Genomic DNA, 57,671 nt, shown 5'->3' on the forward strand with positions numbered 1-57,671 from the left:
AAAACCCCTGGAATACTATAAAGAAAAATATGGTACTGCCTTTTACGGGATCAACAAAATGTATTTAATGATGGAAAAACAGCATAACCGCGGCCAGGATGGTGCCGGTTTTGCTAACATCAAATTAAATACTGCGCCTGGAGATCGTTATATAAGCCGAATTAGATCTAATGCGGCCCAACCAATTCAGGATATTTTTGAACAGATCAATGGGAGAATTAACGACGAAATTAAAGCCAACCCTGAGTATGCTGATAATGTTGATCTGCAAAAAAAGAACCTTCCCTATGTAGGTGAAGTGTATCTTGGGCACGTTCGCTACGGGACTTTTGGTAAGAATAGTATAGAAAGTGTACACCCGTTTCTTAGACAGAATAACTGGATGCACCGTAACCTGATTGTTGCGGGAAATTTTAATATGACCAATGTAAACCAGCTTTTTAATAACCTGGTAGAACTTGGGCAGCATCCAAAAGAAAAGGCCGATACCGTTACGGTAATGGAAAAAATTGGCCATTTCCTGGATTCTGAAGTAGAAAAACTCTACAAAAAATTAAAGAAGCAGGGTTTCTCTAAAGTTACCGCCTCTCCTTTAATTGCTGAAAAATTAAACGTGGCAAAAATTCTTAGAAAATCTTCTAAGAACTGGGATGGCGGCTATGCTATGGCAGGTTTATTAGGTCACGGAGATTCATTTGTTTTACGTGATCCCGCAGGAATTCGACCCGCATATTATTACAAAGACGATGAAGTGGTTGTAGTGGCATCAGAAAGACCCGTAATTCAAACTGCTTTTAATGTAGATTTTAATGATGTTCACGAATTGCCGCCGGGACACGCTATTATAACTAAAAAAAGCGGAGAAGTAAATATTAAAGAAATCCTTGAGCCTTTAGAACGCAAAGCCTGTTCTTTTGAACGTATTTATTTTTCCCGCGGAAGCGATGCCGAGATCTATAAAGAACGTAAAATGCTTGGGCGTTTATTAATGCCAGAAGTACTAAAATCTATAAACCACGACACGATTAATACGGTCTTTTCTTTTATCCCAAATACTGCGGAAACAAGTTTCTACGGAATGGTAGAAGCCGCACAGGATGAGCTAAACAAACAAAAGAATGATGCAATTTTAGCTGAAAAAGATACTTTAACCGATGCCCGACTTCAGGAAATACTTGCTCACAGGTTACGCACCGAAAAAATTGCGATCAAAGACGTTAAACTTAGAACATTTATTACTGAAGATAGCAGCCGGGACGATCTCGTTGCCCACGTTTATGATGTAACCTACGGGGTGGTTAAACCAGAAGACAGCCTGGTAATTATAGATGATAGTATTGTTAGGGGAACTACTTTAAAGAAAAGCATCATAAAAATGCTGGACAGGTTAAACCCAAAACAAATTGTAGTGGTTTCTTCGGCACCACAAATTCGTTATCCGGATTGTTATGGTATAGACATGGCTCGCCTGGAAGGTCTTGTTGCTTTTAGGGCAGCCCTGGAGCTTTTAAAAGATAATAACCAATACGATATTGTGGAGGAGGTTTACGAGAAGTGTAAACTGCAAGTAGATCTTGCCGATGAGGAAGTAAAGAATTTCGTTAAGGAAATCTACGAACCTTTTACCGATGAGCAGATCTCAGATAAAATTTCAGAATTACTTTGTGATACCGATGTAAAGGCAGATGTAAAAGTGATATACCAAACGGTAGATAATTTGCATAAAGCCTGCCCTAAAAACCTGGGTGACTGGTATTTTACAGGTAACTATCCAACCAATGGAGGTAATCGCGTGGTGAACAGAGCTTTTATAAATTTTTATGAAGGAAACGAAGGAAGAGCCTATTAAGTGCACTTAAACAAATTTTTCTGCCTTTCGTCTAAAATGATTTTTAGCAGGAAGAAGTTTATATACTTTAGCAGAACCATAAACATAAGTAGGTTAAGTTCATGGTAGATTTGGGGCAAAAAAAGGTGGATCTTAAAATCCGCCTTTTTTTATTTTCACCTGATTTTAAAATCTTCATAATTTCCCCAATAACTCACATCTAAATCAAATTTTCTTACATTAGTTTATGATTACCAATACTTTAACAAGTAAATATGCCGTTGGTCTAAAAAAGTTGTAAACCGGTTTTATTCAGTATACTTTAGAATCACCATAACATAAGTAGGTTAAGTTCATGGTAGATTTGGGGCAAAGAAAGGTGGATCTAACGATCCGCCTTTTTTTATGAATTTAATGGAATGTGCTTCTAAGGATCTAATTCAACTAAAACTAAATAACTGACATTAAAAAAACCTCTTTTTCTTACATTAATTTCTAACTACCAATGCTTTAACAAATAATTATGCCGTTGGTCTAAAAAAGTTGTAAACCGGTTTTATTCATTATACTTTAGAGTCACCATAACATAAGTAGGTTAAGTTCATGGTAGATTTGGGGCAAAGAAAGGTAGATCTTACGATCTGCCTTTTTTTATTCAATAAACATTCTGGCAAAAAAAAGACCGCCTGAAAGACGGTCTTTTTAATATATAGATATAACTAGATATTATTTCTGCTTCGCATATCTGCTTCCAACTTCTTTCCAGTCAATTACATTAAAGAAAGCTTCAATATAATCTGGACGACGGTTTTGGTAATTTAGATAATATGCGTGTTCCCACACGTCCAATCCTAAAATTGGATTTCCACTGCAGCCAATTCCTGGCATTAATGGATTATCCTGATTTGCAGTAGAGCAAATTTCTACTTTTCCGCCTTCATGAACACAAAGCCAGGCCCAACCAGAACCAAACTGTCCTGCAGCAGCTTTAGAAAATTCATCTTTAAAAGCTTCAAAAGAACCAAAAGCAGTATCAATTGCTTTTGCTAAGTCCCCTTCTGGTTTTCCTCCCCCATCTGGAGACATTACTTCCCAAAATAACCTGTGATTGTAAAATCCGCCACCGTTATTTCTAACTGCTGTATTAGATTTATCAAGATTTTCAAGAATATTCTCAATGGTTTTCCCATCAAGATCGGTTCCTTCAATTGCAGCGTTTAATTTCTTAGTATAACCTGCGTGATGTTTTCCATGGTGAATTTCCATGGTTTTAGCGTCTATATGTGGTTCTAATGCATCAAATGCATATTTTAACTTTGGTAACTCAAAAGCCATTTTTATATATTTTTAGTGATTAGTAATAAATTCACTCAAATTTAGGTATTAAGGCATTTAATAAAAATAATTTAGTGTTATAAAATACTTAAAAGCCGGCATAGAATACAAAACATTTTTATTTTACCTTTAAAAATCACAATCTTCATAAAACTTCAGCCTCTTTGACTAATAATTTTACTATTTATAACGCTTCTGCGGGTTCGGGTAAAACATTTACCCTCGTTAAAGAATATTTATTGCTATTATTTAAAAGCAAAAAGCACGATGCTTATAAGAACATTCTAGCCATGACATTTACCAATAAAGCGGTAGATGAAATGAAATCCAGAATTATAAGCAGTCTTAGAGATTTTACTGCTGAAGAAACCTCAGCAGTTACTAACACTCTTTTTAAAATTATTGCTGAAGAAACTAACCTGCCGGAGGCCGAACTCAAAACAAAGTCAGCCAAAATCTTAAAAAGTATTATTCACAACTATGCTGCTTTTGAAGTTTCTACCATAGACGGCTTTACCCATAGAGTTTTAAGGACTTTTGCTAAAGATCTCGGGCTTCCGGTTAATTTTGAGATCGCTTTAAACACCAGGCAAATCTTACAAGAAGCTGTTGACCGCCTCGTTAGTAAAGCCGGAACCGATAAAGAACTTACAAAGGTACTTATAGCTTTTGCGTTAAGTAAAACCGATGATGATAAAAGCTGGGATATAGCGAAAGATCTTTTTGAAATTTCAGAATTACTTGTTGGAGAAAACCACCAGGCAGCGCTAAAAAAACTGAAAGGAAAAACCACAGAAGATTTTAGGAAATTTGATAAAAGAATAAGCTTAGAAATAAAAAACAACGAAGCATTAATTGCCGAAACCAGTACTGAATTTTTCGATCTTTTAATTAATCATAATATCGAGGAGAAAGATTTTAGCGGCGGTTATGTTTACAAACATTTTGTAAAGTTAAAAGATCAAAAACCTATTGATGGTTTTGAAAAATCCTGGATGGAAAAGCTTGAAAGCGCTCCGCTTTATACAAAATCGAACAAGAATCAAGCGGTAAAAGATACTTTAGATAGCATTCAATCAATAATACTTAGCCTTTTTGAAATTTCTAAAAGAGCTTATGTAAATCTTGATTTTTTAAGAGCGATTCAAAAAAACCTAACCAGACTTTCCCTGCTAAATGCGATAAATCAGGAAGTGGAAGAAATAAAGAAAGAACGGAATCTTATTCTTATTTCAGAATTTAATCCAAAAATTAGCGAACAGGTTAAAAACCAGCCTGCACCCTTTATCTACGAAAGGCTTGGCGAACGTTATCAAAATTATTTTATAGACGAATTTCAGGATACATCGCAAATGCAGTGGGAAAACTTAATTCCCCTTATAGACAATAAGCTTTCTTCTGAAGATCTTCAAGATCCCGCCAGCGCTATGTTGGTTGGAGACGCCAAGCAGTCTATATATCGTTGGAGAGGTGGTAAAGCGGAGCAGTTTATAGATTTATGTATAGATCACAATCCTTTTAGTATTGATAAAAAAGTAGAAAACCTACCCGATAATTACCGAAGCGGAAGCCAGATTGTAAACTTTAATAATAGTCTCTTTAATTATGCTGCTGGTAATTTGCAAAATTCGGCTTATTCAAATTTATTTAAAGAAAGCTCACAAAATCCCAGAAAAGGAGATTTTGGTTATGTTAATATAGATTTTATAGAGGCCGAAAATGCTGCTGAAGAGCACGAAATCTATCCGGAAAAGATCCTGGAAATCATTAAAAATCTAGAGCAAAAAAACTTTAAAAAAGGAGATATCTGCATTTTAACCCGCAAGAAAAAAGAAGGCATTACCATTGCCAGTTATTTAAGCGAAAATGGGATCCCGGTAGTTTCTTCGGAAACCCTATTGGTGGCCAATTCTCCAGAAGTGAATTTTATAGCCCATTTGCTAGAATTTTCCTTAAACCCCACAGATAACAACTTAAAACTGGAACTTTTTGATTTCCTGGCCGATTTTCTGAAAATCGAAAACCGCTACCTTATTATTTCTGAGAATTTGGTCAAAGATGGCAGCGTATTTTTTAACTGGTTAAAGAGTTATAATATCAATTTTGAACTTGATTTCATCAGGCAACTTTCAGTTTATGAAGCAGCAGAATACATTATCAGAAGTTTTTCCCTGGTAGAAACTTCTAATGCTTATGTTCAGTTTTTTCTAGATTTTATCTTTGAAAGTACGCAAAAAGCAACCGCAGGCATAGCCGATTTTATCGATTTATGGATACAGGAAAAGGAAACCTTAAGCATCGTGGTTCCTAAAGCTGAAGATGCTGTACAAATAATGACCATTCACAAATCTAAAGGATTAGAATTTCCAGTGGTCATCTATCCTTATGCGAATTCTGATTCCAAAAATACGCGTATGGATTCCCTATGGTTACCTATGGAGGCGCCTTTAAATGAAATTCCTATGAATTATTTGAGCGCTTCAGACAAAATGCTGAATTGGGGAGCTAAGACTTCAGAAATCTATACTGAATTAATTCATCAAAAAGAGCTGGATACCTTAAATGTACTTTACGTAGCCTGTACTCGCGCTTCGCAACAACTGTATTTGCTTAGTAAAAAGGAAATTGATACAAAAGGGAATGAAAAAGCTCATAAAACTTCCGGTTTGTTAATCGGTTTTTTGAGGCACATAGAAAAATGGGAACCAAATCAAACTACTTATGAATTTGGAGAAATTGGAGTTCCGAAATCTTCGGCTGAAAAAAATTTAGAAAATATTACTTCCGAAAAGTTTTATTCTTCAGCAACACAAAATAAAGCGGTGAATATCGTAACCAAATCTGGAATGTTGTGGGATAGCAAACAGGAAGAAGCGATTGAAAAAGGAGAGATTTTGCACGAACTTTTAGCGCAAATAGATCATAAAAACCAGGTGAAACCCGTGATTAGCCAGGCCGTAAACGATGGTATAATCACAAAAGATTCCGCAGAAAAAATAGAAAAATTACTTGTTGAAATCACCAATCACCCGCAGCTTTCGGCATTTTTTACTGAAGATGGAAAAAACTTTAACGAGCGCGATATCTTATCTCCTGAAGGAAAAAGATTAAGACCCGACAGGATTAATTTTTCTGGAAATACAGTAAATATTATAGATTATAAAACCGGCAAGTTTAATGATTCCCACGAACTACAAATTAACAACTATGCCGGGGTGTTACAGGATATGGGTTACAGTATTGGCAGCAAAAACCTTGTTTATACAAATAAGGCGCTTAAAGTGCGCCTTGTGTAAAAGAAATGTAAGTTTGTAAAAAATAGAATTATGTACGGATCAATAAAAGAACATTTAGAAAAAGAGCTCGAACAAATTAAGGAAGACGGGCTTTTTAAGAAAGAAAGAATTATAACCGGTCCTCAGGATGCGGCAATCAAGATTTCTACAGGACAGGAAGTAATTAACTTTTGCGCTAATAACTATTTGGGGTTATCATCTCATCCAGAGGTTATACAAGCGGCAAAAGACACTATGGATACCCACGGTTTTGGAATGTCTAGTGTAAGATTTATTTGCGGTACCCAGAATATTCATAAAGAACTTGAGCAAAAAATAGCTAATTTCTACGGAACCGAAGATACTATTCTATACGCTGCGTGTTTTGACGCAAATGGTGGTATTTTTGAACCACTTTTCACCAAAGAAGATGCAATAATTTCAGATTCATTGAACCATGCTTCTATTATAGATGGAGTGCGTTTATGTAAAGCCGCCAGGTATCGTTACCAAAATGGCGATATGGCCGATTTGGAAAAACAACTTAAAGACGCCAACGAAAAAGGAGCAAGATTCAAACTTATTGTTACAGATGGTGTTTTCTCCATGGACGGTCTTGTAGCACCATTAGATAAAATTTGCGATTTAGCAGACAAATATGATGCACTGGTAATGATAGACGAATGTCACGCTACCGGGTTTATTGGTGAAAAAGGAATTGGCACCCTGGAAGAAAAAGGAGTGATGGATAGAGTAGATATTATCACGGGAACTTTAGGGAAAGCCCTTGGTGGAGCAATGGGTGGATATACTACTGCCAAAAAAGAAATTATTGAATTACTAAGACAACGCTCAAGACCTTATTTATTTTCAAACTCACTTGCCCCCTCGATAGTTGGCGCTTCAATTAAGGTTTTTGAAATGTTGGAAAAGGACAATAGCCTTAGAGATAAATTAAAAAGTAATACCGAGTATTTCAAACAGGGAATTAAAGATGCTGGATTTGATATTATTGATGGAGAATCTGCCATTGTACCGGTAATGTTGTATGATGCTAAACTATCCCAAAAAATGGCCGATAGGTTATTAGAGGAAGGCATTTATGTAATTGGATTTTTCTATCCCGTAGTGCCCAAAGAGAAAGCAAGAATAAGAGTACAACTCTCTGCAGCTCACGAGCGCGAACATTTAGATAAAGCAATTGCTGCATTTAGAAAAGTTGGAAAAGAATTAGAGGTAATTTAAAAGCGCTATTGTTAAAAAGTAGAAACGTAATACTGAAAATTTAGCAAAAATAAAGGTTCTCAATTCTTAAAAAGCTCTCAAAAACTGCATTATTCAAGGGTTTATTAAGAAAACTTTATTATTTTATGCTTTGCCGATAAGCTTTAACACTCTACTTTTGTTAACAATTAACACTTAAAACTAAACTATTGAATATGAAACATCTTAGCAAAATTTTATTCGCTACAATGTTGGTTCTGGGCATTACTTCGGTATCTGCACAGGATGCTAACAATCCCTGGGCTTTAGGGATCCAAACCAATGCGGTAGATTTTCACCCTACTACAGATGTAGGTGGAACATTTGACGATTACTTCAACGTAGGAGATCACTGGAATATCCTGCCATCTATGTCAAGACTAACCGTGGGACGCTATATTGGTGGTGGTGTAGTATTTGAACTTGCGGGTTCTGTAAACCAAATCGAACAATATGGCGAAATGGCCGTTCCACAAATGGCATATTATGCTGTAGACGGATCTTTTAATTATAGCCTTAGAGCGCTATTAAATGATGGCTGGTTAGATCCTTTTGTTGGTGTTGGTGGTGGTTACACCAGTATTGCCGATAATGGTGATTTTCCAATTTCTGATCTTAGTGCAGCAACACTTAATGGTAAATTCGGATTAAATTTTTGGTTTACAGATAATGTTGCTTTAACTCTTGAATCAAACTACAAGCACGTATTTGACGTTGATGGTGCAACTCACTTTCAACACGCAGGTGGTGTGAAATTTATGTTTGGTGGAACCGATTCTGATGGTGATGGTATCTACGATAAAGATGATGAGTGTCCTGAAATTCCTGGTTTACCAGAATTTAACGGATGTCCAGATTCTGACGGTGATGGCATCGAAGATCGTATGGACGCCTGTCCTGATGTTGCTGGATTAGCTGAATTTGACGGATGTCCTGATACCGATGGTGATGGGATTCCAGATCCAGAAGATGATTGTCCTGAAGTAGCTGGATTAGCTGAACTTAATGGATGTCCTGATGCTGATGGCGACGGAGTTGCAGATAACGAAGACGACTGTCCTAACGAAGCAGGTCCTGCTGAAAACAATGGTTGTCCTTACGAAGACCGTGATGGTGATGGTGTATTAGATAAAGATGATGAGTGTCCAGATGTTGCAGGAACTGCAGCTAACAATGGATGTCCAGAACCAGACGTGGAAGTTATTCAGGAATTAAATGAATATTCTAAAACTGTATTGTTCGATCTTAATAAATCTACTATCAGATCAGGATCTGAAGAAGCTTTAATGGCTATTGAACAAATTATGGAAGAATATCCAAATACTATTTTCCACATCGAAGGTCATACAGATAGTACAGGTAGTGCAGAATACAATGAGAAACTTTCTCGTGAGCGTGCTGCTGCTGTAAAAACTTTCCTTCAGGAAAATGGAATTCCTGCTGCAAGATTAACCTCTGAAGGTTATGGTGAAGAAAGACCAATTGCAACAAACAACACCGCAGCTGGAAGACAGGAAAACAGAAGAGTTGAAATTTCTTTAGATAAAAATAAAGAGATGAAAGATTCTGATTCTTCTATGGAATAAGAAATCTGGTAATTAGTTAGATAATTATTATAGAAAAACGCTCCGGTTCCCGGGGCGTTTTTTATTTTTAGGCTATGGTATCTTTTATTTCAGGAGTTCTAAGGGAACTCATTTCTTCAGAAGAAAATATTTCAGAAATTATCTTTATTCTTCCCAGCAAACGCGCGGGAAGTTTTCTACTCAAAGAGCTTTCGGCATTAAGCAATAATCATATTTTCGCTCCTAAAGTCTTTAGTATCGAAGAGTTTACCGAAGTAATTGCTGAAACCAAAACTATAGACAACACGATTAGCCTTTTTGAATTCTACAATGTTTACAAAAAAATTACGCCTCTAAAAGAACAGGAAGATTTTGAAACATTTACTGCCTGGGCACAAAGCCTTATTCACGACTTTAATGAAATAGATCGCTACTTAATCGATTATAAAAGTTTCTTTAACTATCTCGCAGACATTCAGGATTTGAAACATTGGTCTATCCAGGAGCCCAAAACCGAACTAATAAATAATTATTTATCCTTCTGGAACAGCCTTCCAGCCTTTTACGAAGCCCTAAAAGATGAATTGCTCTCAAAAAATATTGGCTATCAGGGATTGATTTATAGAAAGGCTTCAGAAAATATTGAACAATACTACCAAAAGCATCCCGGCAAATACATTTTTATAGGTTTTAACGCATTAAATAACGCCGAGCAACAAATCCTTCAGTACCTTCTAAAAAATGAGCTTGCAGAGGTTTATTGGGATCTCGATGAGGTTTTTATAAAAGACCGCCAACACGACGCTTCTCTTTTTATAAACCAGTATTTAAAAGACTGGCCTGTATACCGTGAAAAACTGCCCAAATTAAATGTAAACGAGTATAGTAATCCAAAAGAAATTAAAATTACCGGGATTCCTAAAAATGTAGGACAGGCAAAATATTTGGGAGAGCTATTAGCCAATTTAGATGAAGAAACACTTCAGGAGACCGCAGTAATTTTGGGGGAAGAAGACCTCTTATTACCCGTTTTAAACAGCCTGCCTCCCAAAGTGAAAGATTTAAATATAACGATGGGCTTTCCGCTAAAAAACGCACCAATCGCTTCACTTTTTGACAGGTTGTTCCAAATTCATCAAAACACTGCAGCGACCTATTATTATAAGGATGTTATTTCGGTAATAAATCATCCGGCTCTAAACGAAATTTTAAAGTCTGAAACCGAAATTTTTGTAGAGAAAATTCAAAAAGAGAACAGGGTCAATCTTTCTGAAAAAGAAATTATAGATTCTTTTTCTTCAGAAACAAGAATTTTAATAGAAGCCTGTTTTAAAGGCTGGGATAATTCCCCGGTAAAATCTCTGGAAGCTTTTCAACGAATAATTAATGAAATAAAATTTCATTTTAAGAATAGCGAAAATAAGCTTGGGCTGGAATTTTTATATCAATTTCACGTGCTTTTTAATAAACTGGAAAATTTAAACGAAACCTATCCGCATTTAAAAACGGTTAAATCGCTTTACCAGTTTTATAAAGAAATTATGAGCACCCAAAGCCTGGATTTTCAGGGAAGACCATTTAAAGGTTTACAGTTAATGGGAATGCTGGAATCTCGTGCAATGGACTTTAAAAATGTGATAATTTGCTCTGTAAATGAAGGTGTTTTGCCATCAGGAAAATCGGGAAGTTCTTTTATTCCTTTTGATCTCAAGCAAACCTATAAACTACCAACTTACAAAGAAAAAGATGCGGTTTATACCTATCACTTTTATCGTCTACTACAACGCGCTGTAAATATTCACTTACTATACAACACGGAAACCGACGGATTAAATTCCGGAGAAAAAAGCAGGTTTCTTACACAATTGGAAATTGAAAAACAAGCAGCGCATCAATTGCATCACGCTATGGTAAGCCCCAGGGTTCCAGCTATCAAAAATGAACTTCGCGTTGTGCAAAAAACTCCAGAAATTATGGAGAAAATAAAGTCACTTGCAGAATATGGCTTCTCCCCTTCAGCCCTTACTTCTTATATTAGAAATCCTTTAGATTTTTATCGCCAGTACATTCTAGGCGTTCGGGACCGGGAAGAAGTTGAAGAGACCGTAGCTTATAACACGCTAGGAACAGTGGTTCACGATAGTCTGGAGAATTTTTATACTCCGCTAGAAAACCAGATACTTACAGCAGAACATTTAAAAGATTTTAAAAAGAAGATTGATAATGAAGTGAAACTTCAGTTTGAAAAATCTTATGCTCAGGGCCCGGTTAATAAAGGTAAAAACCTCTTAATTTTTGAAGTAGCTAAACGCTATCTTCATAATTTTCTAAACCTGGAATTAGAGCGAATTAAATCAGAAGAAATTAAAATTCTAAAAATTGAGAAAACTTTAAAAGCTAAAATTGAGATAGAAAATATTGGTTTTCCGATATTTATGCGCGGAAAAGTTGATCGTGTAGAAAATACTAACGGTATTACCAGAATTATTGACTATAAAACTGGGAAAGTTACCCAGGACAAAGTTGAAATTGTAGATTGGGAAAATTTGGCTTCAGATTACGATAAATACAGTAAAAGTTTTCAGGTTTTAGCTTATACTAATTTGCTATACTTAGAAAAACAACTGGAACTTCCTGTTGAAGCCGGGATAATTTCGTTTAAAAACTTAAAAGGTGGATTTCTAAAATTCACCAAAAAAGATAAGCCACGAGCAAAAATAAAAGAAAGCGCTATAAATGGGGAAATCATGGAGTCATTTCAAATAGAATTAAAGAAATTAATTACCGAAATTTGTGATCCTACAATTCCTTTTACAGAAAAAGAAATATAAAAATCTATGGAAATTACTAAAAGAACAAACCTTGAAATAGAAGGAAAACACAACAAACCAATCCTGGCCGATCTTATTTTTAAAGACGATAAAAAACCCAAGCCTGTTGTTATTTTTTGTCATGGCTATAAAGGTTTTAAAGACTGGGGTGCCTGGGATAAAATGGGTGAATTTTATGCTGAAAAAGGCTATTTTTTCGTAAAATTTAATTTTTCTCATAACGGCACATCTCCTGAGAATCCAACCGAATTCCTGAATATTGAAGCTTTTGGTGACAATAACTACATCAAAGAATTAGACGATTTGCAATCGGTGTTAGATTGGATACTAACTCCAGATTTTGATCAGGCAGTACAAATAGACACAAAAAGCATCAACTTAATTGGTCATTCGCGTGGCGGTGGTATTGCAATTATTAAAGCTGCTGAAGAAGAAAGAGTTGATAAATTAATAACCCTGGCAGCGGTAAGTGATTTTGCCTCACGTTTTCCAAAAGAAAAAGAACTGGAAGCCTGGGAGAAAAAAGGCGTACAATACATAAAAAACACCCGTACCGGGCAGCAGTTACCGCATCATTACCAATTCTACAAGAACTTTAAAGAGAATAGAGAGCGCTTAAATATTCAAAAATCTACCAAGAAACTGGATATTCCTCATTTTATAGCCCATGGAAGCAATGACACCACGGTTTCTATTGCCGATGCCGGGAATTTATTTGAATGGAGCCCAATTTCAAAATTGCTTTTAGTTGAAAATGCAGACCACGTTTTTGGTATTTCGCACCCGTGGAATAAAGATGAATTAACTAAAGAATTTCAACACGTGTTGAATAGAACCTCAGAGTTTCTTGCAGCCAGCGTGCAGGATCTAAAAGACGAATACATAGATAACGACGAAGCTGATTCTTAAGTTTTTTAAAGGAATATTTTCACTAAAAACGGTCTTGAATTAATTTTTAAGATCGTTTTTTATTTTAAATAAATCGTCATTCTGAATTTAGTTCAGAATCTAATATTTTAATTGTCTAAACATTTTAGAATCCCGAAGCAAATTCGGGATAAAGTCTGAAACAAGTTCAGCTTTATGAAAACCTTTTTTAGACAGCGTGGTTATTTTTTCAAAATTATAATTTCGGAAATAAAAAACCACCGCGAAAAACGGTGGTTTTGTGGAGAATATCGGAGTCGAACCGATGACCTTTTGGCTGCCAGCCAAACGCTCTAGCCAGCTGAGCTAATCCCCCAATTGGAAGGCAAATGTAATAATTTTCTGTAAATTCCAACAAAGAACTTTTATTTATTATTGCTGATTAAAAAATGATTAGAAAAGCTAACCAAAACGATCTCAGGGAGATCAAGAAACTAACCGAAGCCTGTGCTAAATCGCTTCAGCAGCAAAATATCTTTCAATGGAATGAAAATTATCCTTCCCTGGAAAAACTTCAAAACGACATACAGAAGCAAGAATTATATGTTTTTGAAGAAGAAAATATGATTATTTCCATTATCGTACTCACTTCAAAAATGGATGAAGTTTATCGAACTATAAACTGGCTCGGCAAAACCGACAATAATCTTTATGTTCACAGGCTCGCTACGCACCCAGAATTTTGGGGCAAGGGATACGCCAGAAAAATGATGGATTATGCTGAAGAATTTGCTATAAAACAAAATTTCAACTCTATTCGCTTAGATACGTTTAGCCAAAATAAACGCAATCAAAAATTTTACGAAGCCCGCGAATATACAAAATTAGGCGATGTTTATTTTCCCCATAAAAATGATCAGCCTTTTCATTGCTACGAAAAACTTTTAGCAACTGCTAAAACGAAAAATTAAGAAAAACCCTTAAGAAATTAGTCTTGCGATGAGGCTTTAAAATAAAGCATTCTATATTTGCTGCTGAAAATAATAGCTGTTGGAATCTTCTGTTAGTTTTAAAAATATAAACCGAATTGCCATTCCCGCAATTATCGCAGGGGTTGCCGAACCGCTTATCTCGCTTACCGATATTGCGGTAATTGGGAATGTAGAAAAAAACTCGGTTGAAGCACTGGCTGCAGCAGGAATTGTAGGTTCATTTCTTTCAGCAATTATTTGGATTGTAGCTCAAACCAAAACCGCAATTTCAGCTATCGTTTCGCAACACCTGGGAGCTAACCGACTTCACGCGGTAAAAACGCTTATTCCGCAGGCGATTTATTTCAATTTTGCTTTTAGCCTGGTGATCTATGCTACTACCGCTTTTTTCGCAGAAGCAATCTTTAGCGCCTACAATGCCGAAGGTTTAATTCTACAATATTCTGAAGAATATTATCAAATTCGCGCTTTGGGCTATCCGTTAACTTTAGTGACTTTTGCTATTTTCGGAGTATTTCGCGGACTTCAGAACACACTTTGGGCAATGAAATGTAGTCTTGCCGGTGCAGCGGTGAATGTAGGATTGGATTTTCTGCTGGTTTATGGAATCGACGGACTGATTCCTGCAATGCATCTTAAAGGCGCCGCTTATGCCAGTCTTGCTGCACAAGGGACAATGCTGGTGATGGCACTATGGTTTTTCTTTAAAAAAACGCCTTTTCACTTAAAACTGAGCTTCAATATAAATCCGCGTTTAAAAGGGCTTTTACTTATGGCCGCCAACCTTTTTGTTAGAACGGCAGCCTTAAATTTCGCCATTTACCTGGCCAATGCCTACGCCACCGATTACGGGAAAAACTATATCGCTGCTCAAAGTATTTTGATGAACATCTGGCTTTTCTTTAGCTTTTTTATAGATGGTTATGCCAATGCCGGAAACGCGATTGGCGGAAAATTACTCGGCGCAAGGGATTACAGAAATTTATGGGAACTCAGTAAGAAAATAAGCAAATATGCGGTTTTGATCGCTTTTATGTTAATGGCCATCTGCGGACTATTCTACAATCAAATTGGATTAGTTTTTAATAAGGATGTAGCTGTCCTGGCCATATTCTCATCGGTTTTTTGGATCGTACTATTAATGCAACCGGTAAATGCCATCGCTTTTATGTTCGACGGAATCTTTAAAGGTTTGGGCGAGGCAAAGTATCTGCGTAATTTATTGCTGGTAGCCACGTTTCTGGGCTTCACTCCTGCCCTTTTAATTTCAGATTATTACGGCTTAAAACTCTACGGTATCTGGATCGCCTTTTTTGTCTGGATGCTTATTCGCAGTGCCGGTTTGGTCATTAAATTCAGAAGAAAATATTTACAGAAAGAAGTCTAAGTTTTCAGTTGGCAGTCTCAGTAGGCAGTATACAGTCTAAAATATTCCCTGTTTACCTCACTGCTCACTTTTCACTATATAAAATGCAAACTCTAAATTTTAATCCAAAACTGGCAAAATCAGGCTTAATCTTTCTAAATTTGGATATTCAGCTAACTGAAAAACCAAATTTATGTCTACCACACGTGAAAACGGAAGTTTATATACCAATATTGAAAACGGAATCGCCCACTTAGAATTTGGCCATCCTGCCAGTAATTCTTTCCCTTCAGAGTTATTAGACCGACTTGAGAAAGAGTTTCAGAAATTGTCTGAAGACGATAGTGTAAAAGTGATTTTATTAAAATCTGAAGGAGAAAAGGCCTTTTGTGCCGGTGCTTCTTTTGACGAGCTGGTAGCGATAGAAACTATGCAAGCGGGGAAATTATTCTTTTCGGGTTTTGCCAAAGTTTTAAACGCGATGCGAAAATGTAAAAAACTCGTTGTAGGCCGCATCCAGGGGAAAACCGTTGGCGGCGGAGTGGGATTAATAGCCGCTTGCGATTATGCTATGGCCACTGATGCTGCTGCAATAAAACTTTCAGAAATTAGTATAGGTATTGGTCCGTTTGTGATTGCTCCGGCCGTAGAACGCAAAATTGGTGTGGGCGCACTTGGGGAATTGAGCCTTGCCGCCCACGAATGGAAAAACGCTTATTGGGCGAAGGATAAAGGATTATATGCCCGTGTGTTTGAAAGTTTAAAAGAACTTGATAAGGAGGTAATGATTTTTACCGAAAAACTGGCTTCTTATAACCCGGAAGCACTCTTCGAAATGAAACAAATGCTTTGGAAAAATACTTCCCATTGGGACGAATTATTGGCCGAAAGAGCAGCAATTTCAGGAGAATTGGTGCTTTCAGACTTTACTAAAAACGCTTTAGCTAAATATAAAAAATAATATGCTTTTATTCTATTCTGCCAATAGTAGTGGCAAGGTTCAGGAATTGGGAATTTCCTTCGGTTCTTTCATTGCCGATAATTTTCTTTTAATAATCTTAGCCTTTCTTCTAATTATGGTTCCTTTCGTATTTCTTCATCGCATAAGAATTAAAAAGCTTCCGAATAAAAATTCCGGTTCGTAAACCACTTCGGAGCAAGCTCACGAAGCATTATAATTGGAAAATATAATTCCATTTCGAGGCAAACCTCGGAGCATTTAATCTCGATTATCGAGTAAAATTAGCATCGTTATAACATATTTCTTAGGCAGAAAAGCTTATTTTCATTACTTAGAAACACCTTTATGGGCTTACCACAGGAACATTTACCAAAAGATCGAGACGCAACAAGTGAAGAAGAATGGGGTTTTACCATCTGGGAATTTATCGCCGACAATTGGCTTTACCTGATGGGTATTTTACTCATTCTTGCTATTTTTCTTTATGCTCGCTATAGCTGGAGAAGAAGGCAGCAAAAAAGCCGCATGAATTAATGGGAGAAGATACCTGGGAATTTCTAAGTTTTTTAAGCGGAATGGGATTCTGGCTAATATTAGCGCTGGTTTTAATTGTTGTGGTACTTTATAAAAAGTTCAAAAAATAATTACTTCGGGAGAAATCCACGATATATAGAAAACAATTCTTGATTTCGAGGCAGTAAATCTTGATTCTCCAGTGATTATCTTGTTTTTAACCAGCCCGTAATACTTAGTCTTGCAGTTTTCACCGGCTTTACTTCGTGTTCCAATACCTGACTTTCAAAAATTACAACACGCCCCGGCATTGGATAAATGGATTTCGAAACCTCAACTCCATTTTCTTCGGAATAAATAACCAATTCTCCTCCATTTTCTGGCTTCCAGTCTTCTTCATTTAAATAACAAACCATAGAAAGTTTTCTTCTCCCATCATTCTGAAAAGTGTCCAGATGTCGCTGATAAAAAGTACCTTCAGGATACAGCGCGTAATGAAATTCTTTAGTTAAAATTCCGAGGAAACAGGTTTTATTCAAATAAGCTACCAACGAATTGATTTTGTTGAAAAACAGGTTTTCAGCCTTTCCTGCTTCAGCTTCGTTAAGCCATAAAATAAAGTCTCCACGAATAGATTTAGCAACAATTTCATTAGTTTTATTGCCAATCGCCGCCTTTTTGAATTGCGCTTCTTCAAATTTCGATTTTAAAGAATTTCGAAGCATAGCCACTTCTTCAGCATTAAAAAAATCGTCTACAATACAGTATTGATTTTCAACTAAATCGGTAATAATATTTTCGTAAAAAGGATTTTCTATAAAATCCAGTTGTTCAAAAAGTTCGGGAGCAGTTTCTGTTATCATTTTTCATTAAAAAAACGGGTAAATATACAACAGAAACATAATTGCAAAGCCAAAAAAATATAACGCTAAAAAACCCTTAACTTTGCCAAAAATAACGCGAGATGAGCAAGATTAGAATTACCAAACAGTTCTCTTTTGAAACCGGCCACGCCCTTTATGGCTACGATGGCAAATGCCGAAACGTTCACGGCCACAGCTATAAACTTAGTGTTTGTGTGATTGGGGAACCTATTACTGATAGCGATAATGTGAAATTTGGGATGGTAATAGATTTTGGGGATTTAAAAAAGATCGTGAAAGCTGAAATTGTAGATAAGTTTGACCACGCCACGGTTTTTAATAAAAACACGCCTCACGTAGAGCTTGCTGAAGAATTAAAAAATCGAGGACATCACGTTATCCTGGTAGAATACCAACCCACCAGCGAAAATATGGTGGTAGATTTTGCTGAAAAGATTCAAAAACATTTACCCGAACATATAAAACTTCACTCGCTTAAACTCCAGGAAACCGAATCCAGTTTTGCTGAATGGTTTGCAAGCGATCAATAAGCCCCCCGAGTAACCAAAGAAACTCCTTCCCTTTTTGAGGGAAGGTGGATTAATCTTCGAGAGAAGATTAAGACGGAAGGGTTAAAACACGTAGACCTCACAGGTTGAGGTCTAAATATCAAAATATTTATATTTACAGCTTAGAATTATCATAAATGACTATTCCCGAAGGCAAAAAAGTTTATTTCTCCAGCGATAATCACCTTGGTGCACCTACTCAAGAAGAAAGCAGGCCAAGGGAATTGAGGTTTGTAAAATGGCTGGATGAAATTAAAGAGGACGCTGCCGCTATTTTTCTTCTCGGTGATCTTTTTGACTTTTGGTTTGAGTATAAACACGCCGTCCCTAAAGGTTTTGTAAGGGTTTTAGGGAAACTTGCAGAAATTAAAGATAGCGGCATCCCGATTTATTTTTTTGTAGGGAATCACGATTTGTGGATGGAAAGTTATTTTGAAGACGAACTTAATATCCCGGTATTTCGTAAGCCTAAAGAATTTGAATTCAATAATAAAACCTTCCTTATTGCCCATGGGGACGGACTTGGCCCTGGAGACCATGGTTATAAACGAATGAAAAAGGTATTTACAAATCCGTTTTCAAAATGGCTTTATCGCTGGTTGCATCCAGATTTAGGTATTCCGCTAGCGCAGTATTTTTCGGTAAAAAACAAGGCGATCTCGGGAGACCAGGAGCAAAAATTTTTAGGAGAAGAAAAGGAATGGCTTATTCAATATTGCAGGCGAAAATTAGAAGAAAAGCATTACGATTATTTTCTTTTTGGCCACCGACATTTACCCCTGGAAATTGACCTAAACGGTAAATCGACCTATATCAATACCGGCGACTGGATAGATTTTTACACCTATGCGGTTTTTGATGGCGAGAAGACGGTTTTAAGGAAATTAAAATTATAAGTTATTGTAACTATTTCTTACACCCTGTTTCAAGTTCATCGATTGATTTTAATAAAACCTCCCTGTTTTTGCCGCTGAGTAAATAAATTGTTTCTTTCAGAGAATTATATTCTTCGAGTGGAAGCAAAACTAAATCCCTCCCCTCTTTCATGCTAATAGTTACTTTAATATTATCATTCTGAACCTTATTCATCCAGAATTTTAGATTTGAGTATTTGACCCTTTTCATCTCGCAAGACTGTTTAATTCCTCCCACAGCCATTCAGATAATCTTCTAGGTTTAATTTAAATAAAGTTCCCTCTATTAAATCTGAAATTTGCTCAAGTTCTATGGCACTTACCGCAAAATCCATTTTTTCAAGTGGAGATCTTAATAGAATATTTCTACAGGATTTTTCACTGCCACAATTACCGCAATTATAATATTTAGCAGCCTGTATATTATTTGAAAAATGCTGAATTTCTTCAGGTAACAAATAGAAGCCCATATCCTTAAAAACCATTTGTACTCTTTCAGGATCGGCATTTGGTAAATTATTTTTCCATCGAAAAGAAATTCCCAATTTGTTGTGATAAATTACAGCTACATCATCCATTTTAAAATAATTTACTCGATAATCGAAATTTAAAAACTCCGAAGCTTGCCTTGAAATTTCAACATCATTTTATAACTCGTGTCCTTGCTACGAGATAGATTACCCAAATATAAAATTATTATTTAAAATGAATCTAAATAGAAGAGATTTATTCGCTGATATCTTTTAGTTTTAACTGAATAGAAACATTCCCGTTCCACTCATTTTCGTCTAGAGAATAAACCGCTTTAAAAGTTTTCTTTTCTGAAATTGTTTCGAATTTCTCTCCCAGTCCAAAGCCGATCATATCAAAGACTGCGGACTTTCCTTTCTGTTTTACCTGGCATTTTAGATGTGCTTCATCTGCACCCACACATTTCCCATAACCTGTATCAGTAAGATTTTGGGTCATAAAAACCGGACTCATATTCCCCGGCCCAAAAGGAGCAAATTGCTTTAGAATTCTAAAAAATTTCGGAGTAATTTCATCTAGATCAATTTCGGCATCTACAGCAATTTCCGGAGTTAGCAGGCGTCTATCAATAGTTTCAGAAACCACCGACTCGAACTTCGCTTTAAAGTTTTCATATTCTGAAGCTTCCAAAGTCAATCCTGCCGCATATTTATGTCCGCCAAACTGCTCGATATGTTCTTTACAGGCTTCTAAAGCATTATACACATCAAAACCCTTCACCGAGCGAGCTGAAGCCGCCAGTTTCTCACCGCTTTTTGTAAAAACAAGTGTTGGGCGGTAATAGGTTTCGGTTAAACGGGAAGCCACGATCCCTATCACACCCTTATGCCAACCTTCGTGATAAACCACGGTACTATAGCGTTCCTGCTCCTTCAATTCCTCAATTTGATCTAATGCTTCAACCGTTATCGCTTTATCGGTAGTTTTTCTTTCGGCGTTAAAATTCTCAATTTCACCAGCGAATTCCATAGCGGTCGCTTCGTCTTCTTCGGTAAGCAAATTCACCGCGTGCAAGCCGTGCTTCATTCTTCCGGCTGCATTTATACGCGGTGCAATAATAAAAACTACATCAGTTATTATAAGTTTATCCTTTTTAACCTGTGCCAGAATTGCCTTGAATCCCATTCGGGGTGCAACGTTAATAACATTCAAACCGTGATAGGCCAGAATTCGGTTCTCACCGGTAATAGGCACTATATCGGCGCCAATGGCAGTAGCAACTAGATCGAGGTAAGGCAGTAAAACTTCTGGCGTTCCTCCTCTTTTAGTGTTTATAGCCTGGATTAATTTGAAACCAACCCCGCAACCACAAAGTTCTTTATATGGATATTCACAATCTTCTCGCTTGGGATCCAGAACTGCAACGGCTTCAGGAATAGTTTCTCCCGGCCGGTGGTGATCACAGATAATAAAATCAATTCCCTTTTCAGCAGCATAAGCTACTTTATCAATGGCTTTTATTCCACAATCCAGGGCAATAATCAATGAAATATCGTTATCTGCCGCAAAATCAATTCCCTGGTAAGAAATGCCGTAACCTTCAGTATACCTATCGGGAATGTAGGTCGCAATATTTGGGGTAAGGGTTTTTAAGTAAGAAGACATCAAAGCCACACTGGTGGTCCCATCTACATCATAATCGCCATAAACCATAATATTTTCTTCGGAAGCAATTGCCTGCTGAATTCGGTTTACAGCCACATCCATATCTTTCATCAGGTAAGGATCGTGCAGCTCTTCCAGACTTGGCCTGAAAAACTTTTTTGCAGCTTCAAAAGTCATTATTCCGCGCTGCGCCAAAAGTGTTGCCACAGGTGTTTCTACCCCTAATTCTTCGGCAAGTTTATCAACAACTAAAGAATCGGGTTTAGGTTTTAAAGTCCAGCGCATCGTAAGTTTTTTTCAAAAATACGTATTGTATTTCAATACCAATAAGGGGGAATTCACTAAAACAGATTCATAGAAATTTTTCAGCAATTAATAATAATCCCTAATTTCACGCCTTAGGATTTATAGATAAAATATGACCAAAATTATACAGGGCCAGCTCGTAGATATTAAAAACAGGGAGATTTTTCCTGCGGAAATCAGCATCGAGAACGGGAAAATCGCAAAGATTGAAGAAAAACAGCACGGGGTAAAACGCTTTTTACTTCCCGGGTTTATAGATGCGCATATTCACATAGAAAGTTCTATGTTGGTTCCAACAGAATTTGCAAGACTGGCGGCAATTCACGGTACGGTAGCCACGGTTTCAGATCCTCACGAGATCGCGAATGTTTTAGGAAAGGAAGGCGTTAAGTTTATGATTGAAAACGGACAGAAAAGTCCGTTGAAATTTAATTTTGGTGCGCCATCCTGTGTGCCGGCTACCAATTTTGAAACTTCGGGAGCGGTTATTAATGCTGAAGATATTAAAGACCTATTAGCACTTCCCGAAATAAAATATCTCGCAGAAATGATGAATTATCCCGGCGTGATCTTCGAAGATGAAGAAGTGATGAAGAAAATTGCCTGGGCTAAACATTTTAACAAACCTACCGATGGCCATGCACCCGGCTTACGAGGGGAAAATGCTAAAAAATATGCTGCAGCCGGTATTTCTACAGACCACGAATGTTATACCGCTGAAGAAGCCGAAGAAAAGCTTGGCCTGGGTATGAAAATACTTATTCGCGAAGGTAGCGCCGCCAAGAATTTTGAAACGCTCATAGATCTGCTGCCTGAACATTATAAAAATATGATGTTTTGCTCAGACGATAAACATCCAGACGACCTGGTTTTAGGACATATTAACCAGCTTTGTGCAAGGGCGGTGGCTAAAGGTATAGATGTGTTTAAGGTACTGGAAGTCGCTTGTATTACTCCAATAAATCATTATAATTTAGAAGTCGGACAATTAAAAGTAGGTGATCCAGCCGATTTTATTTCGGTAAAAGACCTGACTAACTTTGAAGTTTTACAAACTTATATCGATGGTGAGTTAGTTGCTGAAAATGGTAAATCTTACATCAAATCTTCACCATTCGAAAAGCCCAATAATTTTCATACTTCATCAAAAGAACCGGAAGATTTTAAAATAAAAGCAGCCGGTAATACTATTAAAGTTATTGAAGCGCTGGATGGTGAACTTATTACTAATGAACTTCAGCAAAAAGCTTTAGAAAAGAACGGGGAACTAATTTCAGATATTGAAAATGATATTTTAAAAATTACGGTGGTTAATCGCTATGAGAACAAAGCTCCTGCAGTAGCATTTATAAAGAATTTCGGCTTGAAAAAAGGAGCGATTGCCAGCTCGGTAGCGCACGATTCACATAATATTATCGCTGTTGGAACATCAGACGAAGAGATTTGTAACGCGGTAAACCTCATCATTAAACATAAAGGAGGAATTTGTAGCGTAAACGAGAATGATCAAAAAGTGCTACCACTGCCAATTGCGGGAATTATTAGCGATAAAGATGGTTGGGAAACCGGTAGATTATACGAAGAAATAGATAAAATGGCCAAAGATTTAGGCAGCAGCTTAAAAGCTCCTTTTATGACGCTTTCTTTTATGGCGCTCTTAGTGATTCCCGATCTAAAACTTTCAGATAAAGGTTTATTCAGCGGAAAAAAGTTTGATTTTGTGGAGTTGGCAGAGTAATTAACACCGTTAGCCAATCAATCTATAATTTTATGAATCCTGGTTTGTAATTTGGGTACCACCTCTTGCTCAAACCAGGGATTTTTACTTCTCCAAAAACGGTTCACCGGCGAGGGATGTGGTAAACACCAATAATCAGGTAGAAAATCCTGGTATGCACTTACTTTTTCGGTAAGATTTAATTTGCCGGGCAGGTAATAATTTGCTGCGTAGGCTCCAATTAGAATTTTAAGCTGAACATTCTTTAATTCCGAAAGAATAGTATCGTGCCACATTGGTGCACATTCTTTGCGGGGTGGCGCATCGCCGGTTTTAGTTTTCCCCGGATAGCAAAATCCCATAGGAAGAATCGCAAAATTATTATTATCGTAAAAAGTTGTTTCGTTTACCCCAAGCCATTCCCTGAGCTTTTTCCCGCTTTGATCATTCCAGGCAATGCCAGATTCGTGGACTATTCTTCCCGGCGCCTGACTTATTAAAACAATTTTAGAGTTTTTAGTGGCTTCTACAATAGGTCTTGCTCCAAGCGGCAGATGCTTTTCGCAAAATTTACAGGCCCTGGCTTCTTTTAGCAATTCCTGCATTAAGATTTTCCTTTTACCACAATTACAATTTCCCCTTTAGGCGGCTTTTTTGTGTAATGTTGAAGAACCTCAGCTGCCGTTCCGCGAATTGTTTCTTCATGTAGTTTAGTAATTTCGCGAGAAACCGAAACCGGCCTGTCTTCGCCAAAATATTCTGAAAAATGTTTTAGTGTTTTTAGCAATTTATGAGGCGATTCGTAAAAAATCATAGTTCGGGTTTCTTCGGTAAGTAAATTCAAGCGGGTTTGTCGGCCTTTTTTTACCGGTAAAAAACCTTCAAAAATAAATTTATCGTTTGGGAAACCACTATTTACCAGCGCCGGAACAAAAGCTGTAGCGCCCGGCAAACAATCTACTTCTATGCCTGCTTCAACACAAGCGCGTGTCAATAAAAACCCGGGATCTGAAATTGCGGGAGTTCCGGCATCACTTATCAGCGCTATATTTTCGCCACTTTTAATCCGCTCAACTATGTGATCTACCGTTTTATGCTCGTTGTGCATATGGTGACTTTGCATATGCGTACCAATGTCAAAATGCTTTAAAAGTTTCCCGCTATTCCGGGTATCTTCGGCAAGAATTGTATCTACTTCTTTTAGCACTTTTACCGCCCTAAAAGTCATATCGTCCAAATTTCCTATTGGCGTTGGAACCAGGAATAATTTTCCCATTAAAGCGAATTTAATTACTGAATTTGTTCTCTATTTTGGCCATAAATCGCTCTTCGTAATCCTCTTTTCCTTCCCAGTGGTTATAATCTGGCTTCACCACCAACTGAATGAATTTTTGAGCTTCATCTAAAGAGCTAAAAGTATTTAATTGGGAAAGTACCCGGTTATAGTCTGAAGAATTTCCGTCGAAAAGATTTTTTATGAATGAAAGTCGTTCGTTAAGCCCAATATTTATTCCTTTTTTCAACCTGTCGTTTACAGACTTTGGTCTTTGGTCTCTTTGGCGATTATTTAAAGGTTCGAAATCGGGAAGATTATCATAATCTACCCCAATATTTCTAAAATCGTTTTTAGACGCTTCGGTTTTTGGCTTTGGTGGCTCTTCTTCCATTTGAAGAGATTGCTGTTGTGCCGGCGGTGCCTGTGGTTTAGGATTTGCCTGTTCTATAAGCTCATCTACACGCTCAGCTTCCGCAGGCATTTGCGCTACAATATCTTTTATTTTTTCGGTATTGGGTTCGGTAATTGCATCGGCATCTTCGCGGTATTCAGTTCCATCTGGAGCATAATCGTCACGTTCGTGCTGTACCGGTGCTTTAGCCTGAACTTTCTTTTCAATCTTAGGCGTTGGTGTAGCTTCAGGAGCCTCAAATGCCTCAAGATTTTTTTCAGTGAAATTCAATATAGAAAGTTGCTCATATAAGGTTGCCGCTTTTAATTTAAGCGCTTTGGTATCCAGGTTTTCCTTTTCAGAAATTATTTCTTCGGCAAGTTTTACTAACTCTTTTTTAAGTCTGTTTTTCATTTTTCAGCAATATTTATGAACCCACTTTTTATTTAAAGTCTCTCTCAAGTTTCAATATAACACTTACAAAAAAAGTGCCTTAATATGGTTTAATAACTTTAGTAGTTACCAACCGCTAATGGCTTGTATTTTTAATAAATTTGTTCCACCTTTATCAAAAAGGGCAAGTTCCCATTTCGATTTGAAAATTACAAAATGTTTCTCGAAAATACAGTAAATCACGAAGAGCAATTTGGCTGGATTGAAGTTATTTGCGGCAGTATGTTCTCTGGCAAGACCGAAGAACTAATTCGCCGTTTAAAAAGAGCCCAGTTCGCCAAACAAACCGTAGAAATCTTTAAACCCGCCATAGACACGCGTTATGATGAGGAAATGGTGGTTTCTCATGATTCCAATGAAATTAGGTCTACTCCAGTACCGTCGGCGTCCAACATCAGGATTCTTGCCGATGGTTGTGATGTGGTAGGAATAGACGAAGCCCAGTTTTTTGATGATGAAATTGTAACGGTTTGTAATGATCTTGCCAATCGTGGGGTAAGAGTGATTGTGGCTGGTCTTGATATGGATTTTAAAGGAAATCCTTTTGGCCCTATGCCCTATCTTATGGCTACTGCAGAGTATGTGACCAAAGTTCACGCAGTTTGCACCCGTACCGGAAACCTGGCACAATTTAGCTATAGAAAAGCGATTAATGACGACCTGGTTTTTCTAGGGGAAAACGAAGAATACGAACCTTTAAGCCGTGGCGCATATTACAAAGCTATGCTTAGGGAAAGGGTTAAGAAATTAGATGTGAAAGATGCCGAAGAATTGCAACCTAACCTAAATAAAAAGAATGCCTAAAGCCGAAGAAACCGTTCTGGAAATAGACCTTAACGCCTTAGCTCATAATTTTAAAACCATAAAATCGCAGTTAAAACCCGGCGTTAAATTTATGTCGGTTATTAAAGCTTATGCCTACGGAAATGATTCTGTAGCAATGGCTCATAAATTAGAAGAACTGGGCACCGATTATTTTGCGGTTGCTTATACCGAAGAAGGCATTAGGCTGCGGGAAGCGGGAATTAGTAAACCTATTTTGATTCTGCACCCACAACCCGTAAATTATCCCGAAATAATTGAACATTGCCTGGAGCCTAACTTATACAGTGCAAGAACGCTTCAGCTTTTTATAGAGTCCGCTGAAAAGCAAAATCAGAAAGATTATCCGGTGCATTTAAAATTCAATACGGGAATGAACCGGCTTGGCTTTACTGAAGCTAACTATCATCATATTCCGGAGAAATTAAAGAATACGAAATCGGTAAAAATAGCTTCTGCCTTTTCCCATTTAGCAGCCAGCGAAGATTGGAAAGAACGGGAATTTACCCTTTCACAAATCTATAAATTCAAAGACCTGGCGGGTACACTTTTGGATGATATTGGTTACGAACCGCTTTTGCATCTTTGTAATACCTCAGCGATATTTAATTACCCTTCTGCCACTTTTTCTATGGTAAGAAGCGGCCTGGGACTTTACGGTTTCGCCAATGACGATAACCTCAACAAAAAACTTAAACCTGTTGGTACTTTTAAATCGGTTATATCTCAAATTCAAAATTTAGAAGAAGGAGATACGGTAGGTTATGGCCGTGCTTTTAAAGCCGAAAAAACTACAAGAATAGCTACGCTTCCTGTTGGCCATGCCGATGGTATAAAACGTATATACGGCCACGGAAAAGCCGGCGTTTTTATTAATGGTGAATACGCTCCTATTGTAGGTAATGTTTGTATGGATATTATTATGATAAACGTTACCAACATTGACTGTAAGGAAGGTGATGAAGTAATAATCTTTGGCGGACCCCAAAATGTACCCGAATTTTCAGCCAAAGGAGGAACCGTTTCTTACGAGCTTATTACCGGAATTTCCCAAAGAGTAAAACGGATAATTATTCAATAATTAAATGAATTTTTCTAGCGAATTATTGTGTAAATTGGTTAGTTACTAATCCAATCAGAATTTATCATGAGTTTTATCCAAGATTTTAAAAAGTTTATGCTCAAGGGTGATATTATAGCCCTTGCTACTGCGGTGGTGATAGGTGCCGCTTTTAACAAAATCATCGCTTCTGTAGTGGCCGATGTGATTATGCCTATTATTGGTTTAATAACGGGAGGAACAGATTTTTCGCAGAAATTTATCTCGTTAGATGGCGTTTCCTACGAAACATTAGAAGCTGCAAAAGAAGCTGAAGCCGCTGTAATTACTTATGGTAATTTAATAGATACCATTATTCATTTTATAATCGTAGCATTTTTTATATTTTTGGTATTACGGGCTTACGAAAAGACCAAAAAGGAAAAAGAAGCCCCAAAATTGGTGGAGCCAAAAGGTCCAACCCAGGAAGATTTGCTTACCCAAATTAGGGATGAGCTAAAAAAACAGAATAAAACGACTTAAAATTCTTAAAGATACGAGCACCGCTATACTGCTCATTTTAAATAAATCGTAATTTAATTAAACCCCACAGGAAACTGTGGGGTCTTTTTTTAACGAAAAACACGAATTAGTTTAAAAACAATAATTCTTTTCAATTTTAAGGGCTGAGACTATGTAAGTTAAGTTGGGGATAATAAATTTGCGGCTTGTTTTAAGAAGATTTAAAAGTTTCCCGTCTTCACGGGAAAGACAAAAGTTTAAAATTATGAGAATAGCAGTAGTAGGCGCTACCGGGATGGTAGGCGAGATCATGTTAAAAGTTTTAGCCGAAAGAAATTTTCCGATTACGGAATTATACCTTGTTGCTTCAGAAAGGTCAGTTGGGAAAAAGATCAATTTTAAAGGAAAAGACTATGAAGTAATTGGCTTGCAAACGGCAGTAGATCTTAAACCGGATATTGCGCTATTTTCTGCCGGCGGAGAAACTTCTTTAGAATGGGCTCCAAAATTTGCCGAAAATGGAACAACCGTGGTAGATAATTCTTCGGCCTGGAGAATGGATGAAACTAAAAAATTGGTGATTCCGGAAATTAATGCTTCAGAATTAACTAAAGAAGACAAAATTATTGCAAATCCTAACTGTTCTACCATCCAGTTGTTGATGGCTTTAAAACCACTACACGATAAATATAAAATTAAGCGTGTTGTCGTTTCTACTTACCAGTCTATTACCGGTACCGGCGTAAAAGCGGTAGAGCAACTGGAAAATGAATACAAAGGTGAAAAAGGCGAAATGGCTTATCCTTATCCTATTCATAAGAATGCACTTCCGCATTGCGATGTGTTTCAGGAAAACGGGTACACCAAAGAAGAGATGAAATTGACCAAAGAAACCAAAAAGATATTAGGAGATGAGTCGGTATTGGTGAGTGCTACCGCGATTAGAATCCCCGTGGTTGGCGGGCATTCGGAAGCTGTAAACGTAGAGTTTGAAAATGATTTCGAGGAAGGTGACGTTAGAAAATTACTCAGCGAATTTCCAGGTGTTACCGTGCAGGACAATCCTGATACCAACACTTACCCTATGCCTATTTATGCTGAAGGAAAAGACGATGTTTTTGTAGGAAGAATCCGCAGAGATTATTCGCAACCTAAAAGTTTAAATATGTGGGTAGTAGCCGATAATCTTAGAAAAGGCGCAGCGACAAATACCGTTCAAATTGCTGAATATTTATTGGCTAATAAATTGGTATAGGCTAATTCAAACATTGTTAAAAGAAAGAAACCGGCTTGTTATTATAGGCCGGTTTCCTACTTTTGCAAACCATGAAACAAATTAGCGCACATATTAGCACTATCTTAAGTATAGTGATATTGGCAGCAAGCCTCCTTCCGGCTTTGCACGCGTTTGATCATGATATAATTTCTGAAAGCGATTCATCAGTAATTAATATTACAAAAACCTCTATAGATTGCGATTTATGTGATTTTCAGGTTGCAAATTCTGATGCACCTTCAATAGTTACTTACGAGATTTATACCCCTCAAAAAGAAACGGTTTATGCTATTTCTTTGGCAGAAACTGTAAATCTTTTTCCTAATCGGTTATTTTCCCTTAGGGCACCTCCAGCTGTGATTAGCTAAATGAATTTTATTCAGAAAATTAAACTTTCTAAAAGTTAATTTTACTGAACTCCCTCTTTTTCAATTAATCACAGTATTTTCTCTATGAAACAATTCCTATTTGTTTTATTACTTTTTATAATTTTCCCAATAACTATATTCTCCCAGCAATTAAGCCTGGAGGGAAAGGTTGTAGATGAACAAGAGGTAGCTCTTGAGGGAGCACATGTTCATATAAACAACAGGTTTGTCTTAGCCGGGGAAAATGGCACTTATCACATTGCTAATTTAAAGGAAGGTGAGCATCGCATCAATGTTTCCTATATTGGTTTTAAAACACTGGATACGCTAGTCTCGCTAGATAAAGATGCTGTGGTTAATTTTAAATTAAAAGAAGATGCGGCGGCTTTAGAAGCAATTTTGCTTAATGGTAATGCGCGTAGAAGATCTTCAGAAAATATAGAAAAAGTTAACAAGGAATACCTTCAGGAACAATTTTCAGGCTCGCTGGCCACCACCCTGGAGCGCTTACCTGGTGTTAATGCTACTGAAATTGGTGCCGGCGCATCAAAACCTATAATTCGCGGACTTGGTTTTAATCGTGTTGCCGTTACCGAAAACGGAATTAAACAGGAAGGCCAGCAATGGGGAGCAGATCACGGCCTGGAAATTGACGCTTTTTCTGTAGAAGATATAGAAATTATTAAAGGGGTTGGCGCTATAGAACACGGTAGCGATGCTATTGGTGGAGTAATTAAAATTATTAATGATAGAGTGCCCGAAGAGGGCTTTACCGGAGAGGTAATTGGGCTTACTAAAAGTGTGAATAATACCCTGGCGGCTTCTACCAATCTTTCGCTAAAAACCGATCGGTTTTTTTATAAAATAAAGGCTACAGGAAGTGAATTTGGCGATTATGCTGTCCCAACAGATAATATTGTTTACTTAAACCGAAATGTTCCCATCTTTAATGAGAGACTTAAAAATACAGCAGGAAAAGAGGTTGACCTATATGGCCAGGTAGGCTATTTGGGAGAGCATTACAAAGGAACCCTTAGCATAAGCAATGTTTATTTTAAATCTGGATTTTTCCCCGGTGCTCACGGTATTCCTTCTACCAGCAGGGTACAGGATGATGGTGATAAGAGAAATATAGATTATCCGTTTCAGCGGGTGAATCACCTAAAATTTATCAATAAAAATGAATGGTTTTTTCACGATTCCAGCCTGGAAGTTATTTTAGGTTTTCAGAATAATCATCGCCAGGAATGGAGCCGTTTTCACACCCACTATACCGGCCAGGTTGCTCCAGAAGTGAATCCAGATCTCGAGCTAAATTTTGATCTGAACACCTACGATGCACAGGCAAAATTCAGCAAAGATTTTAACGATAATCATACCACGGCAATAGGTGCACAAACTCAAATTCAGGAGAATACTATTAGTGGTTTCAATTTTTTGCTACCGGAATATTCCAGGATCAACCAGGGAATTTATGCTACGCATGATTACCAGGTTACAGATAAATTCAATGTAAACCTTGGCGCAAGGCTGGATTTCAGTAAGATTGAAATTGAAGGTTTTTATGATGATAATCTTTACAGCCATTTAATAAGAAATGGAACATCTGAAGCCTTAGCAAACGATTATGCGACTCGAAGTGCAGAAACCAATAGAGACTTTGCGAATTTCAACATTATGGCCGGCGCGCTTTATAATTTTTATAAAAACTGGGATTTTTCTGTAAATACCGGCACAAGTTTTAGGTTGCCCACCGCTATAGAATTGGGCGCCAATGGTATTCATCACGGTTCTTTTAGGCACGAGCGTGGTGATCCAAATTTAGATGCTGAAAAAGGTTATGTTTTAGACACTAAATTAAATTACCGCAAAAATTCCTTTAGGGCTTCCGTGAGTCCATATTTATACTATTTTGAAAATTATATTTTCCTGAACCCGAGTGGTCAATTTTCAATTTTGCCACACGCCGGGCAGATTTATCAGTTCACTCAAAGTGAAGCCTTATTAACAGGAATAGAATTCGATTTTAATACCGTTTTTGCTGAAAAATGGCATACGCAATTCACTTTTGAATATTTATACAATAGGCAGGTTACCAGCGACAGTTCCCGCAACTTCCCCTTGCCTTTTACCCCACCAATAAACGGATTTTTTGAAGTAGGCTATGAGTTTTTACAAAAATCAAACGCGTTTAATGACACCGAAATTTTTGCCAATAGTGCTTTTGCTTTCGAGCAGGATAGGATCGCGCAAAACGAGGAAATAACCCCCGGTTACCAAATTTTTGGCGGCGGACTAAGAACAAACCTGCAAATAGGAGATTTTAGAGCTACCGTAAACCTACAAGCCACGAACATTTTTAATACTAAATATTTTAATCATACCAATTTTTATCGCGCACTGGAAATTCCCGAAATGGGAAGAAATCTACAGTTAATGGTGAAAATTCCGCTTAACTAATGCAGCGATTTAAAGTACATATCGCCATTTTTCTACTTGCAGGATTTTTATTCCCGCAGGGAGCAAGTGGTATGCATTATTTTTTAGTAGAACATTTTCCTTCAAATAGTAATGATTTTTCATACAATAAATCAACTAATTACGATTATCATTCCTGTACCTATCATCTAAACGGGTTTTCCCCATTACTATTAAAGCGTAACAATTTTAAGCAACTTCCGCAGCAAATTGAGCCAACTGAAAAGCTTAAATTTTGCTGCCTGGGACATTATGTACATCAACCCGATTTTAATTTTCAGCTTAGAGGACCGCCCGCTACATTGAGTTTTAAGTATTAGAATTTAAAAGACAAAAAAATAAATCTCGATTATCGAGTAAATCACAAAAACAACAAAAATGAAAACCAGATTAGTTTATTTATTCAGTATTACAGCCACTTTATTATTTGCATCATGTAGTGATGACGATAATAATATGTTAGACACAGAGGCTCCAGAAATTAGTATTATGGAACCTCACGACGAGGAAGAAGTTGCACCTGGTGGAGAAATCCATTTTGATGCAATTTTTACAGACAATGTTGAGCTTGCCTCTTATAAAATTGAAGTCCATAATGATTTTGACGGGCATACCCACGCTTCTAGCAAACAAGCCGAAAGCGAAAATAATCCCTGGAGTTATGATGAGGTTTTCGAAATTGAACCAGGAAACACCAGTTTTGAAGCACACCATCATATTCCAGTTCCTGCTGAAATTAACGGAGCAGCAATTAGTGAAGGGCATTACCACTTTGGTGTGTTCGTAACCGATGCCGCCGGAAATGAATCTCAGGCTTTTCTTGAATTGCATATTGAAGGAGATCACGACGATCATGACCATGACCACGATCACGATGATGATGATCATGACCATTAAGATTTTAATTGCTTAACAATTTTTAAATAAAGGCTGCATTTTACAACAATGCAGCCTTTATTAATTTTAAAACTATTGGCATATACATTTGAAAATTAATTACATTTGGCATCATCCTCATTAATAGTAAACTATGAAAAAAGCTTTACCAGGAATTTTTGCACTCGCCATTTTGGCCTCCTGCAACGATTCAAAAACAGAAAAAGAAATCAGTTTGAATTATCCTGAAACCAAAAAAGTAGACACGGTTACCAATTACTTTGGCACCGAAGTTAAAGATCCTTACCGATGGCTGGAAGACGATCGCAGCGAAGAAACCGAAGATTGGGTAAAATCCCAAAACGAGGTTACTTTCGATTATTTAAACAGTATTCCCTATAAAAAAGAGCTTGAAGAAAGACTTTCTGAAATATGGAATTATGAAAAAATAGGATCTCCATTTGTTGAAGGCGATTACACTTATTTCTATAAAAACGATGGACTTCAAAACCAATACGTAGTCTATAGAAAAAAAGGAGAAGATGGCGAAACAGAAGTTTTTCTTGATCCTAATAAATTTAGCGAAGATGGTACTACATCTCTCGCCGGACTAAGTTTTTCTAAAGATGGTAGTAAAGCCGCTTATGCTATTTCTGAAGGCGGGAGCGACTGGAGAAAAATTATCATTATTGATACTGAAAATAAAGAACGGGCAGAAGACACGCTTCAAAATGTAAAATTCAGCGGAATTTCCTGGAAAGCTAACGATGGTTTTTACTATTCCAGCTACGAAAAACCTGAAGGAAGCGAGCTTTCCGCAAAAACAGACCAGCATAGGTTATTTTACCACAAACTGGGAACTTCACAAAGCGAAGACAAAGTAATTTTTGGCGATTCAGCAGATCAAAAACATCGGTATGTAGGTGGTGGCGTTTCAGCAGATGACCGATTTTTATTTATTTCCGCCAGGAATTCCACGTCTGGAGGAAAACTGTTTATGATGGATCTTTCTAAAGATGAGCCTAAACTGGTTACTGTTTTAGACCACGAAGACACCGATACTTACGTAATTACCAACGAAGGCAGCAAATTGTTCATCGTTACCAATATGGACGCTCCAAATCGTAAAGTTGTAACGGTAGATGCTGCAAATCCTTCTCCTGAAAACTGGAAAGATTTTATTCCTGAAACCGAAAATGTATTAAGCCCTTCTACCGGTGGCGGCTATTTTTTTGCTGAATATATGGTAGACGCTGTTTCTGAAGTAAAACAATATGATTATGAGGGAGAATTAGTTCGTGAAGTTGAACTTCCCGGAATTGGTTCTGCGGGAGGATTTGGAACTAAAAAGGAAAATGATGAATTGTACTATTCTTTCACCAATTATGTAACTCCGGGAACGATCTACAAATACAATATTGAAGAAGGAACTTCTGAGGTGTATAATAAACCAAACATAAAATTCAATCCAGAAGATTACGAAAGCAAGCAGGTTTTTTATACCTCAAAAGACGGTACAGAAATCCCAATGATCATTACCCACAAAAAAGGGCTTGAGCTTAACGGTAAGAACCCAACGATGCTTTATGGCTACGGAGGCTTCAACATTAGTTTAACTCCTTCTTTTAGCACTGCAAATGCGATTTGGATGGAACAAGGCGGTGTATACGCAGTTCCAAACCTACGTGGAGGTGGTGAATACGGAAAAGAGTGGCATGATGCAGGCATAAAACTCAAGAAACAAAACGTTTTTGATGATTTTATCGCTGCCGCGGAATACTTAATCGAAGAGAATTATACCTCCAGTGATTACCTTGCTATTCGTGGTGGTTCTAACGGCGGACTTTTAGTTGGAGCTACAATGACCCAGCGTCCAGATCTTATGAAAGTGGCTTTACCCGCTGTAGGCGTAATGGATATGCTTCGTTATCATACTTTCACCGCAGGTGCAGGTTGGGCTTACGATTATGGAACAGCAGAGGATAGTGAAGAAATGTTTAACTATCTCCTTGAATATTCCCCGGTTCATAACCTGGAAGAAGGAACCGAATATCCTGCTACTTTAGTAACTACAGGAGATCACGACGATCGTGTAGTGCCTGCGCATTCTTTTAAATTTGCAGCAGAGTTACAGGATAAACAAGCCGGAGATAATCCTGCTTTAATAAGAATTGAAACCAAAGCCGGTCACGGTGCAGGAAAACCCACCAAAATGATTATTGAAGAATATGCCGATATTTTTGGCTTTACACTTTACAATATGGGCTTTGATGTTTTACCAAATAAAACAGAAGAAGAAGTAAAAGGATAAATTATTTTTATCTTCTTTAAAAGTTCAAACCTCACAGGTTTCGAAATCCTGTGAGGTTTTTTATTTGAAAATTCCAATTATTTGAGGAAGTCTTGAAATGATAATATCCTCAACTGAAGGTATTAAAAAGTTCTGGAAAACCATATTAAGGTCACGCTGAACTTGTTTCAGCGTCTAATATGTTTTTAATTGCAACATCTATTATCTCCGAATAAATTTTCAAACCTTTTTAGGTTCTAAAACAAAACTTCTTCAATCTTCTTTAAAACACTTTCCGGGAGAATACTCCCAATAGCATTTTTATAACCTTCAGGATATTTATTCCCATAAACAGAAGTTGGTATTTTTGGGTACTTATTTAGATCGGGAATTAAACTATTTTCTTCAGGTTGATTAAAAGGTGCAAAACCCGCATAAGGATGAGTAACCCCCCAAATAGTAATTACAGGAATTCCATACATTGCTGCCATATGCCCATTGCCACTGTCCATTGAAAGCATTGCATCAAGGTTTGATATTAAGGAGAGTTCTTCAGCCAAAGTCAATTTCCCGGCGATACTAATCGTATTTGAATATTTAGCCGCCCAAATTTCCATTTGTTGTTCCTCCTTATTTCCGCCGCCAAATAACAAAATCTTTATTTTTGGGTTATCGCTTAACTTCCGTAAAACCTCTTCCATAAGATCTTTAGGGTAGGCTTTGGAATCGTGCTGAGCAAAAGGCGCAATTCCCAGCCATTTTTTAGGCTCAGTACCTACAAGATCTCTTATTTTTTCTGAAATTTTTTCTTTTAATGGAAATTGGTGCTTACTAAGGTCTATAATATATCCCAAAGCTTCAAAAACATCGGCATAACGCCTAATCGTAGATTTTAATGGTTTAAAAACTTTATTATCATCCCGCGTTAAAGCTTTCTTTTCAGCTCTTCCTTTATCAATTTGTTTTACCGGAATTCCAAACATATAAAAAACCGATTTCAAGACGTTACTTCGTAAAACATTGTGAAGGTCAGCTACTTTATCAATGCCAGTATCACGTAAATCTCTGGCGAGCCGGCCCAGGCCAATTACGCCACTATGCACCCCATTTACATCGGCTTCATAAATCGCAACTCCGGGAATTCCTTTAAACATGGGTGCAAAAAAACCACGGGTTAAAACGGTGATCTTTAAATTGGGGTAAGTTGCGGTTAAAACCCTAATAACAGGTACCATCATCGCAACATCGCCCATTGCTGACAAGCGAATCACTAAAATATGAGAAGCTCCATCTACCTGCGCCATCTCCCCCGTGGAGGAAGAAGTCTTTTTCATAACAGGAGATTGCTTCTGCATTTTAAAAATTTTAATCGTTACTTTTTTCGTAAAACTGGGTTCAACTCATCATCATTGTACATCTTCATTTGCCGGTAAACTTTCATATACTTGTTGCCAGCCGCAATATCTTCCAGTAACTGATTTATCGCTGTAGAGAGATCTACCCGCTGCTCCAATAATACATCAAGCTTTGCCTTACATTTCATCTGGTGTTCCTGCGATGCATCTTCCCTATTAGCCTCCTCGTGCATGTGGTAAATCTTTAAAGCCAAAATTGAAAGCCGATCTATGGCCCAGGCGGGACTTTCAGAATTTATTGTTGCATTATCCTTAGGCTTTACCTCTTTAAACTTCTCCAAAAAGTAGCTATCAATATATTCCACGGTATCGGTACGATCCTGGTTTGAGGCATCTATCTGGCGTTTTAACGACAACGCATCTACCGGGTCTATATGTTTATCTCTAATGATATCTTCATAATGCCATTGCACAGTATCTATCCAACATTTTCTGTAAAACAAATGTTCTATTAGTTCATTTTCGCTATCATAAGGATTGGAAAAAGGCTGTTCTACCGAATCTTTTTCGTGATATTTTTCTATTACTTCCTGAAAGATCTTGTTTGCTTTATCTGAAAACATAAACTATTTTTTTTCTAAAATGTGTAGGTATTCTTTGGTTTTATTGGCCGTATGCATTCGGTTTTCGGTACTATCTGCTTTAAAACGCTTATAATTCCGGGTCACCAAATCGTAATTTCCAAAACGGCTCATTATTTTTTTTATTTCTTCTGAAGGCATTAAACCCTCATTATTATAACTGAAAAATATGTACCTGAAATTTGCATTTTTCAGTAAATCCTGAAACGAATTTTTAACCTCCCCACGCCTGCAATAATTAGAACGATAATAATCGCGTAGGCCTGTTTTTCCTCTTGGCACAAAGGTATCATATTTTGCAATGGTATTTAAAATATGATAATTTGCGCCGTATTGACGCGCGTTATACGGCGGATCTAAATATAAAATATCGCCTTCAATTGTTTTAATTAATTGATTCGCATCCTGGTGAAAAACCTGGTGCGAATTATTTGTAAACTCAAAGTTTGCCGGTATTAACTTAAATTCCTTATGAGCTGTAGCTTTTACTTTCTTTAAAAACGCGCCGTAAACCGAAGCGGTATTTGCGACTTTATCGGCGCTTTCTAACAAAGAAGCTAAAAGAAAAAAATATTGGTTTTCCCCAATTTCTTTAAACAATTTCCATTTCTCGATCTTTTGCCGAATAGCATCGATTTTCTTACCATTTGTTTCAGAAAAATAAAGCCGGTTCCCCCTCCCATTTTCGCTATATTCCTCGAAAATAAAACCCGGTTTTCCCTTAAGATTATTTAATTCGGTAAGGAGATCTTCAGTATTTATTTTTTGATGATTTTCAATGTAATTTTTAAGTAAAATATAGCTGTAAAACTCTACATCGTTGGAAATAATAGATTTCACCGAAGTTTTAAAATTCCTGCCAACACTGCCCGTTCCCGCAAAGAGGTCACAAAAAACCATCTGGGAAAGATCTTCTGAAACCACCTCTTTTACGGTAGATTTTATAAAATCGCCAAGCTTATGTTTGGAACCTATATAATTCATCTAAAAAATTAATGGAATGCATATTGGCATTAAGATAAGTAAGATCAATAATACCTCCCGAAAGATCCTATCGCTTCTTTGGTCAAAATAAATAGAGGTAATAATACTTAATGGAACAAAGAAGAAAATAAGTTCACTCCCATCTTTGGTAGGTGCAAAAATCGCGACGGCAACTGCGGTAAGCAAGCTAAGTAAAACCAGGTTTAACGAGGGTTTCATAGAAACGCTTGCTTTACCTACCACGGCAAAAAATTGAGTAAGTGTCCAAAGTGTAAGCGCTAAAATAACACTTACAGGAATCAGGATATTAAGCTCCTGGTAATTGGAATAATCAAAATTACTCCATTGAAACCACTGGGTAAAAGTATAAAATTGATCGTAAGCGATAATATGAAAACTAAGCGTTAAAACAGTTACCGCTAATGCAGCTATCGGCGGAATGAGCCAATTTTTAGGTTTAGGCAAATAATACAAAATACCTACATAAACCACCACAAGGAATAAAATAGACCAGAAATAAAATAGCGATGCAATACAAATCCAAAAAGTAGCATCAAAAACTTTCTTCTGCATCACTTTTTTAGATTTTAAACTAATTATTCTACGAAATGCTAAAAGCACCAACAAATTCGCGAAAATCACCTGGTGATTTCTTAGCAGTGTGAAAAATGATGCTGAAAAAATTACAAAAAATAGAATTTTATAGGCACTTCGCCGGGTAAGTTCGTTTTTCTTGGCAATAAAATTAAGGGTAAAAACACTCACTACCAGGCTTAGTAAAACGGCCAGTTTTTCCAAGAAAAGCAACAGATTAAAATCGACAAACCATTCCCTAAAATTAGCGATAACAAAAAAGAGAATGAGAAAAGCAGTGATCGCAACACCATTTACCGGTTTTGATTTGCCAAAAAAGCTTGTTAGCATTGTGGTTTTTTATATTTTTGTAATCTTAAAAATAACAAAGTTAGTTATTGAAGGCCAACAAAGGTATTTTAATATGGCTTTGAATATTATTAGAATTTAAAACTCATTACGATGAAAGAGATTTTTGAAGGTATCGCCTATTTATTCGAAGAGATATTATTTTACCCATTCGATTTATTAAGAGATTTGGAGTTAGACTCCTGGTGGGCCGCGAATGCATTAAACTTTATATTTATTCTAGTTGGATTTGCTGCATTCGGTTTTTGGATGAAACAGCTTAAACACTATAACGATATTAATGATGATGATCGCGATCCTTCTGCTCACTCCTTTTTAGGATAAGTCGAAACCAAGATCTTTTCTAAAGTACATCTTATCGAAATGTAGTTTCTCTGCATTTTGATAAGATTTTTTTAGTGCCTCTTTGTAATCTTTCCCAAAAGAAGTTATCGCTATTACTCTGCCTCCACTGGTCACTATTTTTTCATTCTCCATCTTGGTCCCGGCATGAAATACTATAGAATCTTCAACCTTATCAAATCCCGTAATTTCTTTAGATTTTTCATAAGCTTCCGGGTAGCCTCCAGAAACCAGCATTAAGGTTGCAGCAGTTCTTTCGTCCAGTTCCAGGCTGGCTTCGTTTAATTTTCCTTCAGAAACTTTAACTAATAGTTCTACAAGATCTGTTTTTATTCTTGGGAGCACCACCTCTGTTTCAGGATCACCCATTCGTACATTATATTCTATCACATAAGGTTCGTTTTTCACCATAATAAGCCCGATAAAAATAAAACCCTTGTAACCTATATTTTCTTCCTGTAAACCATTTACTGTTGGTTTTACGATACGTTCTTCAATTTTCTGCATCAATTCATCATTGGCAAAAGGAACGGGGGAAATTGCACCCATTCCGCCGGTGTTTAATCCGGTATCACCTTCTCCTATTCGCTTATAATCTTTTGCGGTGGGCAAAATTTTATAATTCTCTCCATCGGTCAATACAAAAACACTTAATTCAATACCGTCTAAAAATTCCTCGATTACCACTTTTGCACTTGCAGCACCAAATTTTTTGTCGGCAAGCATTTTATGAAGTTCCTGTTTAGCCTCCTCAAGATCGTTTAAAATTAAAACTCCTTTTCCCGCTGCCAATCCGTCGGCTTTTAAAACATAAGGTGGTTTCAGGGTTTCCAGGAATTTTTTTCCGGCGTCCAGGCTTTTTTCGGTAAAACTCTCGTAAGCGGCGGTTGGGATATTATGTATCGCCATAAATTCTTTTGCGCGCTCTTTGCTACCTTCTAAAAGCGCCCCTCGTTTAGACGGGCCAATCACTTTAACCTGCTTTAGCGCATCATCCTGGGTAAAGAAATCGGTAATTCCTTCTACCAAAGGATCTTCAGGACCTACTACCAGCATTTCAATTTCTTCCTTCAGCACAAAATCTTTAATCGCCTTAAAATCGGTTACTTTAAGGTTAATGTTTTCAGCAATTTCAGCAGTTCCCGCGTTTCCGGGCGCAACAAAAAGTTTAGAACATTTAGGACTTTCGGCCAATTTATAAGCAAAGGTATGTTCGCGTCCACCGGCGCCAAGAATTAAAATTTTCATCCTGAAGTTATTTTAGTTATGCACCAAAAATAATTGTTTGTAAATTGAAGCACCAATTATTTCTTATAAAAAAGCCTTTTTGCCCTTGGACTGGTTTAAACTTTCGCTGCAGCTTAACAAATTCCCTATAAACCGGGCTCATAAAGCACTACAGGAAATACAGAAAATTCCAGAAAACGGTTATGAAAATTATATTGCGAGAAGCCAAAAGGAAATCGTAGCCTTTCATTTAAAAAACAATCCTTTTTATAAAGATTTCTTCGGAAAAAATGATTTTAAAAACTGGGCTGAAGTTCCGGTTATGTCAAAATCCCATTTGCAACAACAATTACAAAACCGACTAAGTAATGGTTTTTCTAAAACTTCTGCATATATCGGGAAAACGTCGGGCAGCAGCGGAACACCATTTGTTTTTGCAAAAGATAAATTTGCCCATGCGTTAAGCTGGGCTGGCTTTCACGATCGTTATCATTGGCATGATATTGACCTCAACAAATCTTTGCAGGCCAGGTTTTACGGTATCCCATTGGATTTTTACGGAAATTTCCAGGAGCGAATAAAAGACCGAATTAGCCTACGCAGAAGGTTTCCAATTTTTGACCTTAGTGAGCAAAAAATGGAAAAATTCCTGAAGCGTTTTCAAAAATCAAACTTTAGCTATATCAACGGGTACACCAGCGCAGTATTACTTTTCGCAAAATTCATTAAAAATAAAAATCTGATTTTAAAAGATGTTTGCCCTTATTTAAAACTTTGTATCGTTACTTCTGAAAGGTTATTTGAAGAGGATAAAAATTTAATGGAATCGGTTTTTGGAGTTCCCGTGATTAACGAATATGGGGCCAGTGAAGTCGGGCTTATCGCATTTGAGAATAAGGAGAAAGAATGGATACTAAATTCTGAAGACCTTTTTATAGAAATTCTTGATAAAAATAATAACCCTGTTCCTAATGGAATTGAAGGTCGAATCGTGATCACTTCGCTTTACAACAAGGCACATCCAATGATTCGTTACGATATTGGGGATACTGGCATACTTTCTAAAAAAAGCACTGTAAAAAAACCGATTCTTGAAAAATTAATTGGCCGAACCAGTGATATCGCTAAGCTTCCCGATGGAAAAGTGGTGCCGGGACTTACTTTCTATTATGTGACCAAAAGTATCATTGAAGATAACGGAAGCATTAAAGAGTTTGTAATCAATCAAAATACACCTGATTCTTTTAAAATTGAATATGTGAGTGAGCTCAATTTTTCTGAAATTCAAAAACAAAAGATCCTGCAGGCTATTAAAACTTATGTAGGTAAAGACCTAAAGGTTGATTTTGAAAGAAAAAATATGCTTAGAAGAAGTAAAAGCGGAAAGCTGAAACAGTTTACTTCAGATTTGTAGTTTCTGATAAAGTCCCTCTGGCTTTTTGCCACGAATTCGCGAATATTTCTCGAAGACTTCCTCCCTACTTTTCAAGGAGAGAAATGAATTCAGCGAAGTTGAAGAAAGGAGTGGTTGCACGCATAACAAAATAAAAACAGAAAAATTATAAATAAATTCGGAAGTTATAGTTGCCAAATAGTTAGATCCTCAAATAAATTCAGGATGACGAAAACAATAAGCACTCCCCTACTTTCTAAGGAAGGGAAATTTTAAAATCCTGAGCAAGTTCAGATGTTCTTAAATCTTCTTTATCTGTTTCTTTTTTACCAAAAAATGTTCCTTTAGAAATACAAGCATATTACCGGTACTTTTCAGGAAATTAAAACCTAAAAATTTATGGTAGATATTAAAATTGTATTTCAACATCTCCAGTTTATTTCCAGAAATTGAACTTTTTCTCACCCGGTATTTTGCTAAACATCTTTGGATTCCAATTGCGGGACCGCCTTTTTCAACAGCTTCCAGCCAAAGTGCCCAATCCTGCCTTTTCCGCATTTCGGGTGCGTAAATCTTCCCTAACTTTTTCACGCTATACATTCCGGTAAGATTTCCCACGTAATTAGATTTTAGCAATTTTTGATAAGTTAAAATAGGTAGGGCTTCAATAATTTCGTTTCTGGAATTCCCATTTTCATCTATTTGTAAATAACTGGAAAAACAAACCGCAGCTTCCTCTTCCTGCATTATTTCAAGCTGTATTTCCAGCTTTTTCGGCTTCCAATGGTCATCGGTATCCAAAAAAGCTATAAAATCGCCCTGAGCGGCTTTAATTCCTTTATTTCGGCTAATACCCGTGCCAGAATTCTTTTGATTTTGAAGTATCTTTATTCTGAAATCTTCCTTTGCCAGTTTTTTAGCTATTGAAAATGTAGCATCAGTTGAAGCATCATCTATTATAAATAACTCCCAATTTGAATAAGTTTGGGATATTACAGAATTTACAGCGGTTTCAATAAAGTCTTCCGCATTAAAGGCGGGCATTATTACTGAAACCAAAGGATTTTCCATAGACTTTTATCTTCTAATATGGCCCGAGAAATCTTTATGCTCACTTTTTTCAAGCTCTTCTGGACTCAAGCTTTTGAAGTAATTGTAGGTAATCTTCATGCCATCACTTCGGGAAACCTTAGGCTCCCATCCTAAAACTTTCTTAGCCCTGCTAATATCAGGCTGTCTTTTTAAAGGATCGTCTTCAGGAAGTTCCTGAAAGACAATTTTTTGGTTGGTTCCGGTAAGTTTCAGGATTTCTTCGGCAAAATCTTTAATGGTAATTTCATCTGGGTTTCCAATATTCACAGGATCGGAAAAATCGCTTAATAACAATCGATAAATCCCTTCAATTTGGTCGTCTACATAACAAAACGAACGTGTTTGTAAACCATCGCCAAAAATGGTAAGATCCTCTCCCCGCAACGCCTGCCCAATAAAAGCAGGGATCACGCGCCCATCATTTAAACGCATCCTGGGACCGTAGGTATTAAAAATTCTGGCAATTCTGGTTTCCAAGCCGTGAAAACGATGATATGCCATGGTTAGAGATTCCTGGAAGCGCTTGGCTTCATCGTAAACCCCACGCGGCCCAATGGTATTTACATTGCCGTAATATTCTTCGTTTTGAGGATGCACCTGGGGATCACCATAAACTTCAGAAGTGGAGGCAATAAGAATTCTCGCATTCTTTTCTTTAGCCAAACCAAGACAATGCAGAGTCCCCATAGAGCCTACCTTTAAAGTTTGAATAGGAATCTTTAAATAATCTATAGGACTTGCGGGAGAAGCAAAGTGCAGAATATAATCCAGCTCGCCAGGAACATGCACAAACTTGGTAATATCGTGATGAAAAAACTCAAAATTATCCAGTTTAAAAAGATGCTCAATATTCTTAAGATCCCCGGTAATTAGGTTGTCCATCGCAATTACATTGTAACCTTCTTTAATAAAACGGTCGCATAAATGTGAACCTAAAAAGCCGGCCGCACCGGTAATGAGTATTCTTTTTGCCATTATTTAAGTTTGGTTGAAAATAAGGAAAATCTTGCAGAATTATGCATTTATAAGATTTTGGAGACTCTTTTTCCAATCTAAAATTGGTTTCGAAAATACTTGCTGAAGTTTACTTTTATCCAAAACGCTATAATCTGGCCTCGCGGCAATGGTCTTAAAATTATTGTTTTCGTTTAAAACTATTTCTTCTGAATTCCCTGTAATTTCTAAAATCGCTTTTGAAAAATCGTACCAGGTTGCTTCACCCAAATTACTGAAATGATATAACCCGAAATTTTTATTTTCTGAAGCGATAATCTCCAGAACGAATTCGGCTAGATCGTTAGCGTTTGTAGGAGTTCCGGTTTGGGAAGTAGTAATATTAAGTTCGGCTTTTTCATTTACTTTTCTAAGAATAGTCTTATAAAAATTATGCCCAAATTCTGAATACAACCAGGAAGTTCTAAAAATAAAATGTTCCTTTAAAACCTCAGCAATTAGCTGTTCTCCCTTTAATTTTGAAGCGCCATAAATGTTTATAGGATTGGTCTTATCGGTTTCTTGATAAGGCTTTTCAGCCTTTCCATCAAACACATAATCGGTAGAAAAATGAACTAAAATTGCTTGATTTTCATTACAAACCTCAGCCAGATTTCTTGCTCCGGTTGCGTTAATTTGAAAGACCTTTTCTTCTTCAGATTCGGCTTTTTCAACATTGGTATAAGCCGCACAATTAATTACGTAATCGAATTTTACTTCAGCAAAAAGTTTTCCAAGTTTCGATTTATCAGTGATATCTGCTTCTGAAGAAGATTTAAAGTAAAAATTCAATTCAGAATAATTATTGGAAATCTTTTTAAAACAAGCTCCTAATTGGCCATTTGCGCCTGTTACGAGAATATTCTTCATTTAAAAACCTCTTTTAGAAAGGGTTGCTTAAGATCTTTATCTGAAATTATCATTTCTTCCTCTGGAAATTCCCAGTCTATCGCCAGGTCTGGATCGTTATAAATAATACCGGCTTCAGAACCGGGATAATAATATTCATCGCATTTATAAGCAAAAACTGAAGTTTCAGAAAGCGTTACAAAACCGTGGCCAAATCCTTTGGGAATATAAAGTTGGTACAAATTCTCGTGATCAAGAATAATCTTAAAACTCTGCTTAAAAGTTGGCGATTCTGGTCTCAAGTCTACCACTACGTCCAGCACTTTTCCATAAATAGCACGTACCAGTTTGGTTTGGGCAAATTCCCCGTTTTGATAATGTAGACCGCGTAACACGCCCTTTTTAGAAATAGATTGATTATCCTGAACGAACTCCTTTTCTATCCCTGTTAATTCTATAAATTTTTTCTTGTGATAGCTCTCCAGAAAAAGACCTCTTTTATCCCGAAAAATATCGGGTTTTATAATAAAACAGTCTTTTAAAGGCGATTCTTCAACGTGCATAAACTAAGATTTAAAGATTTGTTCCAGAATTTTTTCGGTGATTAAATAAGTAGGTTTTACACCCGTGGTTCCTAATCCTCCCGAAGCTAATGTACTACCGGTTTCTAAAGGATTATCTGAAGCGTAGTAAGCATATCTCACCTTCACATCGCTATTGATACTGCCTCGTAATTTGGAAGCCGCTTGTATAGCTTTTTGGTAATGTGCCCCTTCCATCTCGAGCCCGCTTACATTCCAGGTAGAATCGTGGAAGAATTTAAGAATATCGCGATTTTGAAGTGATGTTCCCAATACCGTGATCATTGCGCCATCTACTACTTTAATATCTCCGCCTTCAAGATCTGCGCTACTTAATTCATTTTTAAAAGGATAGTTATCTGCAGTTCCTTCAAATAAGTGGGCAGAAGGGATCATAATATCACCTTTTCCTCCTTCAAGAATCCCGGCTTTCCCCATAATGGAAATAGATTCTACGTTCATTTTAATCTCATTACCTTCAAAATTATAGGGCTTTAGCAGCTCATCCATAGTTTCGTAAGCCTGCTCGCCAAAAGCATAATCCATCACGATAATTACCGGTGCTTCTTCTTCGGTTTTAATATCCCAGTTTCCAAATTTTCCGTTTAATGGGGCGGTGTCAAAAATTTGAACATCTATATTAGTTCCGCTTTTATCTTCTAAAAAAGTCATCCCGTTATCTAGTCCGGTCTTCATTACTTTACTTCGTAATTCGCCGTTAACGCTATTACTTAAAGCCTCGTAGATCTCCAGAGGTTTCTTCTTTTTAAGCTCAGTTTTTAATGCAGAAGGCGTATATAGCGTATTCATAACACTGTGCATATTTGCACTAATAATATGCAGCGGACGATGCATCAAATTTTCTTTAATAAGATGTTGCTTAATATTATCTGCCCAAATTTCACCGTGAATATGATGCCCTAAACGCTCCCGCAACACAGGACTAAACGTGATAATTCGTTTATCGTTCTGTAAAGTTTCAGCGATAGCAAGCTTCCCGAGATAATAAATAATATGTAAGAACCGCTCTGGATTTTCTGGTAAAGAGAATTTTGGATAAATGTCCTGAACTTCATAGAAAGTTCGGCCTAAAATATTTGCGGTATGAGTTAATGCAATTTCGCGTTCTGCCTGGCTTAAAGGTTCTTCCTGAAAAACAGCTTTTTCCAGTTTTTGCCAATCTCTAGTAAAGCTACCTTCTTCATCTATAATTACCCGGCGCATTATTTTATGCGATTCTACAAAAAGAAAAGTAAGGTGAGTAAGAATATCATAGATTTCAGAGCGACCACGGGTTATCTCAATATTCATTTGCTCATCGTCTATACGATAGCAATTACGGCGACGTTTAGGCGGAACAATAGGCTTAAAATGTGAATTTCCATAGCCTTCATCACTGGTAAGGTTTATAAAGCGACATTCTTCAATCCCTTTTGGTAAACGGTCTATCACATACAGCAATCCGCTTAATTCGGCTTTATCATCAGCGATAGAGCCATATATTTCTGGGCGCAGAATAAGTAAAGCCTCTCTTAGAGTTTCTCCAGAAACTCCCATAGGTTTATAAAATCCACGATTAAAAAGGTGGCGCATGGTAATATACATGCGTTCTATGGCGTGTGTACTTTCCTGAGCACGAGTGCGACCCAGCAATTTTAAGTTTATCATTTTTTGTTATGCTTTTATAATTTTCTCCAGAACTTCGGCAATTTTACGATCGTTGGAAAGTCGTGGCAGTTTATTTTGCCCGCCCAGTTTTCCAATAGACTTCATATACTGCTGAAAACCGTTTTCCGGAACTCTTGATATTTTTAATGGCTGAAGAATTTTTCCTTCAATAAGATCAAAATAGTAAGAATTTTGTTGCTGAAGACTTTTATCTAAAATCTTACTGAATTTAGCTAGATCTTCAGGCTCTTTTTCAAACTCTATAAACCATTCATGATAAGGTAATTCTTCATTCTCGGGGGTAATTTGTGGAGCTACGGTAAACTCGCTTATTTGCGCTTTTGTTGCTGAAGTTGCTTCCTGAATGGCTTCTTCTACCTCCTTGGCAATAACGTGTTCCCCGAAAGCCGAAATAAAATGTTTAATCCTACCTGAAACAATAACCCGATAAGGTTTTGTGCTGGTAAATTGAACCGTATCACCAATATTGTAAGCCCAAAGCCCCGCGTTGGAAGAAACCAGCATTACATAATTAACATCGGTTTCAACCTCGCCAATTGTAAGTCGTTTTGGGGTTTCTTCAAAGAATTCATCGGCTTTTATAAACTCGTAGAACATGCCTGAATCAAGTTGCAGTAACATTCCTTTTTCGGTTTGTTTATCCTGAAAAGCAAAAAACCCTTCTGATGCAGGATATAATTCTATGCTATCTACTTTTCTACCGATCAGGTTTTCAAATTTAGAACGGTAAGGTTCATAATTAACACCACCGTAAATAAACAAGTCAAAATTTGGGAACAGCTCCCCGACTTTCTTACCGGTTTTTTGTTGAAGTCGCTCAAAATACATTTGCACCCAGGATGGAATACCGCTAATTACGCTCATATTCTCATTTCGGGTTTCTTCAACAATGGCATCAACTTTTGTTTCCCAATCATCAATAGAATTGGTTTCCCAGCTGGGCATCCTGTTTTTTTGAAGATAGGAAGGCACGTAATGCGCTACAATTCCAGATAGTCTACCGAGTTTTACGCCATTTTTCTCTTCCATCTCTGGACTTCCCTGTAGAAAGATCATTTTTCCATCTACAAATTTAGCCTTGCCGGTTTCGGCGATATAACATAAAATAGCATTTCTGGCAGCATTAATATGGGAAGGCATAGAATCTTTGGTAAGCGGGATATATTTTGCACCGCTAGTGGTACCAGAGGTTTTTGCGTAGTATAAAGGTTTTCCCGGCCAAAGGATGTCGGGTTCGCCAGCCACCATCTTATCTACATAAAAACGCAATTCTTCATAATCCCGAACCGGCACTTTTTCAGCAAAATCAGTATAATTAGTTATGGTTTTAAAGTCGTGATCTTTTCCAAACTTGGTGTCTTTTGCTTTTTCTATAAGCTCTTTAAACACTTTTTGCTGGGTCTCTTCAGGTTTTGAAGCCCAATTATCTATTTTTTTGCGAATATTTTTAGCAAAAATCTTTGCTCCAAACGACTTTAAAGACATAGGTTTTTTGAAATTAAATGGTATACTTCTACTTCAGCATTACCTTTTGCGCTGCAAAGATCGTGATTTATTAATCAAAATCAATATAATCTGTAGGGTCTACGGGAACAGCTTCATTCCAAAGCTCAAAATGCAAATGCGGTCCCGTGGTATATTCTCCGGTAGAACCAGCAGTGGCAATTACCTCTCCCCTTCTTACATTTTCGCCCTGTTCTTTAGATAAAGAGGCGTTATGCTTATAAACCGATAAAAGACCGTATTCGTGTTTAATTATAATCACATAACCTGTTTCTGTAGTCCATTCTGAAAAGATCACACGGCCATCGGCAACAGATTTTACCGGGGTGTTCTTAGCTACCACAATATCTATCGCAAAATGTTTCTCTTTTGCGTCATAGCCTTCAGAAATTGATCCCTTTACGGGCGGGAATAAAGAAAAATCTATATTATCTGTTGCCGATGGCAAAACATTGTATTTATCTTCCTGGGCAACCTCTTCCCTTAGAAGTGAATCGGCCCGGGAAGGTTCTATTGGTTCGATTTCCTGGCCCATAATAGGATTCTCGATAAGAGAGTCTCTATTTAAACTGGCGGTATCTGCTTTACCGGTTAGTACGTTTTTTATAGAGCCTAAATATTGATTATTTAGTTTTAAAACCTGTTGCAGGGAATCTGATTTATAGGCTAATTGGGAAGCCTGCCTTTTCAATTGCGTAGACGAATAACCGGGAATATATTCTTTAAGCGGAGTAAAAGCTATAATAAAGGTAGTTGCAGCAATTAAGATAATAGCACTTAGCGTTATGGTAACAAAAACATTGAGACGCGTTAATTTAAAAGAAAGTTTCTCCTCAAAAGTTTCTTCATTTAAAACCACCATCCGGTATTTATGAAGTAACTTTTTGGTAAACTTTTTTCTTTCTTTATTATTTTTAGCCATAATCCGTTTACAAAGATAATTTAAAATTTAAGCTCGCAAATGTAGTTATCAAACCCGATACCAATCTAAATATATACAGCCCGCATATTTCTGATTTCAGTAATAATCGGAATTCAGAAATAAATCTTGCTGAAAGTATAACTTAAATTTAGGCTATATTAACGTTGTAATTGCTTTATTCTTGTTAAGTTTGTAATATTAAAATCATACGTTATGAATGCATTTATTTTACCATTAGCCATTGGTGCTCCACAAATTATCTTAATTGTTGTGGTAATATTGCTATTGTTTGGAGGTCGAAAAATTCCTGAATTGATGAGAGGTTTAGGTAGTGGAATTAAAGAATTTAAAGACGCTTCCAAGGACGATGAAAATGGCGAAAAGACAGTACCTTCTGATGATAAGAAGTTTTCTGAAGAAAAGAAATAGACAAATAACTACCTTATAGAAAACCCCAAACTCAGAAAGTTTGGGGTTTTTTAATGTATTTTAAAATGAAGTTATCTAATCTTAGCAGACTGCAGGATAGCATCTATTTCAAACATATTATCTCTTTTCCCTCTAGATGGAGAGAAAACAAATCCTTCTATTACTAAATAGCGATTATTGGCTTCATCTTTAATGGCGTAGTTTAAGAAAGGGCCGGCCATAAATGCACCTTTTACTTCCCAGGTTCCACGGGTTTCGTAAGCAAATTTTCCATCAATTTCAGTTTCAAAAAGATAAGGAGCGTAGGCTTCTTCAGTAATCATATGGGTACCTTCCTCTGGCTTTGGTCCTGGTATATGAACTTTTCCAATAGAATCGCGCATCTTAATTATATTGCCAATAGTATTAGTGTCTGCTTCAATTTGGCTAAATGGAACTTCATAAATAAGGATTTCCATATTTCCTTTTTGAATTTCCTTTCTTATCCATACAAAATTCTCTTCTTCTACAGCATACCTATAGGCGGAAGGAAACTTTAGAGATAGCCCAAATTTTTCCTCCAATTTATCATCATCTTTCAGGGATTTCCGCATTCTACGCTGCTTTTCTTTTAACTCGGTTTGCTTAAAAGCTGAAACTAACTTTTCTGAACTTTCATTGATAACGTGAATAAGTTCTTCTTCGTTTTCTCCAGAAATTATTACCCCGGTTTGCGGCCTTGCGTAAAGGTCTTTAATAATCCTTGCTTCTTTTTCTTTACCTTTCTGAACCGAGATAAAAGAACGATTTCTACGCACAAATCCGCTAAAGGTTTCTGGTGGCACCTGACTTAATGAAAACATGGGTTCTTCCTGGGGAAGTCCTTCTACCGTTGCGGCAAAATTATCTCTTATTGCTTCGCCAACTGGACCGTTCCAAAGCTCATTTTCAATAATTAGCGTAATTTGATTAATGTTTCCTGAAGAGTCTGAAAGGATTCGTTTTTCTTTTTCACCACCATTTTCATTACAGGAGATGAGAAGAACTAAACTGAAAAGAAGAAAGAATGTTTTTTTCATTTTTATTAGTTTGGTTTGAAATGATTAACCCTTGGAAAGTTTAAGTTCCATACCGGGTTTTAGGCTGCTAGTACCCATATCATTCCACACCCTCAAATTCTGTACCGTAATCCCCGGAAACTTCCGTGAGATACTCCAAAGCGAATCTCCTTTCTTTACTGTATAAGTTCTTGCGTTGTTTTTATCGCTGGCATTTGCCGCCGCATCATTAGTAGTTAGATTGGGTTTTCTAGGATAAATGGTAAGGTATTGACCAATTCTTAGGTTATTTCCTCTTAAATTATTCCAACGTTTTATACTACTCACTCCAACGCCATGGCGTTCGGCAATTCTTCCTAAATAGTCTCCGCTTTTTACCCGGTATCTAATTTTTTCCTCGGCTTTTACAAACTCTGGAAAAGCTTTTTCTTTGGTTTGAATATCCTTTTCAGCAAAATTATATATAGCGGCTTCGTTACTAACAAAAGCGCCGCTAACACTGGCAGGAAGCCTTATCATATAATTTTCATCCTCTACAAACGGGATAACATCTAATTTATAGCTGGGATTTAAAAACTGTAGCATCTCATTCTCTACGCCGGTGACTTTAGAAATTTGATCAAAAGTGATTAGCTGTTTAACTTTAATGGTATCGGTTTCAAAAAAAGCTATTTCAGGTCCCTGAGGCTGGAATTTATGCTCATCGGCATATTCAAAAAGGTATAATGTAGCTAGAAAAGCCGGTACATAACCTGCAGTTTCTCTTGGTAAAAATCTTCTTAACTCCCAGTAATTATTAGAACCACCACTGCGCCTTATTGCTTTAGAAACATTTCCGGGGCCGGAATTATAAGACGCCAGAGCTAAATCCCAATCACCAAAAGTACGGTAGAGATTAGACAGGTACTTTGCAGCAGCTTCAGTAGCCATTTGAGGATCCATACGCTCATCTACATAGCTACTAACATCAAGCCCGTGTTCTTTTCCTGTCCTGTACATAAATTGCCAAAGACCGGTAGCGCCAACCCAGGATTTTGCTCGCGGATTTAGAGCTGATTCTACTATGGCCAGGTATTTAATCTCCAATGGAATATCATACCGATCAAGCTGTTGCTCAAACATTGGGAAATAGTATTCACTAAGCGCCATAAGACGCTCCATGGCTTTCTTATTGCGTTTTAAATAGGAATTGATAACACTTTCCAGTACAGGATGATATTCAACATTAAAAGGCGTGCGAGCGTTTAATTTTGCCAATCTGGCCTTTAAGGTATCGGTTGGAAGCTCTTTATAAACTTCGTCTTCATATTCCTGCTCCCTTATGCTTTTATACATTGTATCAAAAAGGTCTGAATTGGTGAGCTGCGCCCTCCATACAGAATCAATTTCGGCTGCACGCGGGAGATCTTCCAGCGATACTGTTGAAGAATCTCTTATCACAGCCGAAATTGGTAATTTGTCCTTAAACTCTGGATCTGGATTAGCAAGAATAATTTCACTACTATCTACCTTTTGGAAGATCTGGACTCTAAAATTGGCCTTTTCTACCTGCTTCCCCTCCTTTTCTTCCTGCGCCTGTAGCCCAATCCCTAAAAGGAATATAAATGATAAAATTATCTGCTTAACCATGATTTTCAAGATTTAAGAAAGAACGTAAAATCGTAGATTTTAGTACTTATTACTTACCTATAGCTGCAATACCGGGAAGAGATTTTCCCTCTAACATTTCTAACATGGCGCCACCACCGGTAGAAACATAGCTCACTTTATCTTCAAAACCGAATTGTTTAACCGCAGCAACAGAATCCCCTCCTCCTACTAAAGAGAAAGCACCATTTTTGGTCGCTTCGGCGATGGAATTCCCTAAAGCAATAGTTCCTTTTGAAAATTTTTCCATTTCAAAAACTCCAAGTGGTCCATTCCAAAGAATAATTTTAGATTTTTGAATGACCGCATCAAAATTCCTAATACTTTCTGGTCCTGCATCAAGACCCATCCACCCATCAGGAATTTCGGTAATCTTGCTAACATCAGTTGTAGCTTGTTCAGAGAAACTATCGGCAATTATAGAATCTACTGGAAGGTGAACCTCTACATTTTTGGCTTCAGCTTTTTTAAGAATTTGTAAAGCTAATTCCTGCTTATCTTCTTCTACCAGCGAATTTCCTATTTTTCCTCCTTTGGCGAGAATAAAGGTATAAGCCATTCCCCCGCCAATAATAAGGTGATCAACTTTATCTAAAATATTCTCTATTACAGTAATTTTAGAAGAAACTTTAGCACCTCCTAAAACTGCAGTTACAGGTTTTTCCTTACTGTGAAGTACCTTATCAAGGTTTTTGATTTCTTTTTCCAATAAATATCCGAAGCATTTGTCATCAAAATATTTGGCTACAATTGTGGTTGATGCATGAGCACGGTGTGCAGTACCAAAAGCATCATTCACATAAATATCTCCAAACTCTGCCAGTTGTTTTGCAAAGCCTTCATCCCCTGATTTTTCTTCTTTATGGTATCTAAGGTTTTCCAACAATAGTATTTCGCCGGGCTTTAGATTATCGGCAGCTGCTTTAGCTTCCTCTCCCACGCAATCGTTCACAAATTTTGGTTCTACTCCAATAACTTCAGAAACCTTCGTAACTATATTTTTTAGAGAAAATTTTTCTTCACGGCCTTCAGGTCTTCCCAGGTGAGACATTAAAACTACACTCCCGCCATCTTCCAAAATCTTAAGAATAGTTGGTTTTGCCGCTTCAATTCTATTGGCATCAGTTACATTTAAATCTTTATCTAACGGTACATTAAAATCTACTCTAATTAATGCCTGCTTATCTTTAAAATTAAAATCGTTTAAAGTCTTCATTTTTTTCATTTCTTTTAAAAACCAAATAATCTGGTTTGGTTGGTTAACATTAAGCCCAATCGGCTTTTATTCAGCTTGTGCTATTTACAAATATAAATTTTTCCGAAGACATTAAAGTGTATATAAATTTTATATTTGCTTATGCTTTTTGAAGAAATAATAGGTTTACAGCATTTAAAGAAACATCTTACCACTACCGCCGATAATGGCCGTGTTCCACACGCACAATTATTTGTAGGAAAAAGTGGCAGTGGTACTTTACCCCTTGCTATCGCTTATGCGCAATACATACTTTGCCAGCATAAACCGGAAACTGATAATTGTAATGAGCGATTTAAAAAATTAGCACATCCAGATCTCCATTTTGCTTTTCCAGTTGCAGCAAATCAAAAAATTAAGAAACATCCGGTTTCCTCCCATTTTCTGGAAGAATGGCGGGAATTTGTTAAAACCAATCCTTACGGAAGTTTATTTGAATGGTATCAAAAACTTGGTATTGAAAATAAACAAGGCCAAATTGGTGTAGATGAAGCCCAGGCCGTAGTGAAATCACTTTCATTAAAAGCTTACGAAGGCGGCTTTAAAATAATGATTATTTGGATGGCCGAAAAAATGAATACAGCGGCTGCAAATAAATTGTTGAAATTAATTGAAGAACCACCAAAAAATACGCTTTTTCTTCTTGTAACCGAAGACGAAGAGCAAATCATACAAACCATTAGATCACGTTGCCAAAAACTTCACTTTCCACCACTTCCGGAAGATGAGATTGCAACATTTTTAGAGAAAAACGAAAATTGCAGCAAGCCAGATGCTTTAAAAATTGCACACCAGGCTAACGGAAGTTATACCCGTGCACTTCACTTATTACAAAAGGATAGCGGAGATCAACAATTTGAAACCTGGTTTATAAATTGGGTGCGTACCGCATTTAAAGCTAAAGGGAATAGAGCCACGGTGCTGGAGCTTATTTCCTGGAGTGAAGAAATTGCGGGGATGGGCCGTGAATCGCAGAAGAGTTTCTTGCTTTACTGTATCGACTTTTTTAGACAGGCTTTGATGCTGAATTATAAAGCTGAAAAGTTAGTTTATCTGCAACCGAAAACCACCGGATTTAAACTAGAAAAATTTGCGCCATTTGTTCACGGTAATAATATTAAAGATATTATCGATGCCCTTGAAGAAGCAATTTATCACATTGAAAGGAACGGTAATGCAAAAATCATTCTAACAGATCTTTCAATTAGACTAACCCGATATTTACATAAAAAAGCCGCTTAAAACTATGGAAAACCTTTACGCAAACATCACTGAAATTTTAATCTTACTTTTTATTCTTATTACTTTTTTACAATCTGGGATAGATAAGGCTGCAGATTGGGAAGGAAACACAGCATGGCTAAAAGATCATTTCTCGGGAACTTTCCTGGCCGGCCAGGTTCCTTTAATGGTAGGAATAATTATGATCATTGAAATCATCACAGGAATTACCTGTATTTTAGGCCTTATTTGGCTTATTGGGTACAATGACCCTACAATGGCTCTTTACGCATGCGTGTTGGCTGCTATCACCTTATTAATGCTGTTATTTGGACAACGAATAGCCAAAGATTACGCCGGTGCATTTACATTAACCGGATATTTTATTGTAGTGATCTTTGGAGTCTACTTAATGTCTTAAAAATAGAAAGAGGTCTGAGAAGTAATTCTTATCGTCAAGCTGAACTGGTTTCAGCTTCTAAGTTAATTTGAACCTAGATCCTGAAATAAGTCAGGGATGACGTTTATAGAAAACTTCTCAGACCTCTTTTAAAAACTCAGAACGTAAGTCTAGTTCTTATTATACTCTTCATTTAAATTATCAAGAATTTCCTGTGTAAGGTCTTTTCCATCTTTTGCATACATAATATTTGCAGACTCATTAGAGCCAAAAATATAAGTATAGCCATTTTCTTCACCATAATCTGCAACATAAGCTTTTACTTTCTCAACAATAGAATCTATAACAGCATCGCTTTCCTCTCTAAGACGGTTGCCCTGCATTTGCTGTTGCTGCTGAATTCTTTGCTGCTTTTGCATTAACTCCTGCTCTTTTTGCTGGCGTTGTTCCTGTGACATAGAATTCATCCCTTGCTGATAAGCCTGAACTTCTTCCTGAAATCCTCTTGCGATAGAATCTAATTGTCTCTTTACAGAATCTGATTTTGTAGAAAAATTTGCTTCCACTTCTTCCATTTCTTTGTATTCCTGAACAAGTTTCGTGGTATCTACATAAGCTGTTTTCTCCTGGTCACAAGAAGTAAGTAAAACAGCAACTACCAAAATCATTAAAAGTTTTTTCATCATTATTATAATTTGTTTGGCGCAAATGTAAGAAAGTTAAATTTTCAATGTAAATCAAAAACCAGGAATATAGCCATATAGCAATTTCTTATAGCAAAAAATATTATAATAGGTTTTAATAATTGAAAACAGATTAAATAGAGAGCTTCTAGTGCTTAAATAAGATTAAGGCTATACATTAATTGATTTTCAAACTTAAGAGTGCTTAAATAAGCTTAAAATACTTATTCTAGCTTTTTAGAAAGAAATATACGAGCGAAGAATACTCTGAAGAACTTTGCGCCTTTAAATTTGATTTTAGACCTAGTTTAAGAGCATTTAAAAAATTAGCCTTTCCGGTTTTGTTTTTTTCTGAAAGTAGACTCACATAGAAAGAATCAAAAACGAGTGGCTTGGTTTCAAACTTTTCAAAATTATTTTCTTTAAATAATTTTGAAATTCCATCCTGCGTGAAATGCCAAAGATGACGAGGCACATCATAAGCCGCCCAATATTCTTTATAATATTCGGCATCAAAACTTTTAAAATTAGGTACCGCAATTACCGCGACTCCATTTGGTTTTAATAAACGATGCAATTCTTTAAGTTGAACTTCTAAATTTGGAACGTGTTCCAAAACGTGCCACATAGAAATAACATCAAAAGAATCCTCCTCAAAACTCGATAAATCCTGCTGAAGTTTTATTCCTTTTTCAGCAGCTAATTTTCTTGCCTGCTCATTTGGTTCAACCCCTTCAACATTCCAATTTTTCCTTTTTGCAGTTTGCAAAAAATCTCCGGTTCCTGCACCAATATCTAGTAAATTATTTCCTTTAGCGACCTTATTAATCCATTTCAATTTTTGCAGAAGCATAAAGTTTTTTACTGCGTGGTAAATTTTATCGGTAACACTTTTACTGGAATCTGTGTGGGAAATATAAGCATCACTTTCGTAATAAGCCGAAAGATTTTCAGGTTTGGGTAGTGTTTCTAATATATCAAAATCTTGTAGCTGCTCTAAACGAAATTCTTCTCCAGAAACTAAATGATCTTTGCATTTTAAATGATAAACTTTATCTGCCATAAAAGAATTTTTGGTCGGGATTAATCTTTATAAAATTTCTAAATTCTTTACGTATTTCTGTTAACACTTCGAACCCATTAAAATACTGGTTTCAAATATTCACTAAATCCTCTTCACTTTCAGGCAAAAAATTCCTAACCAAACTTTTGTTTTTTTGCCTCTAATAGTACTACTAAATTTAAAAAAGTATAATCAGATTTATCTTTAGGAAAACTCAATTCTAATGTCTTACTTTTCTTTACCGAATGCGCTCCCTGCAGGATTTAAAAATCAAAAAAGTAAATAGAAGTCCAAAGCTCTTATTTTCTTTATTAATTTTTTAAGTAATGAA

Annotated in this window: 52 protein-coding genes and 1 tRNA gene (1 of these 53 cut by a window edge); 27 read left to right on the plus strand and 26 right to left on the minus strand. The window is 36.8% G+C overall.

All coding sequences use genetic code 11. The annotated features are described in order from the left end of the window. Positions 1–1,849: the 3' portion of an amidophosphoribosyltransferase gene (locus tag FG27_RS08895; RefSeq protein WP_037318144.1), read on the plus strand. The gene continues 50 nt to the left of window position 1, outside the view; 1,849 of the gene's 1,899 nt are visible here — the last part of the coding sequence; its start codon lies off the left edge, out of view; it ends in the stop codon at positions 1,847–1,849. 705 nt (positions 1,850–2,554) lie between these two features. Here FG27_RS08895 and FG27_RS08900 read toward each other — a convergent pair. Further along, entirely contained in the window at positions 2,555–3,163 is a 609-nt protein-coding gene (locus FG27_RS08900; RefSeq protein WP_037318146.1) for a superoxide dismutase, read from the minus strand. Positions 3,164–3,327: 164 nt separating this feature from the next. On the opposite strand from FG27_RS08900, the gene FG27_RS08905 reads away from it, so the two are divergent. The 5 genes from FG27_RS08905 (at position 3,328) to FG27_RS08925 (ending at position 13,006) form a co-directional block, all read left to right on the plus strand. Further along, positions 3,328–6,459, plus strand: coding sequence for an exodeoxyribonuclease V subunit beta (locus FG27_RS08905; protein WP_037318148.1), 3,132 nt, complete (start codon positions 3,328–3,330; stop codon positions 6,457–6,459). A 30-nt stretch (positions 6,460–6,489) separates the two neighbouring features. Further along, positions 6,490–7,683, plus strand: a complete 1,194-nt coding sequence (gene kbl, locus FG27_RS08910; protein WP_037318150.1) for a glycine C-acetyltransferase — start codon at positions 6,490–6,492, stop codon at positions 7,681–7,683. A 194-nt stretch (positions 7,684–7,877) separates the two neighbouring features. Further along, positions 7,878–9,287, plus strand: a complete 1,410-nt coding sequence (locus FG27_RS08915; protein WP_037318152.1) for an OmpA family protein — start codon at positions 7,878–7,880, stop codon at positions 9,285–9,287. A 74-nt stretch (positions 9,288–9,361) separates the two neighbouring features. Continuing rightward, on the plus strand, positions 9,362–12,097 hold the full coding sequence (locus FG27_RS08920) for a PD-(D/E)XK nuclease family protein (protein ID WP_037318154.1): 2,736 nt from the start codon (positions 9,362–9,364) through the stop codon (positions 12,095–12,097). A 6-nt stretch (positions 12,098–12,103) separates the two neighbouring features. After that, positions 12,104–13,006, plus strand: a complete 903-nt coding sequence (locus FG27_RS08925; protein ID WP_037318156.1) for a S9 family peptidase — start codon at positions 12,104–12,106, stop codon at positions 13,004–13,006. Positions 13,007–13,266: 260 nt separating this feature from the next. Here FG27_RS08925 and FG27_RS08930 read toward each other — a convergent pair. Further along, positions 13,267–13,340 (minus strand) — tRNA-Ala (locus tag FG27_RS08930). Between the two features lie 73 nt (positions 13,341–13,413). Here FG27_RS08930 and FG27_RS08935 point away from each other — a divergent pair. From FG27_RS08935 to FG27_RS08955, 4 genes are all read left to right on the plus strand, one after another. After that, a complete protein-coding gene (locus FG27_RS08935) occupies positions 13,414–13,935 on the plus strand; it encodes a GNAT family N-acetyltransferase (RefSeq protein ID WP_037318158.1) in 522 nt (173 codons plus the stop codon). A gap of 79 nt (positions 13,936–14,014) precedes the next feature. Further along, positions 14,015–15,343 carry an MATE family efflux transporter gene (locus tag FG27_RS08940; RefSeq protein ID WP_037318160.1) on the plus strand — a complete coding sequence of 443 codons (1,329 nt, stop codon included), beginning with the start codon at positions 14,015–14,017 and terminating at the stop codon, positions 15,341–15,343. Positions 15,344–15,515: 172 nt separating this feature from the next. Continuing rightward, positions 15,516–16,283, plus strand: coding sequence for an enoyl-CoA hydratase/isomerase family protein (locus tag FG27_RS08945; protein WP_037318162.1), 768 nt, complete (start codon positions 15,516–15,518; stop codon positions 16,281–16,283). Between the two features lie 345 nt (positions 16,284–16,628). Beyond that, on the plus strand, positions 16,629–16,817 hold the full coding sequence (locus tag FG27_RS08955) for a hypothetical protein (protein WP_037318166.1): 189 nt from the start codon (positions 16,629–16,631) through the stop codon (positions 16,815–16,817). A 185-nt stretch (positions 16,818–17,002) separates the two neighbouring features. On the opposite strand, the gene FG27_RS08960 is transcribed toward FG27_RS08955, so the two are convergent. Beyond that, positions 17,003–17,659: a 2OG-Fe(II) oxygenase gene (locus FG27_RS08960; RefSeq protein WP_037318168.1), complete on the minus strand. Its 657-nt coding sequence runs from the start codon at positions 17,657–17,659 to the stop codon at positions 17,003–17,005. 101 nt (positions 17,660–17,760) lie between these two features. Between FG27_RS08960 and FG27_RS08965 the strand changes: the two genes are divergently transcribed. Continuing rightward, positions 17,761–18,210 (plus strand): 6-carboxytetrahydropterin synthase, encoded by a 450-nt coding sequence (locus FG27_RS08965; protein WP_037318170.1) that lies wholly within the window; start codon positions 17,761–17,763, stop codon positions 18,208–18,210. A gap of 155 nt (positions 18,211–18,365) precedes the next feature. Then, positions 18,366–19,124, plus strand: coding sequence for a UDP-2,3-diacylglucosamine diphosphatase (locus tag FG27_RS08970; protein ID WP_037318171.1), 759 nt, complete (start codon positions 18,366–18,368; stop codon positions 19,122–19,124). A gap of 10 nt (positions 19,125–19,134) precedes the next feature. Here the strand turns inward: FG27_RS08970 and FG27_RS08975 are convergent, their stop codons facing one another. The 3 genes from FG27_RS08975 to recJ all read right to left on the minus strand — a co-directional run bounded on the left by FG27_RS08975 (position 19,135) and on the right by recJ (position 21,563). Continuing rightward, positions 19,135–19,386, minus strand: a complete 252-nt coding sequence (locus FG27_RS08975; RefSeq protein WP_231563303.1) for a type II toxin-antitoxin system Phd/YefM family antitoxin — start codon at positions 19,384–19,386, stop codon at positions 19,135–19,137. Then, positions 19,367–19,720, minus strand: a complete 354-nt coding sequence (locus tag FG27_RS08980) for a hypothetical protein (protein WP_037318173.1) — start codon at positions 19,718–19,720, stop codon at positions 19,367–19,369. The genes FG27_RS08975 and FG27_RS08980 overlap by 20 nt, the downstream gene beginning before the upstream one ends. 148 nt (positions 19,721–19,868) lie before the next feature. Continuing rightward, the gene (gene recJ / locus FG27_RS08985; RefSeq protein ID WP_037318175.1) at positions 19,869–21,563 is read right to left on the minus strand and encodes a single-stranded-DNA-specific exonuclease RecJ; all 1,695 of its coding nucleotides are present in this window, start codon (positions 21,561–21,563) and stop codon (positions 19,869–19,871) included. 133 nt (positions 21,564–21,696) lie between these two features. On the opposite strand from recJ, the gene ade reads away from it, so the two are divergent. After that, on the plus strand, positions 21,697–23,322 hold the full coding sequence (gene ade, locus FG27_RS08990; protein WP_037318177.1) for an adenine deaminase: 1,626 nt from the start codon (positions 21,697–21,699) through the stop codon (positions 23,320–23,322). Positions 23,323–23,339: 17 nt separating this feature from the next. On the opposite strand, the gene FG27_RS08995 is transcribed toward ade, so the two are convergent. From FG27_RS08995 to FG27_RS09005, 3 genes are read right to left on the minus strand one after another with little or no spacing between them, the layout of a single operon-like run. Then, entirely contained in the window at positions 23,340–23,906 is a 567-nt protein-coding gene (locus tag FG27_RS08995) for a uracil-DNA glycosylase family protein (RefSeq protein ID WP_037318179.1), read from the minus strand. Beyond that, positions 23,906–24,577, minus strand: a complete 672-nt coding sequence (rsmI, locus tag FG27_RS09000) for a 16S rRNA (cytidine(1402)-2'-O)-methyltransferase (protein WP_037318181.1) — start codon at positions 24,575–24,577, stop codon at positions 23,906–23,908. The genes FG27_RS08995 and rsmI overlap by 1 nt, the downstream gene beginning before the upstream one ends. 10 nt (positions 24,578–24,587) lie before the next feature. Beyond that, entirely contained in the window at positions 24,588–25,382 is a 795-nt protein-coding gene (locus FG27_RS09005) for a hypothetical protein (protein ID WP_037318183.1), read from the minus strand. A gap of 195 nt (positions 25,383–25,577) precedes the next feature. Between FG27_RS09005 and FG27_RS09010 the strand changes: the two genes are divergently transcribed. The 9 genes from FG27_RS09010 (at position 25,578) to FG27_RS09050 (ending at position 35,113) form a co-directional block, all read left to right on the plus strand. Next, positions 25,578–26,225, plus strand: a complete 648-nt coding sequence (locus FG27_RS09010) for a thymidine kinase (protein WP_037318185.1) — start codon at positions 25,578–25,580, stop codon at positions 26,223–26,225. Next, positions 26,218–27,324, plus strand: a complete 1,107-nt coding sequence (gene alr / locus FG27_RS09015) for an alanine racemase (protein WP_037318186.1) — start codon at positions 26,218–26,220, stop codon at positions 27,322–27,324. Before FG27_RS09010 ends, alr begins: the two co-directional genes overlap by 8 nt. A 66-nt stretch (positions 27,325–27,390) precedes the next feature. Beyond that, entirely contained in the window at positions 27,391–27,825 is a 435-nt protein-coding gene (gene mscL / locus FG27_RS09020; RefSeq protein WP_037318188.1) for a large conductance mechanosensitive channel protein MscL, read from the plus strand. Between the two features lie 244 nt (positions 27,826–28,069). Then, positions 28,070–29,059 carry an aspartate-semialdehyde dehydrogenase gene (locus FG27_RS09025; protein ID WP_037318190.1) on the plus strand — a complete coding sequence of 330 codons (990 nt, stop codon included), beginning with the start codon at positions 28,070–28,072 and terminating at the stop codon, positions 29,057–29,059. 71 nt (positions 29,060–29,130) lie between these two features. Beyond that, complete coding sequence (locus tag FG27_RS09030) at positions 29,131–29,448, plus strand: hypothetical protein (protein ID WP_037318192.1); 318 nt, start codon at positions 29,131–29,133, stop codon at positions 29,446–29,448. An 84-nt stretch (positions 29,449–29,532) separates the two neighbouring features. Further along, positions 29,533–31,908 carry a TonB-dependent receptor domain-containing protein gene (locus FG27_RS09035; protein WP_037318194.1) on the plus strand — a complete coding sequence of 792 codons (2,376 nt, stop codon included), beginning with the start codon at positions 29,533–29,535 and terminating at the stop codon, positions 31,906–31,908. Then, complete coding sequence (locus tag FG27_RS09040) at positions 31,908–32,246, plus strand: hypothetical protein (protein WP_037318196.1); 339 nt, start codon at positions 31,908–31,910, stop codon at positions 32,244–32,246. The genes FG27_RS09035 and FG27_RS09040 overlap by 1 nt, the downstream gene beginning before the upstream one ends. A gap of 58 nt (positions 32,247–32,304) precedes the next feature. Beyond that, positions 32,305–32,823, plus strand: a complete 519-nt coding sequence (locus FG27_RS09045) for a DUF4625 domain-containing protein (protein WP_081912609.1) — start codon at positions 32,305–32,307, stop codon at positions 32,821–32,823. A gap of 133 nt (positions 32,824–32,956) precedes the next feature. After that, complete coding sequence (locus FG27_RS09050; protein WP_037318200.1) at positions 32,957–35,113, plus strand: prolyl oligopeptidase family protein; 2,157 nt, start codon at positions 32,957–32,959, stop codon at positions 35,111–35,113. A gap of 236 nt (positions 35,114–35,349) precedes the next feature. On the opposite strand, the gene FG27_RS09055 is transcribed toward FG27_RS09050, so the two are convergent. The 4 genes from FG27_RS09055 to FG27_RS09070 all read right to left on the minus strand — a co-directional run bounded on the left by FG27_RS09055 (position 35,350) and on the right by FG27_RS09070 (position 38,996). After that, positions 35,350–36,396, minus strand: coding sequence for a glycosyltransferase family 9 protein (locus FG27_RS09055; RefSeq protein ID WP_037322099.1), 1,047 nt, complete (start codon positions 36,394–36,396; stop codon positions 35,350–35,352). A 68-nt stretch (positions 36,397–36,464) separates the two neighbouring features. After that, positions 36,465–37,070 carry a DUF4254 domain-containing protein gene (locus FG27_RS09060; RefSeq protein WP_037318202.1) on the minus strand — a complete coding sequence of 202 codons (606 nt, stop codon included), beginning with the start codon at positions 37,068–37,070 and terminating at the stop codon, positions 36,465–36,467. A gap of 3 nt (positions 37,071–37,073) precedes the next feature. Beyond that, entirely contained in the window at positions 37,074–38,072 is a 999-nt protein-coding gene (locus FG27_RS09065) for a DNA adenine methylase (protein ID WP_037318204.1), read from the minus strand. Then, entirely contained in the window at positions 38,073–38,996 is a 924-nt protein-coding gene (locus tag FG27_RS09070; protein ID WP_037318206.1) for a DUF6427 family protein, read from the minus strand. Positions 38,997–39,107: 111 nt separating this feature from the next. Between FG27_RS09070 and FG27_RS09075 the strand changes: the two genes are divergently transcribed. After that, positions 39,108–39,338, plus strand: a complete 231-nt coding sequence (locus tag FG27_RS09075; RefSeq protein ID WP_037318208.1) for a hypothetical protein — start codon at positions 39,108–39,110, stop codon at positions 39,336–39,338. Here FG27_RS09075 and purD read toward each other — a convergent pair. Then, on the minus strand, positions 39,330–40,604 hold the full coding sequence (purD, locus tag FG27_RS09080; RefSeq protein ID WP_037318210.1) for a phosphoribosylamine--glycine ligase: 1,275 nt from the start codon (positions 40,602–40,604) through the stop codon (positions 39,330–39,332). The genes FG27_RS09075 and purD overlap by 9 nt on opposite strands. Before the next feature lie 85 nt (positions 40,605–40,689). On the opposite strand from purD, the gene FG27_RS09085 reads away from it, so the two are divergent. After that, positions 40,690–41,997 (plus strand): phenylacetate--CoA ligase family protein, encoded by a 1,308-nt coding sequence (locus FG27_RS09085; protein WP_037318212.1) that lies wholly within the window; start codon positions 40,690–40,692, stop codon positions 41,995–41,997. Positions 41,998–42,276: 279 nt separating this feature from the next. On the opposite strand, the gene FG27_RS09090 is transcribed toward FG27_RS09085, so the two are convergent. The 7 genes from FG27_RS09090 to FG27_RS09120 all read right to left on the minus strand — a co-directional run bounded on the left by FG27_RS09090 (position 42,277) and on the right by FG27_RS09120 (position 49,605). Further along, positions 42,277–43,047: a glycosyltransferase family 2 protein gene (locus FG27_RS09090; RefSeq protein WP_037318214.1), complete on the minus strand. Its 771-nt coding sequence runs from the start codon at positions 43,045–43,047 to the stop codon at positions 42,277–42,279. A gap of 6 nt (positions 43,048–43,053) precedes the next feature. Beyond that, the gene (locus FG27_RS09095; RefSeq protein ID WP_037318216.1) at positions 43,054–44,043 is read right to left on the minus strand and encodes a UDP-glucuronic acid decarboxylase family protein; all 990 of its coding nucleotides are present in this window, start codon (positions 44,041–44,043) and stop codon (positions 43,054–43,056) included. Positions 44,044–44,082: 39 nt separating this feature from the next. Continuing rightward, entirely contained in the window at positions 44,083–44,931 is an 849-nt protein-coding gene (gene rfbD / locus FG27_RS09100; protein WP_037318218.1) for a dTDP-4-dehydrorhamnose reductase, read from the minus strand. Further along, positions 44,928–45,473 carry a dTDP-4-dehydrorhamnose 3,5-epimerase gene (rfbC, locus tag FG27_RS09105; RefSeq protein WP_037318220.1) on the minus strand — a complete coding sequence of 182 codons (546 nt, stop codon included), beginning with the start codon at positions 45,471–45,473 and terminating at the stop codon, positions 44,928–44,930. Before rfbC ends, rfbD begins: the two co-directional genes overlap by 4 nt. Before the next feature lie 3 nt (positions 45,474–45,476). Beyond that, positions 45,477–47,159: a hypothetical protein gene (locus tag FG27_RS09110; protein WP_037318222.1), complete on the minus strand. Its 1,683-nt coding sequence runs from the start codon at positions 47,157–47,159 to the stop codon at positions 45,477–45,479. Between the two features lie 6 nt (positions 47,160–47,165). Beyond that, positions 47,166–48,665 carry a GH3 auxin-responsive promoter family protein gene (locus FG27_RS09115; RefSeq protein WP_037318224.1) on the minus strand — a complete coding sequence of 500 codons (1,500 nt, stop codon included), beginning with the start codon at positions 48,663–48,665 and terminating at the stop codon, positions 47,166–47,168. Between the two features lie 70 nt (positions 48,666–48,735). Further along, positions 48,736–49,605 (minus strand): M23 family metallopeptidase, encoded by an 870-nt coding sequence (locus FG27_RS09120; protein WP_037318226.1) that lies wholly within the window; start codon positions 49,603–49,605, stop codon positions 48,736–48,738. 213 nt (positions 49,606–49,818) lie between these two features. On the opposite strand from FG27_RS09120, the gene FG27_RS09125 reads away from it, so the two are divergent. After that, positions 49,819–50,034 carry a twin-arginine translocase TatA/TatE family subunit gene (locus FG27_RS09125; RefSeq protein ID WP_037318228.1) on the plus strand — a complete coding sequence of 72 codons (216 nt, stop codon included), beginning with the start codon at positions 49,819–49,821 and terminating at the stop codon, positions 50,032–50,034. Between the two features lie 71 nt (positions 50,035–50,105). Here FG27_RS09125 and FG27_RS09130 read toward each other — a convergent pair whose 3' ends face one another. Genes FG27_RS09130 through pgk form a run of 3 tightly spaced genes read right to left on the minus strand, consistent with a single transcriptional unit; the run spans position 50,106 to position 53,934 of the window. Further along, positions 50,106–51,092 (minus strand): DUF4837 family protein, encoded by a 987-nt coding sequence (locus tag FG27_RS09130; protein WP_037318230.1) that lies wholly within the window; start codon positions 51,090–51,092, stop codon positions 50,106–50,108. Between the two features lie 24 nt (positions 51,093–51,116). Further along, entirely contained in the window at positions 51,117–52,700 is a 1,584-nt protein-coding gene (locus FG27_RS09135) for a lytic transglycosylase domain-containing protein (protein WP_037318232.1), read from the minus strand. Between the two features lie 49 nt (positions 52,701–52,749). Further along, positions 52,750–53,934 (minus strand): phosphoglycerate kinase, encoded by a 1,185-nt coding sequence (gene pgk, locus FG27_RS09140; protein ID WP_037322100.1) that lies wholly within the window; start codon positions 53,932–53,934, stop codon positions 52,750–52,752. Between the two features lie 141 nt (positions 53,935–54,075). Between pgk and FG27_RS09145 the strand changes: the two genes are divergently transcribed. Next, the gene (locus FG27_RS09145; RefSeq protein ID WP_037318234.1) at positions 54,076–55,215 is read left to right on the plus strand and encodes an ATP-binding protein; all 1,140 of its coding nucleotides are present in this window, start codon (positions 54,076–54,078) and stop codon (positions 55,213–55,215) included. 4 nt (positions 55,216–55,219) lie between these two features. After that, entirely contained in the window at positions 55,220–55,615 is a 396-nt protein-coding gene (locus tag FG27_RS09150; RefSeq protein WP_037318236.1) for a hypothetical protein, read from the plus strand. 149 nt (positions 55,616–55,764) lie between these two features. Here FG27_RS09150 and FG27_RS09155 read toward each other — a convergent pair whose 3' ends face one another. Both FG27_RS09155 and FG27_RS09160 read right to left on the minus strand, forming a co-directional pair. Continuing rightward, positions 55,765–56,280, minus strand: a complete 516-nt coding sequence (locus FG27_RS09155; protein ID WP_369794108.1) for an OmpH family outer membrane protein — start codon at positions 56,278–56,280, stop codon at positions 55,765–55,767. A gap of 226 nt (positions 56,281–56,506) precedes the next feature. Continuing rightward, complete coding sequence (locus tag FG27_RS09160) at positions 56,507–57,340, minus strand: class I SAM-dependent methyltransferase (RefSeq protein WP_037318239.1); 834 nt, start codon at positions 57,338–57,340, stop codon at positions 56,507–56,509. Between the last annotated feature and the right edge of the window lie 331 nt (positions 57,341–57,671).

This window comes from Salegentibacter sp. Hel_I_6 (assembly GCF_000745315.1).
Taxonomy (GTDB): Bacteria; Bacteroidota; Bacteroidia; order Flavobacteriales; family Flavobacteriaceae; genus Salegentibacter.

What these genes read in the sequence shown, in the direction of transcription:
- FG27_RS08900 (WP_037318146.1), bottom strand. Translation starts at nt 3,163, where the DNA reads ATGGCTTTTGAGTTACCAAAGTTAAAATATGCATTTGATGCATTAGAA.
- kbl (WP_037318150.1), top strand. Translation starts at nt 6,490, where the DNA reads ATGTACGGATCAATAAAAGAACATTTAGAAAAAGAGCTCGAACAAATT.
- FG27_RS08915 (WP_037318152.1), top strand. Translation starts at nt 7,878, where the DNA reads ATGAAACATCTTAGCAAAATTTTATTCGCTACAATGTTGGTTCTGGGC.
- FG27_RS08920 (WP_037318154.1), top strand. Translation starts at nt 9,362, where the DNA reads ATGGTATCTTTTATTTCAGGAGTTCTAAGGGAACTCATTTCTTCAGAA.
- FG27_RS08925 (WP_037318156.1), top strand. Translation starts at nt 12,104, where the DNA reads ATGGAAATTACTAAAAGAACAAACCTTGAAATAGAAGGAAAACACAAC.
- FG27_RS08935 (WP_037318158.1), top strand. Translation starts at nt 13,414, where the DNA reads ATGATTAGAAAAGCTAACCAAAACGATCTCAGGGAGATCAAGAAACTA.
- FG27_RS08945 (WP_037318162.1), top strand. Translation starts at nt 15,516, where the DNA reads ATGTCTACCACACGTGAAAACGGAAGTTTATATACCAATATTGAAAAC.
- FG27_RS08955 (WP_037318166.1), top strand. Translation starts at nt 16,629, where the DNA reads ATGGGCTTACCACAGGAACATTTACCAAAAGATCGAGACGCAACAAGT.
- FG27_RS08960 (WP_037318168.1), bottom strand. Translation starts at nt 17,659, where the DNA reads ATGATAACAGAAACTGCTCCCGAACTTTTTGAACAACTGGATTTTATA.
- FG27_RS08965 (WP_037318170.1), top strand. Translation starts at nt 17,761, where the DNA reads ATGAGCAAGATTAGAATTACCAAACAGTTCTCTTTTGAAACCGGCCAC.
- FG27_RS08970 (WP_037318171.1), top strand. Translation starts at nt 18,366, where the DNA reads ATGACTATTCCCGAAGGCAAAAAAGTTTATTTCTCCAGCGATAATCAC.
- FG27_RS08975 (WP_231563303.1), bottom strand. Translation starts at nt 19,386, where the DNA reads ATGGCTGTGGGAGGAATTAAACAGTCTTGCGAGATGAAAAGGGTCAAA.
- FG27_RS08980 (WP_037318173.1), bottom strand. Translation starts at nt 19,720, where the DNA reads ATGGATGATGTAGCTGTAATTTATCACAACAAATTGGGAATTTCTTTT.
- recJ (WP_037318175.1), bottom strand. Translation starts at nt 21,563, where the DNA reads ATGCGCTGGACTTTAAAACCTAAACCCGATTCTTTAGTTGTTGATAAA.
- ade (WP_037318177.1), top strand. Translation starts at nt 21,697, where the DNA reads ATGACCAAAATTATACAGGGCCAGCTCGTAGATATTAAAAACAGGGAG.
- FG27_RS08995 (WP_037318179.1), bottom strand. Translation starts at nt 23,906, where the DNA reads ATGCAGGAATTGCTAAAAGAAGCCAGGGCCTGTAAATTTTGCGAAAAG.
- rsmI (WP_037318181.1), bottom strand. Translation starts at nt 24,577, where the DNA reads ATGGGAAAATTATTCCTGGTTCCAACGCCAATAGGAAATTTGGACGAT.
- FG27_RS09005 (WP_037318183.1), bottom strand. Translation starts at nt 25,382, where the DNA reads ATGAAAAACAGACTTAAAAAAGAGTTAGTAAAACTTGCCGAAGAAATA.
- FG27_RS09010 (WP_037318185.1), top strand. Translation starts at nt 25,578, where the DNA reads ATGTTTCTCGAAAATACAGTAAATCACGAAGAGCAATTTGGCTGGATT.
- alr (WP_037318186.1), top strand. Translation starts at nt 26,218, where the DNA reads ATGCCTAAAGCCGAAGAAACCGTTCTGGAAATAGACCTTAACGCCTTA.
- mscL (WP_037318188.1), top strand. Translation starts at nt 27,391, where the DNA reads ATGAGTTTTATCCAAGATTTTAAAAAGTTTATGCTCAAGGGTGATATT.
- FG27_RS09025 (WP_037318190.1), top strand. Translation starts at nt 28,070, where the DNA reads ATGAGAATAGCAGTAGTAGGCGCTACCGGGATGGTAGGCGAGATCATG.
- FG27_RS09030 (WP_037318192.1), top strand. Translation starts at nt 29,131, where the DNA reads ATGAAACAAATTAGCGCACATATTAGCACTATCTTAAGTATAGTGATA.
- FG27_RS09035 (WP_037318194.1), top strand. Translation starts at nt 29,533, where the DNA reads ATGAAACAATTCCTATTTGTTTTATTACTTTTTATAATTTTCCCAATA.
- FG27_RS09040 (WP_037318196.1), top strand. Translation starts at nt 31,908, where the DNA reads ATGCAGCGATTTAAAGTACATATCGCCATTTTTCTACTTGCAGGATTT.
- FG27_RS09045 (WP_081912609.1), top strand. Translation starts at nt 32,305, where the DNA reads ATGAAAACCAGATTAGTTTATTTATTCAGTATTACAGCCACTTTATTA.
- FG27_RS09050 (WP_037318200.1), top strand. Translation starts at nt 32,957, where the DNA reads ATGAAAAAAGCTTTACCAGGAATTTTTGCACTCGCCATTTTGGCCTCC.
- FG27_RS09055 (WP_037322099.1), bottom strand. Translation starts at nt 36,396, where the DNA reads ATGGCGCAGGTAGATGGAGCTTCTCATATTTTAGTGATTCGCTTGTCA.
- FG27_RS09060 (WP_037318202.1), bottom strand. Translation starts at nt 37,070, where the DNA reads ATGTTTTCAGATAAAGCAAACAAGATCTTTCAGGAAGTAATAGAAAAA.
- FG27_RS09065 (WP_037318204.1), bottom strand. Translation starts at nt 38,072, where the DNA reads ATGAATTATATAGGTTCCAAACATAAGCTTGGCGATTTTATAAAATCT.
- FG27_RS09070 (WP_037318206.1), bottom strand. Translation starts at nt 38,996, where the DNA reads ATGCTAACAAGCTTTTTTGGCAAATCAAAACCGGTAAATGGTGTTGCG.
- FG27_RS09075 (WP_037318208.1), top strand. Translation starts at nt 39,108, where the DNA reads ATGAAAGAGATTTTTGAAGGTATCGCCTATTTATTCGAAGAGATATTA.
- purD (WP_037318210.1), bottom strand. Translation starts at nt 40,604, where the DNA reads ATGAAAATTTTAATTCTTGGCGCCGGTGGACGCGAACATACCTTTGCT.
- FG27_RS09090 (WP_037318214.1), bottom strand. Translation starts at nt 43,047, where the DNA reads ATGGAAAATCCTTTGGTTTCAGTAATAATGCCCGCCTTTAATGCGGAA.
- FG27_RS09095 (WP_037318216.1), bottom strand. Translation starts at nt 44,043, where the DNA reads ATGGCAAAAAGAATACTCATTACCGGTGCGGCCGGCTTTTTAGGTTCA.
- rfbD (WP_037318218.1), bottom strand. Translation starts at nt 44,931, where the DNA reads ATGAAGAATATTCTCGTAACAGGCGCAAATGGCCAATTAGGAGCTTGT.
- rfbC (WP_037318220.1), bottom strand. Translation starts at nt 45,473, where the DNA reads ATGCACGTTGAAGAATCGCCTTTAAAAGACTGTTTTATTATAAAACCC.
- FG27_RS09110 (WP_037318222.1), bottom strand. Translation starts at nt 47,159, where the DNA reads ATGATAAACTTAAAATTGCTGGGTCGCACTCGTGCTCAGGAAAGTACA.
- FG27_RS09115 (WP_037318224.1), bottom strand. Translation starts at nt 48,665, where the DNA reads ATGTCTTTAAAGTCGTTTGGAGCAAAGATTTTTGCTAAAAATATTCGC.
- FG27_RS09120 (WP_037318226.1), bottom strand. Translation starts at nt 49,605, where the DNA reads ATGGCTAAAAATAATAAAGAAAGAAAAAAGTTTACCAAAAAGTTACTT.
- FG27_RS09125 (WP_037318228.1), top strand. Translation starts at nt 49,819, where the DNA reads ATGAATGCATTTATTTTACCATTAGCCATTGGTGCTCCACAAATTATC.
- FG27_RS09130 (WP_037318230.1), bottom strand. Translation starts at nt 51,092, where the DNA reads ATGAAAAAAACATTCTTTCTTCTTTTCAGTTTAGTTCTTCTCATCTCC.
- FG27_RS09135 (WP_037318232.1), bottom strand. Translation starts at nt 52,700, where the DNA reads ATGGTTAAGCAGATAATTTTATCATTTATATTCCTTTTAGGGATTGGG.
- pgk (WP_037322100.1), bottom strand. Translation starts at nt 53,934, where the DNA reads ATGAAGACTTTAAACGATTTTAATTTTAAAGATAAGCAGGCATTAATT.
- FG27_RS09145 (WP_037318234.1), top strand. Translation starts at nt 54,076, where the DNA reads ATGCTTTTTGAAGAAATAATAGGTTTACAGCATTTAAAGAAACATCTT.
- FG27_RS09150 (WP_037318236.1), top strand. Translation starts at nt 55,220, where the DNA reads ATGGAAAACCTTTACGCAAACATCACTGAAATTTTAATCTTACTTTTT.
- FG27_RS09155 (WP_369794108.1), bottom strand. Translation starts at nt 56,280, where the DNA reads ATGATGAAAAAACTTTTAATGATTTTGGTAGTTGCTGTTTTACTTACT.
- FG27_RS09160 (WP_037318239.1), bottom strand. Translation starts at nt 57,340, where the DNA reads ATGGCAGATAAAGTTTATCATTTAAAATGCAAAGATCATTTAGTTTCT.